Origin of the sequence: Rouxiella badensis (assembly GCF_026967515.2) — a bacterium.
Classification (GTDB): Bacteria; Pseudomonadota; Gammaproteobacteria; order Enterobacterales; family Enterobacteriaceae; genus Rouxiella; species Rouxiella badensis.
The window spans coordinates 1,313,655-1,371,325 of sequence record NZ_CP114062.1; the positions used below are offsets into that span (position 1 = coordinate 1,313,655).

Below are 57,671 nucleotides of genomic sequence, written 5' to 3' on the forward strand. Positions count from 1 at the left end.
TCGTCTTTCAGACTACGTTGGCCGTGACATCTACATAAAACGTGACGATGTCACGCCGTTGGCGATGGGCGGTAACAAGCTGAGGAAACTGGAATTTTTGGTGGCTGCGGCCATCGAAGAGGGCGCGGATACGCTGATCACCGCCGGTGCTATTCAGTCTAACCATGTGCGCCAAACCGCTGCCGTGGCGGCTAAGCTCGGTCTAAAATGCCTGGCCGTTCTGGAAAACCCGATAGGTACCGACGAACACAATTATCTGACCAACGGTAACCGCCTGCTGCTGGACCTGTTTAACACCGAAGTCGTGATGTGCGACTCGCTGTATGACCCGATGGCGCAGATGGAAGAGCAGGCCACGCTGCTCGAAGCGCAGGGCTTCCGTCCTTACATTATCCCCGTTGGCGGCTCAAATGCCCTCGGTGCGTTAGGGTATGTGCAGTGTGCTATCGAAATCGCCGAGCAAAGCTCTGCCGGATTTGTCGATTTCAGCGCGGTGGTGGTGGCCTCGGGCAGTGCGGGTACCCACGCCGGACTGGCGGTGGCGCTGCGTGAGCTGATGCCGTCCACCAGGCTGATTGGGGTGACAGTGTCACGCAAGGCGGAGGACCAGCGTCCAAAAGTTGAGACGCTGTCCAATGAGCTGATGCAACTGCTTGAGCTGGAAGGCGAAACGCCAGAAATTGAACTGTGGGACGAGTATTTCGCACCGCGCTACGGCGAGCCGAACCAGGAAGGGCTGGCGGCTATCAAGCTGCTGGCCGAACAGGAAGCGATGCTGCTGGATCCGGTTTATACCGGTAAAACCATGGCAGGCCTGCTCGACGGGGTGGAACGCCAGCGGTTCCCGGGTGATGGCCCGATTCTGTTTGTGCACACCGGCGGCGCGCCTGCGCTGTTCGCCTACGCGAAGTAATCTGCGCCCTGTGGCTCGGTCGTTTAAGACCGGGCCGCAGGCTGTTCTTCTATTCACGCGTTAATCATGCAAAGCCTGGTATCTGCACACCGGCAATCTGCAACAACAGCACCACGTTGAGCGCCACAATGACCACTGTCCCGACAATCGAAGAAACGGTGGTCAGACGGCTATTCACAAATTCGCCCATGATGTCGCGGCGGCGGGTAAACATCACCAACGCAATCATCGGAGCAGGCAGCGCCAGACTCAGGACGACCTGACTGTAAACCAGCGCATCGGTTGCGTTAACCCCCATTGCGACGACGATAAATGCCGGTACCATGGTGACCAGACGTCGCAGCCAGATAGGAATACGGAAACCGACAAAGCCCTGCATGATCATCTGACCGGCCATGGTGCCGACCACCGAGCTCGAAATCCCCGAGGCAATCAACGACAGCAGGAACACCCCGGCGGCGGCAATCCCCAGCAGCGGCGTCAGGGTATGATAAGCGGTTTCAATTTCGGCGACGTCGCTGTGACCGGCATGAAACGCGCTTGAGGCCATGATGACCATGGCGATGTTCACCAGTCCGGCAATTGACAGTGCAACCACCACCTCGATGTTGGAGAAACGCAAAAGTTTGCGCCGCTCGGCCGGGTTTTTAACCAACGTTCGATGCTGCGTCAGCCCTGAATGTAGAAAAATGGCGTGCGGCATCACGGTCGCCCCAATAATACCGACAGAAATGGTCAGCGCCTCGGCGTTGGGCAATTTGGGGACCAGCATCCCCATCCCTGCGGCCGCCCAGCACGGGCACGATGAACATCTGCACCAGATAGCAGAGCGCGATAACGGCTACCAGGCCGCCAATCATCAGCTCTACGGGGCGAAAACCGCGCTTTTCAACCATCAGCAAAGCATAGGTAATGACGGCGGTGACGCCCATCCCGGCCAGCAATGGCATGCTAAACAACAGCGAAAGGGCCAATGCGCCACCCAGGAACTCGGCAAGGTCGGTCGCCATCGCGGCAATTTCGCTCACTGCCCACATCCCCCAGACCACGGGAGGAGGAAGTTGGTCACGGCACATTTCGGCCAGATTTTTACGCGTGACAATCCCGAGTTTGGCCGACAACGCCTGAAAAAGCATGGCTATCAGGTTAGCCATCACCACCACCCACAGCAGGCTGTAGCCGAATTTTGAGCCTGCCTGAATATTGGTAGCAAAGTTACCGGGATCCATATAGGCGATGGAGGCGATAACCGCGGGGCCGACGAACAGCAGTGGCGTCATCATCCCGCGTTTACGCCCGGAAAGTGCTTCGCCTATCGCCTCGTTGGTGCGTTCTGTTAACGTAGAATTTTTACTCATCTCACTCATAGCCACCCCGGTTTGTTATGGGTCGTTATTGGGTTAGGTTATCCTCTGTTCGCTAATATAGCATTGGCTATACTACATAGGTAATGCTATTTATGACTGGAAATTGGGCTAATGTGTTTCTAAATATTTTTTTGGGTGAGATAGGCTCAATGCGCTGCCGCTAAGGTCTCCATCGTGGAGTAGGTTGCAGGTTGGCTCACAGTTTTCACTTTGCTTTAGTCATTTAGTTTGACGAAGCCGGGTCAATAACCCGATAACGTAACAAAGGCGTGTTACTACGTAAGTAGGCAAGACCTGAAGCCCCATCCTCTCGAGCGAGGTGATGGGGCTTCAGGTCTTTTTTTTGGATTCGACTAGGGGGGAGCTGGCGATGGACTACTTAAAAACTGCGCAGGAAATCGTGCAAAGCGTCGGCGGAGCAGAGAATATTGAACACGTTGAGCACTGCTCTACGCGCCTGCGTCTGAGTCTCTATGACAACGATAAAGTCGACAAACGCGCACTCGAAAAAGTGCCCGGCGTACTGGGCGTTCGATTGAACGTGCAGTGTCAGGTGGTGATTGGCCGTGAGGTGATCGCGATTTTTGAGGCGGTGCAGCAGCAAGTTAGCGCGGCGGAGCCTTCAGAGCGGGTGAAAAAAAACAAAACCAAACCGCTGGCGCGCGCCGTGGATTTTGTCATCAGCGTCTTTCAACCTCTGGTGCCCGCGATTGCCGGTGGCGGGGTGTTAAAGTCGCTGCTGTTGCTTCTTGACGCCTTCGGTTGGCTGAGCCGCAGTAGCTCAACCTGGAAGGTGTTGGATAATATCGGCTCTGCGCCAATCTATTTCTTGCCGATTCTGGTGGCGATTACGACGGCCACCAAATTAAAGGTTAACGTGCTGGTGGCGGTGTCTGCCGTGTCGGTGATGGTGTTGCCCAATATGGCGAAGCACCTGGCGGAGGGAGCAGAGTTTTTCTCGCTGGCGCTAAAAAATGTCGCCTATGCCTCGCAGGTGTTTCCGGCCATTCTGTGCGTGCTGTTTTATGCGCAAACGGAGAAGTTTTTCAATCGGTATTCACCCGCGTCGGTGCGTATTTTCCTTTCGCCGATGCTTTCACTGCTGGTCACTGTACCCGTCACGCTGCTGCTGCTTGGCCCCTTCGGCTATGAGCTGGGCGCAGGGTTGGCCAGCGTTATTCTCTGGCTTTATGGCCATCTGGGGTTTATTGCGACCGCGCTGCTGGCAACCGCGCTGCCGTTTATGGTCGCCGCGGGCATGCATAAACCGATGTTGCCTTATGCCATTGCCTCGATGAGTCAGTTTGGCCGCGAGGTGCTGTATCTTCCGGCCTCCCTGGCGCACAACATTGCCGAATCGGGCGCGTGTTTCGCCATTGCGCTGAAGAGCAAAGATAAAACCATCAAATCCACCGCCTTCTCTGCCGGAATCTCCGCGCTGTTTGGCATTACCGAACCGGCGATTTATGGCGTGACGCTGCTGCATAAACAGGCGTTATACAGCGTGCTGGCGGGCAGTTTCGTCGGCGGTGCGTTTATCGGCTGGCTGGGGGTGCAGGCTTTCGCGCTGGTGGGGCCGGGGCTGGCGACCATCTCGATGTTTGTTTCACCCGACAGCGGCATGAACATCGTCTATGCGCTGGCCGGAACCGCACTGTCGTTTTTAGTCTCCTTTATCTGCGCACTGGTGCTGTGGCGTGAAAAAACGCCGGCGGTTGTTCAGGCCGTGGGCGGGCTTTTTCTGGCTCAACCGATCCAGGGGCAGGTTATCCCGCTGGAGCAGGTTAATGACGAGGTTTTTTCAGCCCGCATTATGGGGGAAGGTATCGCGATTATTCCCCAGGAGGGCGTACTGAGTGCGCCAGCGGAGGGGGTTATCGTCAACGTTTTCGACACCGGGCATGCGGTCAGCATGTTGACCGACGGGGGCGTGGAGCTGATTTTTCATATCGGCATCGACACCATCAAACTGAACGGGCAGGGATTCTTCGCCAAAGTGCAGGCCGGTCAGCGGGTCGTGCTCGGCGATACGCTGGTGGAATTCGATCTCGAGGCCGTCAAACGAGCCGGTTTTGATCCGGTGGTCATCATGGTTATCACCAACAGTGAACGCTTTACGCTGGAGCGGCTACCTGCCGCGAAACACATTAACGACTGTCAAATTGTCATGAGCTTAAAGGAGTCCGTGTAATGAGCAACATATCAACGTTTCCTGAAGACTTTTTATGGGGCGGTGCTATCGCTGCCAATCAGGCTGAAGGGGCATGGAATATCGGCGGTAAAGGCCCCTCGGTGGCCGACGCTGTCGCCTGGAAACCCAAGGTATCCGTCAAGGACTACAGTGCGCACATGGCGCTCAGCGATGAGAATATCGCCGATGCGCTCAGCGGCCGCAATGACGCAAATTATCCGAAACGTCGTGGTATCGATTTTTATCACCGCTATCAGGAAGACCTGGCGCTGTTTGCCGAAATGGGCTGTAAGGTGCTGCGCGTATCGATTGCCTGGTCGCGCATTTTCCCTACCGGTGAGGACGCTGCGCCTAACGAGGAAGGGCTGACGTTTTATCATGACCTGTTTACCGAGATGCGCAGACTGAATATTGAGCCATTAGTGACGTTGTCACACTATGAAATGCCGTTGATTCTTAGCGAGAAATACAACGGTTGGGTGCATCGCAAGGTGGTAGATGCCTTTGTGCGCTTCAGCCAGGTGTGCTTCGAGCGCTATAAAGGTCTGGTGCGTTACTGGCTGACCTTTAACGAAATCGACAGCATTCACCGACACCCGTTTACCACCGCCGGTATTCGCAAAGAGAAAAGCGCCGCGGGTAAGGCCGAGCAGGATATTTATCAGGGGCTTCATCACCAGTTTGTCGCCTCAGCGCTGGTGACCCGCGACTGCCACGCCATTATTCCGGGCAGTCAGGTGGGCTGTATGTTGACCAAACTCACCACTTATCCGCGCACCTGCAAACCGGAAGACGTCGAAGCGACGCTGAAAAAGAACCTCGAAAATCTGTTCTACGCCGACGTGCAGGTATTCGGAGAGTATCCGCCGTTGATCAAGCGTGATTTGGCGCGTCGCAATATTCATCTTGAGATACAGCCGGGCGACCTGGATATTCTTAAGTCCTACACCGTCGACTTCGTGTCATTCAGCTATTACATGTCGATGACCGAATCCACCGATCCTGAGGCCGAACGTATCCCAGGCAATACGATACTCGGCGTGAAAAACCCTTATCTGGCGGCGTCGGAATGGGGCTGGCAGATCGATCCGCTGGGGTTAAAAATATCGCTGCTCGAACTCTACGACCGTTACCAGAAACCGCTGTTTATCGTTGAGAATGGCCTCGGCGCCAAAGACGAAGTGGTTGAGGGAAAGGTACAGGATAGCTATCGCATCGACTATTTCCGCGCGCACTTCGAGCAGGTCAAGGCGGCAATTGACGAAGGCGTGGAGGTGATGGGCTTCACCACCTGGGGGGCTATCGACATTATTAGCGCCGGAACCTCGCAAATGTCTAAGCGCTATGGTTTTATCTATGTCGATCAGGACGATGAGGGCAAAGGATCGCTGGCACGTCTTAAGAAAGACTCGTTTTACTGGTATCAGAAAGTCATCGCCAGCAACGGCGCGCAGATGGACTAAAGGCTAAGGTTGCCGCAGGGAAAACACGTGATTACAGTAAAAAAATCGCTCAATAACAGTATGCTGCTGGTAGAACAAGAGCAGCAGGAAATGGTGCTGTTTGGCAAAGGACTGGGATTCAACGCCAAACCGGGTACCTTGATTGATATTGCGCACGTCGAGAAGGTGTTTATACCGTTACAGGATTTGAAATCTCGACATTTTTTATCGCTGACCAGCAGTATCCCTGCGGCCTTTTTTGATCTCACCCATGACATTATTCAGCTTGCCCAGCACCGTTATGCCGAGAAGCTTAACTCAGTGCTATTTTTTACGCTGACCGAGCATCTTTATTTTGCGGTTGAGCGAAGCCAGCAAGATAACCCGTTGATTAATAAGCTAAGTTGGGAGATTAAACGCTACTATCAGAAAGAGTACGAGATAGGGTTACAGGCCAAGACCCTGGTTGAGGACCGATTCAAGGTTGCGCTTCCCGCCGATGAGGCGGTGAATATCGCCTTTCATCTTATTAACGGCAGCAGCAAGTCTGATAATGCCACTGCGCATCAGCAGGTTGAGCTGGTCAATCGCATTGCCGAAATTGTGCGCTACAAGCTCAATAAAAATATCGACATTGAATCCATCAATTATGCGCGGTTTATCACACATCTGCGTTATTTCGCCGAGCGGATCCTTAACGGCAAAATCACCGGCGGAGAGACGGAAGACTTTTACCAGGAGCTGCTGCGCCATCATCCGACCGCGATGGCGGTGTCCTGGGCTATCCGGGATTATGTGCTCGAAAAATATCAGCTAAATCTCCCCAAAGATGAGCTGACCTGGCTGAGTCTGCATATCAGCAGGCTGGAGCGTGAATAGCCTCACTGTCTATAAAACCCCCGTTCTGTCGCTTTAATCACCTCATTTTGTCGCTTTTAAAATTTTTTTACCAAAATGGCGGATTACCTATTGATGTAATAAGCTAATTTTATGCTTTTAAGTGATAAGCTTTTAAGATTATATTCCAGTGAAAATATGCTCTCGCGGGGCATAAAAACTAAAAACAAACATTGAGGTGAGTATGGCTTTTTCAACATTACGTCGTCGTTTGCTTCTGGGTGCGATGGCGGTAACTCTGTCAGCAGGCGTGGTTAGCCATTCTTTCGCAGCTTCTGAAAACTTGCTTAACACTATCAAGCAGCGCGGTACGCTAATTGTTGGCCTTGAGGGCACCTATCCCCCGTTCAGTTTCCAGGGCGATGACGGCAAGTTGACCGGTTTTGAGGTCGATTTCGCCGATTCTCTGGCGCAGCACATGGGCGTGAAAGCCAAGCTGTCGCCGACCAAATGGGACGGTATGCTGGCGGCGCTGGACTCTAAACGTATCGATGTGGTTATCAATCAGGTAACTATCTCTCCAGAGCGTGAGAAAAAATACGACTTTTCGACACCTTATACCGTTTCTGGTATTCAGGTGCTGACCAAAAAGGGTAACGAGTCCAAATTCTCGACGCCGGATGACCTGAAAGGCAAGAAAGTCGGTGTGGGCCTGGGCAGTAACTACGAGCAGTGGCTGCGCGCCAATGAGCCGGGCGTCGATATCCGTACCTATGATGATGACCCAACTAAATATCAGGATCTGCGCGTAGGCCGTCTTGACGCTATTCTGGTGGACCGTTTAGCGGCACTGGACTTGGTCAAGAAAACCGGTGATACGCTGGCCGTTGCGGGCAAACCTTTCTCTCGTCAGGAGTCTGGCGTGGCTATCCGCAAAAATAACCCTGAACTGGTCGCGGCTATTAACAAGGCGATTGCCGATATGCAGAAAGACGGCTCACTGGCGAAAATTTCCGATAAGTGGTTCGGTGCCGACGTCACCAAGTAAGGTTTAAACCTGATGCATGAGAGTCTACAACTGGTGCTGGATTCAGCACCATTTTTATTAAAAGGGACCGTCTTCACCCTCGAGTTGAGTCTCGGGGGGATGGTCTTTGGTTTATTACTGGGGTTCCTGCTGGCGCTGATGCGCCTTTCGCATTTCTGGCCGTTGTCATGGCTGTCGCGCGCCTACGTGTCGATTTTCCGCGGGACGCCGCTGATTGCCCAGCTGTTTATGATTTACTACGGTTTACCGCAGTTTGGCATCGAACTTGACCCGATTCCTTCGGCAATGATTGGTCTGTCGCTTAATACGGCGGCCTACACCTCCGAGACGCTGCGTGCGGCCATCTCCTCTATCGATAAAGGACAGTGGGAAGCGGCGGCCAGTATCGGCATGAATTCTTGGCAGACGCTGCGTCGCGTGGTTCTGCCTCAGGCTGCCCGCACTGCGCTGCCGCCGCTTGGCAACAGCTTTATTGGCCTGGTGAAAGACACCTCGCTGGCGGCGACCATTCAGGTGCCGGAGCTGTTTCGTCAGGCGCAGCTGGTGACCTCGCGCACGCTGGAAGTGTTCACCATGTATCTTGCCGCCTCGGTGATTTACTGGGTGCTTGCTACCGTGCTGTCCTTCCTGCAAAACCGTTTGGAAGACCGCGTTAACCGTCAGGATCAGGAGCCATCATGAGTACCATTGACGTGAACAAGCTGGTTAAAAAGTTCCATGGTCAGACGGTGCTACACGGTATTGACCTGCAGGTGAACGCCGGGGAGGTCGTGGCGATTATTGGGCCGAGCGGCTCGGGGAAAACCACGCTTCTGCGCAGCATTAACCTGCTGGAAATACCGGACTCCGGCACGATTACCGTGGGTAATATTGAAATTGACGCCAGCGTGCCTATCAGTAAACAGAAAGAAAAGGTGCGTAAGCTTCGTCAGCAGGTGGGGTTTGTGTTCCAGAACTTTAACCTGTTCCCGCACCGCTCGGTGCTCGAGAACATTATCGAAGGTCCGGTGATTGTGAAGGGCGAGCCGCGTGCCCAGGCCGAGGCTGAGGCACGCAAGCTGTTGGCCAAGGTCGGGTTGTCGGGCAAAGAGAGCGCCTATCCGCGTCGTCTCTCTGGCGGACAGCAGCAGCGCGTGGCGATTGCCCGTGCGTTGGCGATGAATCCAGAGGTTATCCTGTTTGATGAACCGACGTCGGCGCTTGACCCTGAGCTGGTGGGCGAGGTGCTTAACACCATTAAGGCGTTGGCTCAGGAGCATCGAACCATGGTTATCGTCACCCACGAGATGAGCTTTGCTCGCGACGTGGCAGATCGCGCCATCTTTATGGATCAAGGCAAGATTGTCGAGCAGGGTCCAGCAAAAGAATTGTTCTCTGCGCCGAAGCACGAACGGACAAAACAGTTCCTGGAAAAATTCCTGCAAAATTAGAGTATTGTTTAGCTAAGCGGCCCGTCGTGCGGCAAAAAAAACCGGCACATTCAGTCAATTCTGACCGTCTGTGCCGGCTATATCACTTCAGACTGCGTTAAAGATCGAAGCGGTCCAGATTCATCACTTTGGTCCAGGCGGCAACGAAGTCTTTAACAAACTTCTCTTTGGCATCGACGCTGGCGTAAACCTCGGCGTTGGCACGCAGTATGGCGTTCGAGCCAAACACCAAATCGGCGCGGGTGGCGGTAAATCGTGTTTCACCACTTGCACGGTCTCGCCCTTCGAAGATTTCTCCCGTAGCATCGACAGGCTTCCACTCATAGCGCATATCCAGCAAATTCACGAAGAAGTCGGCGTTAAGTTCACCGACTTTATCGGTAAAGATGCCGTGATGGCTGCCGTCAAAATTGGCACCCAAGGCTCTTAAACCCCCGATCAGTACGGTTAACTCTGGCGCAGTCAGCGTCAGTTGCTGAGCCTTGTCGATAAGCAAGCTTTCCGTTGGGGTGGAGCTTTCAACGCCGCGATAATTGCGGAAACCGTCGGCCTTCGGCTGTAGCCATTCAAACGACTCAATGTCAGTCTGACTCTGACTGGCATCGACACGGCCCGGCGTGAAGGGCACGTCAATGCTGACGTTAGCCGCTTTTGCCGCCTGCTCTACGCCCACCACGCCTGCCAGCACGATCACATCGGCTAAGGAAGCCTTGTTGTACTCCTGCTGAATAGTTTCCAGCGTTGGCAGCACGCGAGCGGCAATGGCGTTAACTTCCCAATCTCTTTGCGGCAACAGCGCGAGGCGTGCGCCGTTAGCGCCACCGCGTTTGTCGCCACCGCGGAAGGTTGAGGCCGAAGCCCAGGCCACCGAAATCAGCTCACTCACGCTCAGGCCAGCAGCAGCAATCTTCTCTTTGAGGTAGGCAACGTCGGCCGTCGTCGGGTTACAAACCGGCTGCGGCAGTGGGTCTTGCCAAATCAGGTCTTCTTTTGGTACTTCGGGTCCGATATAACGCGCTTTCGGCCCCATGTCTCGGTGGGTCAGTTTGTACCAGGCGCGGGCAAAAGCTTCATTAAACGCCTGCGGGTCATTGAGGAAACGACGCGATATTTTCTCAAATTCAGGGTCGTGGCGCAGCGTCAGGTCGGTAACCAGCATGGTCGGTTTGCGTTTTTTCGAGCTATCAAACGGATCGGGAATAATGTCGCCAGCATCGGAGGCTTCAAACTGAATGGCGCCTGCCGGGCTACGGGTTTGCACCCACTCATATTTGAACAGGTTTTCGAAGAAATAGTGGCTCCACTGCGTCGGCGTCTGCGACCAGATAACTTCCAGACCCGAGGTTATGGCATCCGCGCCCGCGCCGTTTCCATAACTGCTGACCCAACCCAGACCCTGGGTTTCCAGCGGCGCGGTTTCTGGATCAACGCCAACGTGGTCTGCAGGACCGGCACCGTGGGTTTTGCCCAGCGTATGTCCCCCGGCAATCAGTGCGACAATCTCTTCATCGTTCATGCCCATATTGCCGAAAGTGGCACGGATGGCCGGGGCCGCAGAGGCAGGGTCACCGCTGTGATTTGGGCCTTCCGGGTTGACGTAGATAAGCCCCATTTCGGTTGCGCCGAGCGGAGACTTGGCCAGTGCTTCAGGATGACGATGTTCCAGCCAGGTTTTTTCATCACCCCAGTTAACGTCAAGATCCGGCTCCCAGACGTCTTCGCGTCCGGCACCAAAGCCAAAGGTGCGGAAACCGGAGTTTTCGAGGGCTACGTTACCGGCAAGAATATACAGGTCAGCCCAAGAAATTTTCTGACCGTATTTTTGTTTAACCGGCCACAGTAGGCGACGTGCCTTGTCGAGGCTCACGTTATCAGGCCAAGAGTTTAGTGGCGCAAAACGCTGCTGGCCGCGACCGGAACCGCCGCGTCCATCCACGGAACGATAGGTGCCCGCGCTGTGCCAGGCCATACGAATAAACAACCCGATGTAGGTTCCCCAGTCGGCAGGCCACCACGGCTGCGACTCGGTGAGCAGGGCGCGCAGGTCAGACTTAAGCGCGGAGTAGTCTAGTTTGGAGAATTCGTGGCGATAGTTGAAATCTTCGCCCAGAGGGTTTGAACGGTTGGAATGCTGATTCAGCAGGTCAACTCTTAACTGATTAGGCCACCAGTCTCGATTATGAGTCCCGCCGCCTGCAGTTTCGTTTTTAATCGCGTGATGAAAAGGACATTTACCAACATCTGCTCCAGCTTCTCGGTCTGCTTCAACAATAGGTTTTGCAGTATTATCTGCATCATCAATAGGATTGCTCATAGGTATACTCCTTTTAATTAATTCTCACCTCTACCCTATACGCGGGCATTGATAAGTCATACCTGAATTACTCTATGGATTTGATAGCCTTTTGCCTCGGTAATAACGCACGCATAAACGCTGCTTAAACCTGCCTTTGTCACAGAAACAGTGTGGATTAAACTTTTAACTAATTCACTATAAAAAAAACGGGCTCTATCACAAAAGATAGAACCCGTAGCCGTCGATATTGCCTAAAGAGTAGGCGTTGCCTGTTACCGTATTAATTAACCGATAGTCATCAGGCTGGCGTTACCGCCTGCCGCCGCGGTGTTGACGGAGAGCGAGCGTTCAATCAGCAGACGCTCAAGCAGCAGATTGGTCTCGCCGCGCGCAAAACCCTGCACCGACACGATAGGGCCTGAACGTTTCGCCAGCGTCTGACACAGGTCACGCAGCTGATCCGCGTCACCGTGGTAAATCACCGCGTCGAACGCCAGATTACTGCTCTGCCAGTCGGCGGCAAAGTCGATGCGCTCCTGAACCGCTTTAGGCAGACGCTTGAACAGCTCGCGCTGTACGGTCGCTTCAGGCCACAATATGCGGCAGCCGGTTGCCGTTGCCGCGGCCAGCTGAATCAACGCGTCGTGCGCGTTGTCGGCCAGCGCCAGTACGCGCTCTCGTGGCAGCAGGGCGTAGGTATTACGCTCACCGGTCGGGCCAGGAAGTGTACGCAGTGTACCGCCCTGACTCCACTCGGCGAACTCGCCACAGACGGTCGCGATACCTGGCTCGTCTTTGGCCGCCCACTCGGTTAATGCCTGGTGCGGGACCAGCAGAGACTCGCGCACGGTGGCGTCGAGTGGCATCGGATTGTCGTTGCCGTTGAGCAGGGCGTTGACCGCCTCGTCAGGACGGCTTGCCAGCAGGCGATAAAGATACAGCGGACCCCCGGCTTTCGGCCCGGTCCCTGACAGGCCTTCGCCGCCGAACGGCTGTACGCCCACGACCGCGCCGACCATATTACGGTTGACGTACAGGTTGCCAACCTTGGCACGCATCGTCACGCGCTGAATAGTCTCGTCGATGCGGGTGTGGATACCCAGCGTCAGGCCGTAGCCTGCTTCGTTAATCTGATCGATTAATGCGTCGAGGTTCTGACGTGAATAGCGCACCACGTGCAGCACCGGTCCGAAGATCTCTTTCTTCATCTCATCGAAGCTGTCCAGCTCAATCAGCGTCGGCTTAATAAAGGTACCGCGTGACCACTCCTTGCTGTCGTCGGTATTGTTCTGCGCGGCCTGATACACCTTGCGGCCTTTGGCGCGCAGCGCTTCGATATGATTCTCGATATTGGCTTTCGCTTCGGCGTCGATAACCGGACCGATATCGGTAGAGAGACGTTCCGGATTGCCCATGCGGCATTCGGCCATCGCGCCGCGCAGCATTTGAAGCGTGTGGTCGGCAACGTCTTCCTGAATACACAGCACGCGCAGGGCGGAACAGCGCTGACCGGCACTGTCGAATGCTGAGGCGACCACGTCGGTCACCACCTGTTCGGTCAGAGCAGAGGAGTCGACTATCATCGCATTCAGACCGCCGGTTTCGGCAATCAGCGGCGTAGGACGCCCCTGCGAGTCAAGACGACCGGCGATATTGCGTTGCAGAATACCCGCAACGTCGGTTGAACCGGTAAACAGGACGCCGTGCACGCGTTCGTCGTTAACCAGGGCGGCACCCACGGTTTCACCCCGGCCCGGCAACAGCTGCAACACGCCCGCAGGGACACCGGCCTCAAGCAGGATGCGCACCGCTTCGGCGGCAACCAGCGGCGTTTGTTCGGCCGGTTTGGCCAGTACGCTGTTACCGGCGGCAAGCGCAGCGGCGATTTGTCCGGTAAAGATAGCCAGCGGGAAGTTCCACGGACTGATACAGACCACCGGGCCAAGCGGACGGTGGCTGTCGTTGCTGAACGCTTGTTCAATCTGACCGGCGTAATAGTGCAGGAAGTCGACCGCTTCACGCACCTCGGCGATGGCGTTGTTAAAGGTTTTGCCCGCCTCACGCACCAGCACACCCAGCAGGTTCTGCATCTGCGATTCCATCAGTTCGGCGGCGCGTTGCAGGATAGCCGCACGTTCTTCAGGCGGCGTCGCGAACCAGATAGCGCCTGCGTGAGTCGCGCAGTCGAGCGCCAGGCTAATTTCTGCCTCGGTGGTTTCGCGTACCTGACCTACTACGTCGCTCGGCTCGGCCGGGTTGACCACGTTGTCGAAGGTCACGTCGGTCAGACGGTCTTCAGCCAGTTTTTCGCCCAGCATAGGCTCCGCGCGCAGCGGATGCGCGGCGCTTGCCAACAAGGCGCTGGAAAGGGACGCCAGACGGTGTTCGTTTGACATATCCAGACCCGCAGAGTTAGCGCGTTTTGCGCCATACAGATTGCGCGGTAGCGCGATACGCGGATGCGGCAGGCCAACCTGACCCTCTTCGGCGGCCAGCTGTTCCACGGCCTTGACCGGGTCAGCCACCAGCTCGTCGAGCGGCAGCGTGGCGTCGGCGATGCGGTTAACGAAGGAGGTATTGGCACCGTTTTCCAGCAGGCGACGCACCAGGTATGCCAGCAGCGTTTCATGGGTACCGACCGGGGCATAGATGCGGCAAGGGCGGTTCAGTTTGCCGTCGGCCACTTTACCCACCACCTGTTCGTACAGCGGTTCGCCCATGCCGTGCAGGCACTGGAACTCATACTGCCCCGGATAATAGTTGTTGCCCGCCAGCTGATAAATCGCCGCCAGCGTGTGGGCGTTGTGGGTGGCGAACTGCGGATAAATAAGGTTTGGCACAGACAGCAGTTTGCGTGCGCAGGCCAGATAAGACACGTCGGTGTACACCTTACGGGTGTAGACCGGATAGTCTTCCAGACCGTCAACCTGAGCGCGTTTGATTTCGCTGTCCCAGTATGCGCCCTTCACCAGACGGATCATCAGGCGGCGACGGCTGCGCTGCGCCAGTTCGGTGAGATAGTCGATGACCATCGGGCAGCGTTTCTGATAGGCCTGAATAACGAACCCGATGCCGTTCCAGCCGGCCAGTTCAGGCTCGAAGCACAGTTTTTCCAGCAAATCGAGGGAGATTTCCAGACGATCGGCTTCTTCGGCATCGATATTGATGCCGATGTCGTATTTACGTGCCTGCAAAGTCAGGGCCAGAAGGCGCGGGTAAAGCTCTTCCATTACGCGCTCGTACTGCGCGCGGCTGTAGCGCGGATGCAACGCAGAAAGTTTGATGGAGATCCCTGGACCTTCATAAATACCGCGACCGTTCGAGGCTTTACCGATGGCGTGAATAGCCTGCTCATAGGACACCAGATAAGCCTGCGCGTCCTTTTCGGTCAGCGCGGCTTCACCCAGCATGTCGTAGGAGTAGCGGAAGCCTTTATCTTCATGTTTGCGGGCATTGGCCAGCGCCTGTGCAATGGTCTCACCGGTCACAAACTGCTCGCCCATCAGGCGCATCGCCATGTCCACGCCTTTGCGAATCAAAGGTTCGCCGCTCTTGCCGATAATGCGGTTCAGAGAGGAGGAGAGTTTGGCTTCATTGTGGGTAGCGACCAGACGGCCGGTAAACAGCAGGCCCCAGGTAGCGGCATTCACAAACAGTGAAGGGCTACGGCCAAGGTGCGACTGCCAGTTGCCGTTGCTGATTTTATCGCGGATTAACGCGTCACGGGTTGGTTTGTCGGGAATACGCAGCAGCGCTTCGGCGAGGCACATTAGCGCTACGCCCTCTAATGAAGAAAGCGAGAACTCCTGCAACAGGCTTTGCACCATTCCGGCGCGTCCGTTTGCACTTTTTTGGTGCCGCAGTGCATTGGCGAGGTCGTAGGCCAGCTTGTGGGCAGCGGCATCCATAGGCGCATTCAGGCGAGCCTGTTCGAGCAACATGGCGACCGATTCTGGCTCCGGGCGACGGTATGCTGCGGTGATGGCGGCACGACTCACTGACTGTGGATGGATCTGCTCCGCGAAGTCGAGGAACGGCTGGTGTTCAACGGCAACGGGCACGGCGGTATCGTCGTTGTCAGCCCCGTGTGCACCCGCTATCTCGGCAAGGCTAGCGCCCGTCTCGAGCTGCTCCAGATAGGAGTAGATAGCCTGTTTGATAAGCCAGTGCGGGGTGCGATCGATGCCCTGCGCTGCGGTCTTAATTCTGTCACGTGTGGCTTCATCAAGCTTCACGCCCATAGTCGTTGTTGCCATTACCGGGAACTCCATTTGTCAGTAAAACCTATAATAATTTCGCTACTATCTGCCATGTTGCAACTTTGTGCAACCAAGTTAAATGCAGGAAATGTGCCGACTTTAAAATTAGTGATCTAATTAACAAAATAATAACGGCATGATTGTTGCTTAATCAATTTGAGGGTTGCACTGGGTGCAACTTTGTAAGAGTGGGTAGGAAAAAAAGATGCAACCCGGCGTCACAACTTTGTGATTTTCGGGTTGGCAAGATGTATTGAAGGCGTTAAAAGTCTTGGCCTGTAACCGATGCTCCACTAGTATCCTCAGGCCGAAACAGGCGTATGAACGCAAAACAGGACGATGACGCAGTACATTACGCGGCAATCCATCGAAAACGCGGGAGGGTAACCTGACGTTTTTAGGGCGGCATAGATAATTAAATATAAATACATGGAGAACTTGCATGACGATGAACACACCCATGGTGGTGACATTTTGTGTCTATATTTCGGGCATGATTCTAATAGGGTTGTTTGCGTATCTGCGCACCAAGAACTTTGACGACTACATCCTCGGGGGCCGCAGCCTCGGTAGTTTCGTCACCGCACTGTCGGCAGGCGCATCGGACATGAGTGGCTGGTTGCTCATGGGATTGCCCGGCGCGATTTTTGTTTCGGGAATCTCAGAAAGCTGGATTGCTATCGGTTTAACTATCGGTGCCTATCTCAACTGGAAGCTGGTCGCTGGCCGCCTGAGGGTGCACACCGAGGCCAATAATAACGCGTTGACGTTACCGGATTATTTCACTCATCGCTTTGAAGACAAGAGCAAACTGCTGCGCATCATCTCGGCGCTGATCATTTTGATGTTCTTCACCGTCTACTGTGCTTCTGGCGTGGTGGCCGGTGCTCGCCTGTTTGAAAGCACCTTCGGCATGAGCTATAGCACCGCGCTGTTTGCCGGCGCGGCGGCAACCATCCTCTACACCTTTATTGGCGGCTTCCTGGCGATCAGCTGGACCGACACCGTGCAGGCCTCGCTGGTCATTTTCGCGCTGATCCTGACGCCAATTATCGTGATTCTGGCGGTGGGCGGTGTGCACACCTCGATGCTGGTTATCGACACTAAGAACCCTGAATACACAAACATGTTCAAAGGTTTGAACCTGGTGGCTATCCTCTCGCTGCTAGGCTGGGGACTCGGTTACTTCGGTCAGCCGCACATTCTGGCGCGTTTCATGGCCGCCGACTCGCATCACACCATTAAGAATGCGCGCCGTATCAGCATGACCTGGATGATCCTCTGCCTGTCTGGCACCATCGCAGTCGGCTTCTTCGGTATCGCCTACTTCTCCAGTAATCCAGGCGTGGCAGGTAATGTCGACCGCAACAGCGAACGCGTCTTTATCGAACTGGCGAAAATCCTCTTTAATCCATGGATAGCGGGCGTGCTGCTCTCCGCCATCATGGCAGCGGTGATGAGCACCTTGAGCTGCCAGCTGTTGGTGAGCTCGAGCGCGATTACCGAAGACCTGTATAAAGCCTTCCTGCGTAAAAAGGCCAGCCAAAAGGAGCTGGTGTGGGTAGGGCGCGTCATGGTTCTGCTGGTGGCGGGCGTGGCAATTTATCTGGCCTCTAACCCTGAGAACAAAGTGCTGGGTCTGGTGAGCTATGCGTGGGCCGGCTTTGGCGCCGCCTTCGGACCGGTTATCCTGATTTCACTGGTGTGGCCGCGCATGACTCGCAACGGTGCGCTGGCGGGCATGATTGTCGGTGCCGTGACCGTGGTGGTCTGGAAACAGTTCGCCTGGTTTGGCCTGTACGAAATCATTCCCGGTTTTGCCTTTGCTGCTGTTGCCATCGTGTTGTTCAGCCTGATGGGACGCAAACCCTCGGCCTCCATCGAACAGCGCTTCAATGACGCGGAAGCCCAGTATCGTACCGTTTAGTCTGCTGATTTAAACCGCTTCACACTTTCCCCTTACCGGGGATTGTCAGGGCAGAGGAACTTTCATTCCTCTGCCTTTTCTTTGCCTCAGACTCCCCCGATACGCTTTATGCGTCTGGGCCTATCGCGCAATGCGCTCATGCCAGTACTTTGTGAACTCTTCTTCACCGTTCAGGCTGACCACCATATCGCCGCTGACGATAAAGTGCGTCAGGTCGCTGCGCATCTCCAGCGTGATTTCCGCTTCAATCCACCAGCCCTCGCGGCCGATGTTCATGGTTTGTGTTAACAGATAGCGGGCCGACAGCGGGTCGCTATTGTTCACGCTGAGCTCGCGGCGCAGGTTGTGGTCGACCGTGGTATCGATATCGTCGAAACGATAGACCCCTTCACCAAACACGCCTCCGACGCCGTGAGTGACCGAGGTCCAGCTGTCCTGCAGGAAATCATAGCTCAGCGTGCGGTCAACGCGGCCCGGCGACAGCAGGGTGACCGGGGTCAGAGCAGCGGTTTCAGGCTGCGGATTCGGCCCGTCTATTGCCACCGGCTCGGCGCACACCGGCAGGGTAAGCTCTGCGCTGTGCAGGTCAAGCGTCAAGGTGGCGGCCTCGGCCATTGGCCAGACCATTGGCCAGTAGGTGGTGGCAAGCGAAATTCGCAGCCGATGGCCTGCCGCAAAGCGGTGGGCGATGCCATCGAGCTGCACGTTAACCTTGACCTTCTGGCCGGGCACCAGCGGCACCGATTTGTGCTGCCCTTCCAGGTGTGCCAGATTCATCCAACCGTGGGTAACGCGATTGACCGCGCCGTCCGGCGCGACGTCGGAAAGGCGAACATAGAGCATCGCTGCCGGTTTATCGCTCTGTAATTCGACGCTGAATTGGCTAAAGCCGAAGATTGACAGCGGTTCGGCGAGCGGCTCGCTGTCGAAGATTTCAGCCTGACCGTCGTCGACTCGCTGGTCCGGCGGAGTTTCACCGAGCACGCCAGCCCCCATCCATTCTCCGGCCATCAGCCCATGGTTCTGCGGCGAGCAGACGGAAAGCGTGGCGGGCAGAGCACTGGGTTCAAGATTTAGTTGGCCACGCGTCAGCCAGCGGCGTTGACCGTGGACGTTGCTGGCGCTCCCGGCGTCGAAACCGAGCCATTGCCCCTTGCTGGTAGGACGCTGAGCCGAAGGCGGTTGACTGTCCTGTTGCCAGGCCTGAATCATCGGGCCTTCCATCGCCGCGTTAGGGAGGTCTTTCAACCAATGGTCCCACCATTGCAGCGCCTCCTGCAGGAAGCCTATCGCCGGTTCTGGTGTGCCGTCCTGCGGATAGACATGCGCCCACGGGCCGATAATGGCACGACGCGGCACCTCAAGGTTGTCCATAAGGCGGAAAATCGCGTTGCTATAAGAATCGGCCCAGCCGCCGACCGCCATCACCGGGCACTGAATCGCCGACCCGTCCTCGCACACCGAACCGTGCTGCCAATAACGGTCGCGCAGCGGATGCTCCATCCACAGCGCCGGGAAGAACGGCATGTTTTCGAGGCGATGCAGCCACTCGTTGTACCAGCCGTCGCCGACTAAGGCCGGGTCGGCCGGGCGGCTCTGGTAGGCCAGCATGATGCCGCCCCACCAGAGGTTATCGTTCAGCAGGCAGCCGCCCTTGTAGTGAATGTCGTCGTTGTAACGATCGTCGGTCGAACAGACGGTAATGATTGCCTTAAGCGCTTTAGGGCGGCGAGCGGCGACCTGCAACGCATTGAATCCTCCCCAGGATTTGCCCATCATGCCGACCTTGCCGCTGCACCATGCCTGGGAGGCAATCCAGTCGATCACCTCCAGCGCGTCGTCCTGCTCCTGCGGCAAATACTCATCGGTCAACAGCCCGTCCGATTCGCCGCTGCCCCGCATGTCGACCCGCACCACCGCGTAGCCGTTTCCCGAGAAATAGCCGTGCATCGGTTCGTCGCGGGTGCGGGTTCCGTCGCGTTTGCGGTAGGGAATGTATTCAAGAATGGCCGGTACCGGCTGTTCGGCGGCGCTGTCCGGCAACCACAGCCGCACCGCAAGACGAGTGCCGTCGCTTAGCGGCAACCACAGGTGTTCTATCTGGGTGACGCTGTGCGGAAATTCGCTGATTATCTGTTTCATACTGCTCCGGTATGCGGTTTATCCCAAGGTCTAGGCGACGTTTTTAGTCGCCGTCTGACGCAGACTGAGAACTTCATCGAGCCAACCCGTGCGCAGTTCCGGCACTGAGGTTAGCAGCTTTTCGGTGTATTCATGCATTGGCGGGCTGAATACCTCATGGGTGTCGCCACTGGCGACAATCTTGCCGCGATACATCACGGCGACCTGATGAGCGAGTCGTTTGACGGTGCTCAGATCATGGGTGATGAACAGGTAAGAAAGCCCCAGCTGGGATTGCAGTTTGCGCAGCAGGTTAAGGACCTCCTCGGCGACCAGGGGATCGAGCGCTGACGTTGCCTCGTCGCAGATAATCAGCTCAGGGTTGGCGGCTAAAGCACGGGCAATGCACACCCGCTGTTTTTGACCTCCCGAAAGTTCGCCTGGATAGCGGTCGATAAGCTTGACCGGCAGTTCGGTGAGGCGCAGCAGCTCCTCCACGCGGGCTCTGACCTGACGTTTGTTGAGGCCGAAGTAGAAGGCGACCGGTCTGCCGATAATCTCCAGCAGTGTTTGCCGCGGGTTGAGCGCGACATCAGGCAGCTGGTAAATCATCTGCATGCGGCGCAGCGTCTCTTTGTTGCGCTGGGCATATTTATGTGACAACGTCACACCATCGAAACTCACCTGACCGACGGTATCCGGCAACAGGCCGACCAGCGCGCGCGCCAGCGTGCTCTTGCCGCTGCCGGACTCACCGATAATCGCCAGCGTTTTACCGCGCGGCAGGCTAAGATTGACCTCATCTACCACCTTTTTACCGTTGTAACCCGTACTAAGCTGTTGAATTGTCAGCAGCGGCGTCTCGGTCTGTCTGTTGACCTGCGTTGCCTCTTCAGTCATGCCGTGAATGCGTTCAGCCACCAGCCGCTGGGTGTATTCCTGCCGTGGACGCGTGAGAATCGCCTCCGTGGTGTTGGTTTCTACCTCTTCACCGTGGCGCAATACCATGATTCTGTCCGCCAGCTGGGCGACTACCGCCAAATCGTGGGTGATATACAGAGCGGCGGTGTTGAACTCGCGCACCAGCTTGCGCAGCATCACCAGCACTTCAATCTGAGTGGTGACGTCCAGCGCGGTGGTAGGTTCGTCCATGACCAGCAGATCTGGCTGACACGACATCGCCATTGCCGCCATGGCGCGCTGAAGCTGTCCCCCTGAAAGCTGGTGCGGATAGCGTTGGCCGATATTTTCCGGGTCCGGCAGGTCGAGCGCGCGAAACAGCGTAATCGCCCATTCCCGGCTCTGCTGTTTGTTCATCAGGCCGTGGCGAATAGGGCCTTCACAGACCTGACGCTCAATCGTTAGCGCGGGGTTAAAGGCTGCGGCGGCGCTCTGCGCGACATAGGCGACGCGTCGTCCGCGCCACAGGCGTTTTTCAGCCGACGCAAGTTTCATCATATCGGTGCCGTTGAGCAAAACCTCACCGGCGCTGATGCGACAGCCCTGTCGCGCGTAACCTAACGCCGCCAGTCCAATGGTGGATTTCCCCGCGCCGGACTCGCCAATCAGCCCGAGCACTTCGCCCGCGGCCAACTGAAGAGAGACGGATTTAACCAGCGGTGAGCCGTCGAGTGTATCGACGCACAGTCCGCGAATGTCGAGCGTGGTCGCTTTCATGACTGATCTCCGTGTGCAAGTCTGTTGCGTGCCAGCAGCCAGTCAACCACCAGATTGACGCCGATAGTCAGCAGAGCAATCGCCGCCGCCGGATACAGCGGCGCATACTGGCCAAAGTTAATTGCCTGCGCGTTATCGCGCACCATGCTGCCCCAGTCGGCATAAGGTGGCTGAATGCCAAGCCCGAGGAAGCTCAAACCGGCGATAAACAGGAAGGTAAAGCAGAAACGCATCCCAAACTCCGCCAGCAGCGGCGGGATGGCGTTGGGTAGAATCTCTTTGGTCAGCACCCAGCGTAAACCTTCACCTCGCAGGCGGGCGGCCTCAACGTACTCCTGACAGACAATCGCCTGCGCCACCAGCCGGGCCAGACGAAATACCCGGGTCGCGTCGAGCAGGGCGATAGTCAGCACCAGCACCGGGATTGAGGTGCCCATGACCGACAGCACCATCAGCGCAAAGATAAGCACCGGGATCGACATCAGGGTATCGACAATGCGTGACAACACCACGTCCACCCATTTACCGTAAATCGCCGCCGCAAAGCCGGTCACGATACCGATGATAAATGAGCTGATGGTAATCGCCAGGGCGATAGCAATGGTGGTGCGTGCGCCGTAAAGAATACGCGACAGCATGTCGCGCCCCAGACTGTCGGTGCCAAACGGCGTATGAATCGAAGGCAGCAGCCAGATATCGCCCACCTGTTCGGTTTCGCTGTGCGGCGCGAGCCACGGCGCAAAAATCGCGCCCAGCAGGTTCACAGCGATAATAACGATCCCGACCCAGGCCGACAGGGGAATGGCGCCTAAAGAACGCCGTAGATTGATCTTTCTGTTCATCAATAGCAGGTCCTTATCAGGTTATCTGGCGTGGCGCAGGCGCGGGTTACACCAGATGGCCAGCAGATCGGCGGTGGTATTGAGCAGGATGTAGGTACCGCCAAACAGCAGCCCGCAGGCCTGTACCACCGGCAGATCGCGCTTGGTAACCGCATCGACCATGTACTGCCCAATCCCCGGATAGACGAACACGACCTCGACCAGGATAACCCCCACCACCAGATACGCCAGATTAAAGGCCACGACGTTGATAATTGGCGCGAGAGCGTTAGGCAGCGCATGCTGCACCACAATCCGCCAGCGCGGAATACCCTTCAGCACCGCGCTCTCGATATACGGGCTAGACATCACGGCGGTGACCGATGCGCGGGTCATACGCAGCATATGTGCCAGCACCACCAGCGTGAGCGTCAGCATCGGCAGGGTGCAAACGTACAGTCGAGCCGAGAACGTGGTGCTCGGGTCTACCATCGCCAGACTCGGAAACCAGGTCAGCCGGATAGCGAACACGATGACCAGCACGTAGCCGACGAAGAACTCCGGCACCGAAATGCTCAGCAGCGTCAGGGTATTGGCGAGGCGGTCAAACACCGAGCCGCGCCAGATAGCGGAGGCGATACCGAGGCCGACCGCCAGCGGAATGGCAACAATCGCCGCATAGGCCGCCAGAAACAGCGTGTTGCCGAGCCGCGGCAGCAGCTCTTCGCTAATCGGACGACCGTTGGCGAGAGAGTGCCCCAGGTCACCGTGCAGCACCGAGGCCAGCCAGTGCAGATACCGCAGCACCGGCGCCTGATCCAGACCCAGCTGCAAACGCAGCGCCGCGACGGTGTCAGGCGTGGCACTTTGGCCGAGAATGGCGGTAGCGACATCGCCCGGCAGCATCTCGGTGCCAATAAATATCAGCACCGAGACCAGCCACAGCGTGCCTATCCCCAGCAGTACGCGATAGAAAATTCGTTGTACCATCATCCCTCCAGCCAGACGCGCTCGGCTAAACGGCCACCCATAAAGTTGAACATCGGATGCGGCTTAATGCCGCCGACCTTCTTGTTGGCCGCGTCGAGATAGTCGCCAAACAGCGGGATCATCGCGCCACCATCGTCACGGACGATACTCTGAAGCTCTCCATAAATTTCAGCGCGTTTGCTCTCGTCGAGCAGCGAGCGAGCCTGAAGAAGCAGGGCGTCGAACTGGTCGTTTTTCCAGTGAGTGTCGTTCCATTTGGCCGTTGACTGGTAGGTCGTGGAGAACATCTGGTCGGCGGTGGGACGTCCGCCCCAATAGCCCATGCAGAACGGGGCTTTCATCCACACGTCGTCCCAATAACTGTCGGCAGGCTGGCGCTTGATGCTGATTTGTATTCCACCCTGTTGAGCCTCTTGCTGGTACAGTGCGGCGGCGTCTAGCGCCCCGGCAAAAGCGGCGTCGGAGGATGAAAGCTCCAGCTTGAGCTCCGAGAGGCCGGCTTTTTTGAGATAAAACTTGGATTTGTCGGGGTCATAGGTGCGCTGTTCAAGCTGGTGGTTAAAGAATGGATCGGTTTTCGGGATAGGGTGGTCATTGCCCAGTTGCCCATAGCCGCGCAACACCGTGTCGAGGATTTTCTGCCTGTCAATGCCTTCCTTGACCGCCATACGGATATTGTTGTCTTTAAACGGGGCAACGCTACTGTCCATCAGGAAGGTAAAGTGTTGCCCACCGGAAGAGCGCACAATGTTGAGCATCGGGCTGCGTTTAAGGAAATCGACGGTCTTGAAATCGACGCGGTTGATGGCGTGCACCTGACCTGAAATCAGCGCATTGGTGCGAGCGGTAGGATCGTTGATAACGATGACTTCAACGGCGTCGACGTAGGCACGATCCGGTTTCCAGTAGTTGGGATTGCGCTTGAAATAGGAGCGCACGCCGGGTTCGTACTGGTCAAAGATATAACCGCCGGTGCCGATAGGGTGTGACCAGTCGGTGAAGCCATCGGGTACCACCACCAGATGGTAATCGGCCAGTAAATAAGGTAAATCAGCGTTGCCACCTGAAAGGGTAATAAGAATTTGTTTATCGTTTTGTTGGGTAATATTAGTAATCGGCGCCAGCTGACTTTTGATGGCGCTTCGTGATTTATCGCCACGATGCAGGTTGATTGAATAAATAATATCTTCGACTGAGAGCGTTTTGCCGTTATGGAAAGTGACACCTTCTCGCAGGGTAAATAACCACTCTGCTGCACCGGGTTTAGCTTCCCAGGAGGCGAGAAGTTCTGGCATGGCTTTATTGTTTTCGTCTATTTCAATCAGACCGTTCATCAGCATATAAGCCTGATTTAACGGCACCCAATCGCTATATAATGTTGGGTCGAGCGTATCGCTGGTGTTACCCCCTGACATCCCCAATTTTAATACACCCCCTTTTTTAGGTTCTGCGGCAAAGGCGTTGAGCGGGGAAAGTCCGTAAGCGGTGGTCAACCCAACGGCGGCGGAACGGGTTATAAAGTCGCGACGGCTTAATCTGGCGTTGTGGATTAATTGGGACAGGTGTTTATCGTCATCATTAAACATTATTATATTATCTCCCGGTCTGAAGTGATGGCATCGTGGGTTTTGTTATCTGCCTGAACGAGTTATATCAAAGCTCTCCCTGAAACAAGTATGAAAAATTATCATGAGAGTATGCGAAAATTGCGCAGCACGACACCGTAAAAAGTTTTATTTTCCTTGCAATGAATCACAATAAAATGGGAACGATGCATGGATTTGCACACGGTAGTCGGCTTAATTGGCGTGTTTTGCTATCTGCTGGCTTATGCGCTGGTTCAAATGCGCAAACTAGAGGTTGATGCTGATATTTATGCCTATCTTAATATTATCGGTGGGGTGTTTGGCCTGTATTCGTTGAGCCATGACTTTAATCTCGCGTCCTGCATTTCGCAGTCAATGTGGCTGCTTTTTACCTTATTGGGAATGAAATCCGCTAGAAAAAGGCGCTTTCAGGATAAAACTAAAATTCCGCCGGTGGATATTAATTAAAAAAGAGTATAAGCAGCCGGATCCTTATTATCTAAGCACGCTGGGAAAGTGGGATTTTGTTATTTGATGAGCAGGTTAAAAACGTGGCATCAGCGTAAATTATCGCAGTTTTATACTTTATTGACCTAGTATGACCGTTTTGGTTGAAAATTAATCAGCCCTGCATTTGGCACTCATCGATATTGTCTTTCAGCCACTGGCTGACTCTACGGATTATGGGTCTGACGTATCTATCTTCAGGAATTAATAAATAGCATTTTCCAGCCGCCGCCAGTTTTCCTGGATGTGCGGCAACCAGTTGCCCCGAACGCATCGAGTCCTGAACCAGTCCTTCCCAGCCCAGTAAAATACCGTCGCCCTGTACCGCAGCCTGTACCAGAAAAGGGTAGCTATTGGCGCGCCAGGTGAGACGAGGCGCAAAGTGATGAACGCCCTGTGAGTTGAACCAGTCACGCCAACCGGTCCATTCACGCTGAGGATCGTCCTGGATAAGCAGCCGTTGATGGATAATCTCCTCGGCGGTGATATTAGCCGACAGCGTTTTAGCAAAGGCAGGGGAACACATTGGATAGCAAATCTCGTCAAACAGCGCTTCAGCGTGAAACCCTTCAGGCGCTTCGCGTAAATAGAAAATTGCCATGTCGAATTCTGAGGTCTTGAGTGATGAAAAGCTGTCTGAGATCTTCAGGCGTATTTGCAGGTCAGGAAGCGATTCACGCAGTCTGGAGAGGCGTGAGGAAAGCCACAGTTGCCCCATGGCGCTGGTACAGGCCAGCGTGACCTGTGGCAGACCGCTCCAGCCCATCACCTCGGCGGTCGAGTGGGAGATATCGCCCAGCGACTTACGAATCTCTGCGGCAAAGGCTTCTCCACGCGGCGTCAGGCTAACCTGACGCTGCGAGCGGGTGAAAAGTTTACACCCCAGCATCTCCTCAAGTTGGAGTATCTGGCGACTGATGGCGCTTTGCGTGAGGTTGAGCTCATCGGCGGCGCGTGAAAAGCTGCAATAACGAGCCACGCATTCGAAGGCAATCAAGGTATTGAGCGGCGGTAAAGGTTCTATCTGCACTCTGAGTTTCCTGAAAATTGACGCTTCGCCGAGCATAACGCAAAGTCAGTGCACGAGAGCATTTTTTTACATCATGATGTCATTAGGGTCAGGGTAACGTTAAGCGTATTTTTAGAGTTTCAAAGTAATTTACTCTGCTATAAAAACCCCACGAAATTTCAAGGACGGGAGGGGAGATGCCGCCGACTAATCAGGCTATTTGTAGCAGTACCGCGCCCCAGCATGTACCCCATTTGACTGACAGCACGGCTAGCCCGGGAATAGCATCACGCTGCGTCGAGTGGGCCCGCAATACCGCGCTGTTACCCACATCCTTTTCTTGTCCCCCTTCATTGAGTGCACTCGCCTGGAGAATGGGTGATGGAGCTTTCAGGCTCGCCGTTTCCTTTTTGCGTCAGTTTGAGCAGCGCACTGAGTGGCAAGATTGCGCAGAAATGGACGCGGTCGAACATCCGCTTCTCGCCAGTCTCAACCATTTTCTTTGGCAACAGGGCTATGGACTCCCGGCGCTACCTTTATTGGGCCCGGCAACGGCCTTTTGTAGCGTTTACTACGCCGCCAGTCTGGCATTGGGCCATGCCGCTATGGCAGAAAATGGCGACGTTTTTCATCAAACATTGGCGGCTTATCTGGCGGGCGCGTGCGGATTGTCCTGCGACGTCTTTGCCACCTCCAGCGACAGGCAAACGCCAACCTGGGAAAGTGATTGCTCTATTTTAGAAACAGATCTGGAAGCAGGCAGCTCTTTTGACGAAATTCATTTGTTGGGCCTGCCCGCCACTGAGCCACTTTATGGTGCTACCGGCAGCCGCAGATATACCCTGGATCCCGCTTCATCTGCACTGTTTATCGGCCAGGTCCGCACCTCACCAATGAATTTTTGCTCTGCGCAGATACCGCTAAATCAGACCTCGATAGCGAGTGGGTTAGCGGGAGTGCAAATGGCGGTGCACTTAGCCGAGCAGCAAAATCGGGCAATTTATGCCATCAGTACCGGCGAGCATGCGGTGGCGGTAGATACCAGTCCGCTGGCCGCGTCGGTGTTGTCCCTGCCGTCGTTCGGACTCAGCGATCCACTGGTGTTTCCCACCGCGCAATCGGCCGAAATTAGCGTTAACTTACCGCCGTGGCGGCAGCTAGAGGGGCATTCAACGAGCAAAACTGTGCATAAAAGAGGCGTGATCCACGATGGCCCGCTAGCGCTGATGAAAGGGCGGTATAAGGAACCGTCGGGCTTTTTGCCGAGGCCTAACGCGCCTGCTCAACAGGAGCCCTCGCAGGCGAGTGTGCGTGAAGCACAGCTTTATGGGCTGAAGATTAACGCCGAAGATGGGCGACGTTATCCGCTGTTTGCGCCGCCGACCTCACAGATTGATTGCCTCAGTTGCCTTCCTGAGCCGTTGCCGCCGGTAAAAGCTCGCAGTCTGCTTGAGATGATAGAAAAGGTCTATTTCTGGGTCGAAGGCCTGAGTTCCCAGAGTAAACAGCGGGTCATTGAGCAATATATTCATCGTCAACCCGCTGCGGTTAGCAGTGATAGCCATAACAAAGCCCTGGAGGCCATTGTGGCTGCATGCGGTCTGCTGATGATCCACGATCCCACCCACGACAGGTGGCACAGCTCTTCTGCAGAGGTACAGACGCTCTTTTCTCTGCTGCTGATGCAGTCGCCGTTTGCTCATAACGAAGAATTAAAAATAGTGCTGGCGGCGTCTCCCGCCGGAGAGGCAATATTGGCAAAACTGCTACTCGACCAGCTGGATGCTTATCTTTCGCCGTCCTCTCAATTAATTAAAGCCAGTCATCAGCACGTCAGGGGGGTGATGACGCAGCCTGAGCCGGTGACCTATGGCCGATTGGAGGCCTGTTTAAAGGACATTCAGGACGCGTTTATCACGCGCGTCTTTTCGTCGCTGAAGGGGACGCTGGGCTTACAGCAGGATGACCTGTCGGCGGAAAAAGTCAGCAAAATTGCGCAGTGGCATCTAAGACTGATTGAATTTGACTATCCTTTCATGCTGTTGCGTGACTTAACGCCCGTAAAAGGAATGCCCTGCTTGTCGAGCACCGGTCTGCTGATGAATATCGGCGTCAGGCGGGTTCAGGATAGGCAGAAAATGAGTATGCTGACGCCACGCGATCTAACCTCTCTGGGGGAAGACCTGCTTCTGAATAACGTTCCCGAGGCGTTGATCAGGGATTTCAGCCATCTTGAGGCGTTGCACAAAGCGGCGGGAGCGGGGACGATGAGCGGGATTGAGGACGCCGCGAATAAACTGAAGCGCAAGAGCGTACTGTTGATTCAATATAGCGAAGCCAAACGTAGGCTGACGGAGGTGCTTAAGGCTCCGGGCGAGGATGCACCGAGCATTGCGGCCTTTAAATATTATCGTGATACCCAGCAGCGACTTTACGCACTGGCGCTGGAAAGTATTTCCGGGGTAGACCGGGCCAGGATGCTGGTTAACTTGCATCGTATGCATGGGATAACGCTGCAGTTTATCCAAATGGAAGACACGCAGGGAAATTCGTCGCTTTCACGTCCCCATATCGGATTTCTACTTTCCTCTGAAGGGAATATCAACCGTGCTGGTACGCAGGTCGAACCGCGTCACTACTTTATCTCTCTGATCCCGGCACAGAGCGATACAACACAGCCGCTGGTATTTCCTGTTCATTCAACCTTGCCCGACGAGCTACTCCAGCCTTTTAGTACTCAGGGAAAGAAGGAGTTTCTTGCACGTCTGTTTGACGATGCAACGGTCAATGATTCGCGCTATCAGTTTTATCTCCAGAATGAAGGCAGTCTGCATTCTGCCGTTCAAATAACGGACTGGAGAAACGTGGCCGATTCGCTGGCAAATAGCATCATTGCCCGCCAGTACTCGGCCATTGCTATGCCTGCCATTGCCCCGATGCGTCATGCCGTTGTCACTGAATCCTCTGAAAGTCAGGGCCCCGTTTCTTCATGGTTTCGCTATTTATTGAGCCAATTGATTTACCTGACCCCGATTGGCAACTGCAAAGACGCTGCCGAAGATTTGATAAAGGCAGATTTAGCGCCGTTGGTGCTCGATGGGGCTTTTTGCCTCTATGCCTTTGCCCCTGGCGCCAGCGAAGAGGAGCAGGGGATCAAGTCAGTCGCCAACATCATCAAGAATGTGTTGAAAAAGACGCTGGAAGATAATATTGCCGTCAGCGAGCAAGAGCCGGTGCTCACCCGGTTGGACAAGACTCTCCAGGAGGTCGAATGCCAGCTGAAGCCGCATAATCAGGCCATTGACCGGGTACGTTACCACCTTAGTGGTAATAGAGGATTACGCCCTTGGCTCCTCTTTTCAGCCCTAAACAATGCGCTGGTGATTGGTGAGATTCCTGATGAATATAAACCCACTCTGGCCTGGCGCGAACCTTTTCACGATGTGCTCTATTTCATCCTTGCGACGCCTGGTGGGCAACGGGCCTACCGCTTTGATGAGCTTAATCAACTGCTGTTGCCTAATCCGAGCTCATCGTTGCTGACGCTGATGGCCCGAGAGGCGCATATTGACGCTCTGCCTGTGCTGGAAGAAACGCTCAGCACGGGTAATACGCATCGGTTAAGAACAGAAATCTATCAGCATGAGAGAATGCGTCATGTTGCGTACTACGGTGTATGCAACTGCGAGACGCTAGACTCTCAATATGAGGTGGTTGCTCAACAGACCGCCTTAGGAACCTATTTTTTCCCGGGGGTAAAAGTACCCGCAACCGACAACCAGTACCGGCTTGTTCCATCAGGAATGCCTGAAGATCAACAGCTGGTGGTCGAGAAAAATAACGGAATACTCCGTTATTTGAGTGACAACGTGATCTATTTTAAGACCTCGTCTACCGCCTCACAGTTTATTGCTTCATCAGATGCCGCCGAGAATTTATTGAACAATCTGCAAAATATTCCTAACGGCTGGACCATGAAGGCGCTGTGGATAGAGCAGGGGGCGGGGGAGAGAATCGTGGTCGACTGGCAGGATACAGCAGGCAATTCACATCTACGTCACCCGGACAGGCAGGGGAAATGGCTAATCTGGGAAAGTCATCATCGCGGTATCTTTTGTCAACATTTATCGAGAGTAAGACGAAATGATAGCCCTGACACTTCACGTGTTGCCGGGCTTTTCTCTCCGGAGCACTGTGGCTATTTAGAAGTACCTAAAATAAACAGCCCCGGGCGGGCCGCAGCGCTTAATGTATTAACCCAGCGTGCTAAAAAACTTGCGGGACCGATTGTTTTCGAGAAAATCAACTGTGCCGATTTAGCCAAAAATATTTGTGCAGAGTTTGAGGATATCTGGGACACGATTCCTGACAGTATTCGTAAAGTTATTACGGATATTCGCGACTGGCGGATAGATGTGAAAGTGTTTAACGAGTTTGGCCGTTTTACCAATGCCCTTGCTGATTATTCCTATGCCTTAAATAACGTAGAACCATTGACTCATGACGATAAACGAGTCAAAAACCGATTCTGCCAAAAAGTATTAAACTTAATCAAAGAATATGAAAAGCTGAAGCTTAGCGTGCTGGAAAGTAAAAGGCTGAAAGAAGAGTTTCGAGACGCTAAAAAAGATTACTACGATACCTACATTGCAAGAAACCTGAAGGCCAACAACTGGCTTAATCGCTGGTTTCAACGCGTCAAGTTTACCGATAAAACCTTGGGAAACTATATCGTTAAGGCAACGACTCCAGAGCAGATCGTGCGCGATTATGAATTTCTCTATCAGGGGATTCAGGGAGCCATGACGCAACTTAATCACATGGCTGAATCCATCTCGGCACGTTTAAGTGAATCGTCAGCCGCTGGCTTCCTGAGTGGTGCATTGAAGGACTTTTTTAACGCCGATTTCACGCCGCCTCAGGTTGATGATTTTAGGGAGAAAATATCTCGTTATCTGCATAAAATCGGCGGCTTTAACATCAGTCAGGTTGTGGTTGTCGCCGACAGATTGTCTGAGGGGCGACTCGCATCAGGCTGCTACGATACGCCGATTGAAAAGCTAATTTATGGCGACGGTGCTTTCAGCTTCGTTTATAACAGCGAGAGCGATAAACATATTTATATACTGGATTATTTATCTAACCAGCAGTTTATTGAATATGCCCTAGCGCACGAACTTGGCCATTTGACCTTCGATGAGAGTAAGTATGCTTTTTCGGAGGAGATATATCTGAAGGCGAACACAGTTGTTAAAAACTTTAATGTTTCTGGCGCGTCAAAATTTGCCCGTCACCTGATGTCTGACAAGGGCTTTTTCCTCGACTATATCGCCAAGTACGACAGTTTTGGTGCCGCCTTCTATCGCCATTTTTTTGCTCATACCCGTAATCCCCATCATAGACGCGCACTGCGCAATTATCATGCTCTCTTTTTGGATAGAAGCAGTATCGGGTCGCTGTACTCCAACGATGCTAAACTCAGGAAACGTGAGCTGGCTCCGGTGGTGGACTACTTTTTTTCGGTACCCGACATACAACTGAATATTGCCTACTATAACCCGGACATTTTTTGTGGTTTATTTAACTTTATCTATGAAAGAGCCCTCGGAATCGTCAATCAGGAGGCAGAAGAGAGGCGTCGTAAAAAGCGCCAAAGTGGGGAATCGTCTAAACAAGATAACAAGGAATTTTTTAAAACGTTGTTATTTTCGGCACTGTACGAAAAACATCTTCAGGACAATGACGCACATTTAGCACATCAATGATAATAATTAAAAAACAATTCAAAGTGCAATAAAGTAATTCAAACATTTCAGATTAATGAATTTTAAACATATTGGAAATAAAAAGAGATTAAATAACCTGATTATTATTAGATTGTTACTGGTCACGGAAAAAGGCTTACGCGAAAATCTCTCCACACATCCTGACCGTTCAATGTGCTCCCTGGAGAGTGAGTAATTTATGACCATTAATCAATCCCGAAGAAAACTGCTGGTCTTTGGAATGGGCATGACTCTGGTATCGCCAAAGATATTTGCCGCACAAAAAATAGCTTTGTTGGATCTCAAATCAACCAGCGACAGTTTACATATTACTCTGCCAGCGAACGATCCGCATGCGCGGGTGTTCACGTTGGATAACCCCGACAGGGTGGTGATTGATGTTTCAATGACCGCGTTCTCGTCGTCATTAATGCACTCGCTGGTGGTTGTCAAACAAAAATTTCCGTGGATAGTCCGTGCTAAAATTGCGCACTTTAACCCGCAAACTGCGCGTATCGTTTTTGAGCTCAATCAGTCGGCGAAAATAAGCCATCAGAACGTTGAAGGGTTAAAACGTATCAACGTGACGGTAGCAAAAGGGGCGATGGCCGCTATTCCGGCGGTGGAAAAAGAAAATGCTCAGCCGGAGCCTGAGGCTTATAAACCTGAGGAAAAAATAAGCAACCGACCTTTGCTGGTAATGATTGACCCCGGCCACGGTGGTAAAGACCCAGGCGCTATTGGTGGCGGTGGAACCTATGAAAAACACGTGGTATTGGATATTGCCAGACATTTACAACAGCAGCTGCAACGGCAGTATAAAATACACGCAGTATTAACCCGTCAGGACGATGTATTTATTCCTCTCTATCACCGGGTGAATTTAGCACACCAGCATGAGGCAGACTTATTTGTCTCTATTCATGCGGACGGTTTTAGTAACGATCAGGTCTCGGGTGCCTCTGTTTTTGCGCTGTCAGAACACGGCGCGGGCAGTGCTATGGCGCGCTATCTCTCGCAAAGTGAAAACAGCGTCGATGCTATCTATGACAATGATGTACAAACCAATGATGCCTACCTGAAACAGACGTTGTTCGACCTCGATCAGACCGAAACCATTAACCGCAGCCTCGAGTTTGGCAAACATCTGGCAACCCATATCGAGACCGTTCATCATATGCATAACCGTCATATTGAACAGGCCGGTTTTGTGGTGCTAAAATCACCGCGTATACCTTCCGTACTGGTAGAAACATCGTTTATTACCAATCATCAGGAAGAGAAATTGCTGCAACAGCCGGGCTTCCAGTTAAAAATGGCCAAGGCTCTGGCGAGCGGTATTCACGGTTATTTAAATCAGGAACGTAAAGAAAACTTGATCGCCTAGAAAGATCCTCGCGCTTAAAACCTTTCTCGTTTCATATTAGTGTCACATACCATGATGAAAACTATCCGGAAACATGGCATAAAGTCTCCGGGTGGTTTGATCAAAAAAAGGATCTGGGATCCTATTGACTCCTTCAAATATTTTTTTTACATTCAAGTAACACCGCTAGCGAAGTTTTCAGATATCGTTATACTGAAATTAACTAGCAGCAACTGCGGGGATAGCGAATGGTAAAGTCCATGTTTGGGCTAGGCTGTAAAAATAACGCTTCATCATTCTCCACTCGTTGTCCTGATTTTTCAGCAGACGAGGGTCAGACCTCCGACTCTCTGGTATTAAGCAGTTTTCTATGTAGCAATAGTAAACGTTTATTCTCTCTATCCAAGACTTCACAGCGACCACGTTCTTTAACTGACCTGGCACCCTCACTGAAACAACCCTTCTCCTCTTTTGGTTTTTTTACTGGCTTATTGACTGTTATGGTCAGTGGTTTGTCATTCATGACAATGCCTCCTCGTGAAAAGAAATGGAGAAATAGATTAATTATTAATCGACGGTCTTTATTTTCTCTTCACGTTATTCATTGGCTCAACTTGGTCTAAAAGGAGACCAAAACCTCATCTGTATGTGAAACATAATCGTGCGGGCCTCCGGCCTATAGCGTTAAGTGAAACAAACTGTAAGGTGCCACTATGGGAAGACAAAAAGCAGTGATCAAAGCTCGTCGTGAAGCGAAACGTGTAATCAGACGTGACTCACGCAGTCACCGCCAACGTGAGGAAGAATCAGTGACCTCATTAGTGAACATGGGCGGTGTGGAATCCATCGGTATGGCTCGCGATACTCGCGACACCTCCATTATCGAAGCGCGTACGGAAGCTCAAGGTCATTACTTATTAGCCATAGAGAATAAGCAGTTGATTTTTGCCACAGGCGAAGCAGGTTGTGGCAAAACGTTTATCAGCGCTGCGAAAGCGGCAGAGGCGTTAATTCACAAAGAGATAGACAGGATTATAGTGACTCGCCCGGTACTGCAGGCCGATGAAGATCTCGGTTTCTTGCCTGGGGATATTTCAGAGAAATTTGCTCCTTATTTCAGGCCAGTTTACGACATTCTCGTTCGTCGTTTGGGCTCTTCCTTTATGCAGTATTGTCTGCGACCGGAAATAGGGAAGGTAGAAATTGCGCCATTTGCCTATATGCGTGGGCGTACTTTCGAAAATGCGGTGGTGATTCTGGATGAAGCCCAGAACGTCACAGCCAGTCAGATGAAAATGTTCCTGACCCGTCTCGGTGAAAATGTGACGGTGATAGTCAACGGGGATGTCACCCAGTGCGATCTACCGCGCGGCGTGGTATCAGGGCTTAGCGATGCACTGACTCGCTTCAAAGAAGACGAGATGGTCGGCATCATTCGCTTCACTAAAGAAGACTGCGTACGTTCAGATTTGTGCCAACATGCGCTGAACGCCTACTCATAACTCACACTGAAGTTTCAATAGAAAGGCCGCCAATTCTGGCGGCCTTTATTGTTTCTAAATGCTGAGACTTACAGCATGATAATCATCATGTAGGCGCAGAATAAAGCCAGGTGCGCGGTACCGTTCAAAACGTTGGTCCTTCCGGTCGAGAAGGAAATCTGACACAGGATAAGCACGGCCAGCATGACCACAATATTGGCTGGGGCCAGGCTGAACATCAGCTCTTGTCCTGTCAGGGTGGCGATAATGGTCACTGCGGGTACCGTCAAAGAGATGGTCGCCAGCACCGAACCGAAGAACAGGTTCATCGCACGCTGCACCTGATTTTTCAGCACTGCCTTCAGTGCGCCCAGCCCCTCGGGAGAGAGGATAAGTAACGCCACTAAAAAGCCGGTGAACTGTGCCGGAGCATTAAGTTCGGTGAGCAGCGTCTCGAGCGGGTTGGCGTTGAACTTGGTGACAGCAATAACCAATACCAGATGTACGACCAGCCAGAGCGCATGAGTCAAGTTTTTATGCGACGACGGCTTACCGTGAGGCGTATCCTCGTCTTCATCTTCGTGCTCATAAACAAACAGGCTTTGGTGCGTTTTGGTCTGAATCAGCAGGAATACCCCATACATTGCCGCCGAAATAGCCGCCACAAATAGCGCCTGTAGCGTGGTGAAGTTGCCTCCTGGCAGCGCCGCGGGCAGCACCAGTACGATGATTGCCAGCGGGAAAATGGCCATTAAATATTGTTTGATACCGCCGAGATTCACGTACTGGGTGGCAAATTTGCGTCCGCCGAGCAGCAGCGCGAAGCCGACCAGGCCAGAGGTGACAATCATAATGATGGAAAACAGCGTGTCGCGCATCAGGGCGGGTGCCGCGTCGCCCGTCGCCATGAGTGCCGAGATCAGACTGACCTCGAGAATCACCACCGACAGGCTGAGAATCAGCGAGCCGTAGGGTTCACCCAAACGATGGGCCAGCACGTCAGCATGGCGAACCACGCTAAAGGCGCTGGCAAGAATACCCAACAGTGCAATCAGGTTAATGCCTATCACGAAACCAAAGTTGCTGCTGTTGCCCCACAGCATTAGAACGATAAGGGCGATAATAGGGAAGACGAGAGAATACTCTTTATGACGGGATTTATGCTTGTGTTGGTCCTGTGCTGACACCATGGTAGTAATTTTCCTTATAAATGATGCTGTTCGTCAGGCAGTAAACGAGGATTTACCTGTGCGAAAAACATGGGGCCTGTCCGGAGAGAGTTTGATACCTCTATAATTAATAACAGTAATTTCTTGTTACATTGTAGCTTATGTTTCGGGCTGATGATACTAAAAATCCTATTGATGTGGTTTTTTATTTGTAGTGCGTATTTTAAGGGGTTAACTCTGTATTTACTGTGCCTTAACTAAGGTTTTTAGAAAGATAGCGTTAAATAAAGTCGTTATTTAACAATACTTTATTTGTGTTTTTTAGATTAATGTCTTCTTTGAAAAGATAGGTAAATTAACGTGGTGGTAAGCGTGTTTGTCTCAGGTGTAAAAAAGTTGCCCGAATTTTCACGATTATGCCCAAATCCCGTTATCTTCAAGCGTAGCAGCTAGACTGATAGATGAGGCTAAACCGCCTGATTTGAAAAGAGGAGACTGCCTATGCCTTATGAAAATAGAACCGCACTGCCGGACTCGGTAAAGCATGTTCTTCCTGCACATGCGCAGGACATCTATAAGGAAGCGTTTAACAGCGCGTGGGAAGAATATAAGAGCCTCAATGAAAGACGAGGTGACGCAGGGCGTGAAGAAACCGCGCACAAGGTGGCCTGGGCCGCCGTTAAGCACTCCTATAAAAAGGGAGATGATGACAAATGGCATCCAAAATGATTGTCGACCTGGCAACACTCTCTTAAGAAGGATTCACCATGCCCGATGAACACACCCCTTTGGTGACAACAGACGCCGGAACGGTCGCGGGGGAATGGGATGGCGGTATCGCCACCTTTAGAGGCATCCCTTTTGCTGCGCCGCCGGTCGGGCCATTGCGCTGGCGAGCGCCGCAGCCGCCGGAAAAATGGCAAGGTATAAAGGAAACTAACCGCTTCGGGCAATCGAGTTGGCAAAATCGCGAATACTGTGTGGCGGTTGGAGGCGGTGACCCCGGTACCTTCAGCGAAGACTGCCTTTATCTGAACGTATGGACGGCATCGCCGGTAGCCGACGGTAAAAAACCGGTCATGGTCTGGATCCACGGCGGCGGCTACACCATCGGCTCCGGCGGTCTTTCTCCCTACATTGGCGCGCCGTTGGCCTCACGTGGCGTGGTGCTGGTTACCCTGAATTATCGCTTAGGGCATCTCGGCTTCTTTGCGCACCCGGCGTTAGACGCGGAATATGCCGCAGGAGAGGGGGTGAATAATTTCGCCCTGCTGGACCAGATTGCCGCGCTGCAATGGGTGCAAAACAATATTGCCGCCTTTGGCGGCGACCCTGACAACGTCACGATTTTTGGCGAATCGTCCGGTGCGCGCAGCGTGCTCTCCCTGTTTGCTTCGCCGTTGGCAAAGGGGCTGTTCCATAAGGGAATTGTCCAGTCGGCCTATACCTTGCCCGACACCACGCGGCATAAGGCGCTGCATCGCGGTAAGGCGCTAGCGCAGCACTTTGGCCTGACGCAGGCCACCGCCGAACAGTTGCGCGAACTCCCCGCCGAAAGCTTCTGGCCGCTGAGCGGAAAGCTGGGCGTTGCACCGGTCCCTATCGCGGGCGACAGCGTGCTGCCACAGCCGATGATAGAGACCTTTAACGCAGGCAAACAACATCCGTTGCCGCTGATTATTGGCAGCAACAGCGATGAGGCCAGCGTGTTGAGCTATTTCAATATCGATGTTGCAGGCGTGGTAACGCGGCTAAAAAAAGAGCATCCGCTCGGCCTGCGGCTGATTAAGTGGCTTTATCCCGGCGTTAAAAGCTCCCAGGAGCTGGGGCGTCAAATCAGCCGCGACATGGCGTTTACCACCATGGGCTACGTCGCGATGCTGGGCCAACATAAAGCCGGCGCGCCGGGCTGGCGGTATTATTTCGATTACGTTTCTGAAAATGCCCGTGCGCTGTGCCCACACGGGACCTGGCACGGCAGCGAAATCCCCTACGTCATGAATAATATGCACCTGATTGACGACGCTCAGATCCTCGGCGGCGGGTTTACTCCACAGGACCGGGCCTTCGCCGACGTGGTCAGCGAATACTGGCTTAACTTTGCCCGTCACACTGCGGTGCAGAGCACGCATATAGACGGGGATATCCATTGGCCAGCGTGGAAGCCGCGCGGTGACAAGACGCTGCGCTTTGGTCATCAGGGGCACGTCGGGCTTAAAGTTGAACAGCGTTTTATGCGCATGCGGCTTCGGCTGTTCCGCCTGTTAATGAATAAATTAGTTAGTCTGGAATAAAACCTCTCTTTGCGTCCGGCGCAAATCGCCGGCCAAAGCGGTTTTATCCTCGAACTTATAAAGGACGCAGCATGAAATTAGGATTCGCGTGTAAATACTTTGACTCTGAACTGCATCAGCCATTCCCTTTCAGAGCAACGACGCGCACTCGCTTTTTGAGCCTGAATAAAGACCAGCAGACCGCGCTGCTTTATGAAATAGCCGAGTCAAATTTAAAGAATCTTTTTCTGACGTTGCAGACACTGGCTGAGCAACCGCCCGCGTTAAGGATGATGAGAATAGGCAGTGATTTGCTGCCTTTATATACCGTTGTTCAGGCGGGGGCGTGCTATGCGGAATTCTTGCCCAGTTTGTATCCACTCTTTACGCGCTGCGGCGAGTTTGCCCGCGCACATGATATCAGGCTGTCGTTTCATCCCGGGCAATATACCGTGCTGGCGTCGGATAATCCGCAGGTGGTCGAAAGAGCGCTTGAGGACGTTGAATATCACGCGCTGTGTGCAAGATTAATGGGGTATGGGCGCATATTCCAGGACTTTAAAATCAATATTCACATGAATGGGAAAAAGGGCTTCGACGGTTTCAGCGCCTCTTTTAAAAGGCTAAGCCCGGAAGCGAGGCGGATGCTAACGGTTGAAAACGATGAAATTTCCTGCTCATTGGACGACGTGCTACAGGCGGCGGAATTATGTCCGATTGTGCTGGATATTCATCATCACTGGGTGAAGGAAAATGCTTTTATTCAGCCCGCCGATCCCCGCATCGAGGCGATAAAATCATCATGGAAAGGGGTGAGGCCCGTTTTACATTACTCCATTTCTCAGGAGGGGATAATTCCTGATGGCGGTTATCCAGACCAAACGACGCTGGGTGTTTCAAAAATGAAACTCAGGGCGCATTCGGATTATTATTTTAATGACACGCTCAATGATTGGGCGCTGTCATTTAGCGACTTCGATATTATGTGTGAAGTTAAAATGAAGAATATTGCCAGAGACCGGCTTTATGATTATTTTTTGTCTAAAAAACAATAAATTGCCATCTCTTGCGCTAACCCCGCCAACTCGGGTTAACCATCCCCCCTCTCTGGCACCATCGAATGCCGCCGGCTGGCGCTAACACCACTCCGGGTTCTGTGTTTTAAATGCCTTAACGTTTTTCACAGGGCAACCACACAGGTAACGGCATGGCTTGGGTTAATGATAATAAAATTGTCGAGTGGGTTCGCGGTGGCTATGAGCTCAGCACCGACCGCGACCGGCTCGACATCGAGAAGATTCACCATTTCCTTTCCGAACAGTCTGACTGGGCCAGAGGGCAGTCGCGCGATACGCTCATGCGTTCTATTGCCCACTCTTTGGCGCTCGGGCTTTATTATCAGGGCCAGCAGATTGGTTTCGCCCGTATCGTCACCGACTTTGCCCGGTTGGCCTATGTGATGGATATCTTTATCGACGAAGCCTTTCGTGGCCGTGGGTTGGGCACCTGGCTGTCGGCGGTGGTGCGCAGTCATCCCGATTTAGTCAATGTTTCGAAATGGATGCTCACCACCCGCGATGCGCAGCCGGTTTATCAGCGCGCTGGCTGGAATCTGGTGACACATCCCGAGAGCATAATGGAAATTACCCGCGCTAATCCCGCCGCTCATTGCACGATACCGCTAGCCGAGACGCGTCTCACCGTTAAGCCATTCATAACAAAGGACGGCCCCCAATGACTTACCGAATTGGCGTAGATATCGGGGGATCGTTTACCGATTTCGCCGTTCTTGACGAGCGTGACAACAGTATTCGCACCCTGAAAGTGCTGTCGCGTCCCGATAGCCCCGGCAGCGAGATAACCCGCGGTTTAGGTCTGTTGAGAGAAAAGTTCGGCATAGAACCCGCCGAGGTGCATTACTTCACCCACGGCACCACGGTGGGGGTTAACGCGGTGATTCAGCGTAAGGGCGTCAAGCTGGCGCTGTTCACCACCGAAGCCTTCGAAGACGTGCTGGAGCTGGCGCGGCTTAAAATCCCGCATATCCATGACCTGTTTTCCCGTCGCCCCGAGCCGTTAATTAGCCGTGACCGCGTATTTGCCATCAAGGAACGCACCGACGGTCAGGGCCGCGTGCTGCAAGCTGTCGACCGAGACTCAGTGATTGCCGCAGTGGAAAAGGCGAAAGCACTGGGCTGTGAAGGCATCGTGGTGGCTTTTCTGCACGCCTACCGCAATCCCAGTAATGAGGCACAGGTGCGCGAAATGGTCGCCGAACTGGCCCCCGAGATGCTGACTTCATGCTCGGGCGAAATTTGGCCGATCATTCGCGAATACGAACGCACCATTACCGCAACCATCAACGCTTACGTACAGCCCAAGGTCATCAATTATCTGGGCGCGTTTGAGCGCGCGCTCAGCGAGATGGGCGTGCCGGTCCCGCCGAGGATAACCAAGTCTAACGGCGGCGTGATGGGCGTCGAGCAGGCCAAGGCCGAGTGCGTACAGATGATTCTTTCAGGCACCGCTTCGGGTGTGATTGGGGCGGGCTACATCGCCGACCAGTGCGGCTACGACAAACTGCTCAGCCTGGATATAGGCGGCACCAGCGCCGACGTAGCCGTCATCGTCGAAGGCAGACCGGAATACGGCAGCGGCGAAGCTATCGGCGAATTCCAGATTTTTATCCCTTCCGTTTCCGTCACCTCGGTCGGTCAGGGCGGCGGTTCACTGGCGTGGATAGACCGCCTGGGCGTATTGCAGGTTGGCCCCGACAGCGCCGGTTCACTGCCTGGCCCGGTTTGTTACGGGCGCGGCGGTCAGCAGGCCACGGTGACCGACGCCTTTGCCGCCTGCGGGTTGCTTGGGCACGGCTCACTGGGCTACAGCGCCGTCAGCGTCGACGTTGAGGCCGCGCGCCGTGCGGTAGCGCTGCTGGCAAAACCGCTGGCTATTTCGATTGAGGAGACCGCCGAAACCCTCATTCAGCTGGCTATCTCGAGCATGTATACCGACACCAGCGGGTTGATCTCACGCTTCGGCATTGACCCGCGCGAGTTCTATTTTTTGGCCTTCGGCGGCGCTGGCCCGATGATGGGCTGCTATCTGGCCCGTGAACTGAACATGAAAGGCGTGGTGGTGCCGCCTACGCCGGGCGTGCTCTCCGCGCTGGGTGGATTGGTCGCCGACCTGAAAAACGACTTCATCCGCACGCTGTATCGCGACCTGAATACGCACAGCCTGACGGAGATGACCGAGGCGGCCGCGCAGTTGAAAGACGTCGCTGAGGCGTGGCTGCGGCGCGAGCACGGCGTTGATTTACCCTATAGCCTGCAATTTTCGGCGGATATGCGCTATCGCGGGCAGTCGTTTGAAATTGACGTTGCGCTTAACCCAGACTGGCTGGCGCAAGGCGACCTGGACGCCATCAGCCAGGCGTTTAATCAACAGCACCTGAAGCTGTTCGGTCATTGCGATGCCCGTGCCGCCATGCAAATTATTAATTTGCGTCTGGTCATCAGCTCACCAACGTCACGGCCCGACCTGATAAAACTGCCGCACAGTAACGCGGCGGTCATTCCACAATCCATTGTCAGCGCATGGGTAGACGGCGCTCAGCGCGATGTGCTTGTGGTGCGCCGCGAGACCCTGCTGGCAGGCCAGCGTTTTACCGGTCCGGCCATTGTCTCGCAGGACGACTGCACCACCTGCATACCTACCGGAATGCAGGTCGAGGTAGATACCTTCGGCAATCTGGTCATTACGCCGTTACAGACAAACACTGAAGAGGTGGAACATGGCTATTGATGGTCGTAATTTACAAATTCTGGCGAACTACTGCGCCGCCGCCGCTGATGCAATGGCCTTTACCCTGATGCGTACTGCCCACTCGACCTTCGTTAAAGAAACTGAGGATTTCTCCTGCCAGATAGTCACCTGCGAGGGGCTGGCCTTCGCCTCGCCGCGCAGTTTTGGTGCACCCTGGTACAGCGGCATCGATTATGCACCGGTTCTGACGCTTATCGAAGACTATCAGGAGGGCGATATCTGCATCACCAATGACTCTTACGCCGGAAACGTCGCCACCCATTCGCCGGATATTCACATTTGGAAACCGGTGTTTTATCAGGGGCAGATAACATGCTTCGTGGTCGGCCACATTCACAACACCGACGTGGGCGGTGCGGTACCTGCCTCGCTGTCGCGTAGCCTGACCGAAATTGTGCAGGAAGGTTTGCGCATCCCGCCGATAAAGATCATCAGCGGCGGCCAGCTCAATGAAGATGTGGCACGGATTATGCGTCTTAATGTTCGTGCGCCGGACCAAAATTGGGGCGATTTCAACGCACAGATAGCCTCGGTAAACATCGGTGAACGCAAGGTGCAGGAGATTATTGCCCGCTTCGGCATCGACGACTTCCTGCAAGGCGTCGAAGGCATCCTCGACTACGCCGAGCAGCAGGCGCGCAACATCATCGCCACGATTCCAGACGGAGAATACTTCTATGCCGATTATGCTGATGAAGATACTGACGGGGGCTATCCCTGCCGTATCGCGGTTACGCTGCGCGTTACGGGTGAAACCCTTGAGCTGGACTACACTGGCAGCGATCCGCAGCTCACGTCCTCACTAAATATGCCCACCGGCGGGCGAGAACGTCATCCGCTGGCGCTGGTAGGCGTGACTTACGTGCTCTCGACGCTTGACAGTCGTCTGCTGCTTAACGCCGGAACGCTGCGGCCAACACGGGCGATTTTGCCTGCCGGCACGGTGATGAACTGCGAGGAACCCGCCGCGGTGGGAATGCGTTCCTTGACCTGCGCGGTCTCACAGATTGCCACGCTGGGGGCGTTTTCACTGGCGGTGCCCGAAAGGCTGCCCGCCAATTCGCCGGGCGGCAACTCTATCGTCAATATTAAAACCGTGGATGCACAAAGCCGCACGGTGGTGGCCTCGATAGGTCCAGTGGGCGGCGGTGCGGGGGGGACACCGCGTCACGACGGGCCGGACGGATCGGGAGGACTCTCGGCGTTTCTGAAAAACACCCCGGTTGAAATTAACGAAGCCGAGGTACCGATCCGCGTGCGCCGCTACGGATTGTACCCGGACAGCGGGGGCGCAGGGCGCTATCGCGGCGGACTGGCAACGGTGATGGAGTTCGAAGTCACCGCACCCAATACCGTGGTCACGGCGCGTAACCGCAATCGCTCGGTGTTTGCCTCGGCGGGCGCGGCGGGCGGCAACGCCGGTAAAAACTCCCGTTTTCAGACCCATCCCGACACCGAACGGCAGGTTGAACACGGCAACATCGACGTTATCAAATGCGGCCCGGGTGACGTTGTGCGGTTGATTGGCCCTGGTGCAGGAGGCTATGGCCCGGCGCGTGAACGTTCGCCGCAAAGCGTACTGCGCGACGTGCAGTGCGGGTTTGTCACCGTCGAGGGCGCACGCCGCGACTATGGTGTCGTGATAGTCGACGGTGATATCGACGCCTTCGAGACGGAAATAACCCGCAGCGCGATGCCTGAACCGAACGGTGAACACTTTGACTATGGCAGCGCGCGCTCGGCGTTTGAGGCCGTCTGGACACGGGCACGCTATGCGATTCTAACCGAATTTCTCGCCACCATGCCGGTCGTCTGGCGACACTTCCTCAAGCATCAGGTATTTGCCGCAGTGTCCACACAGCCTACGCCGCAGGATGAACAGCAGATGGCACGGCAAATGGCCGAGATTTTGCATGGTTTAACCGACAAGTTTCCGGCCATTCGCGGACTAGGCTAAACCTTTAAAACAGTGAGGACAGGCTCGGATGATCAACTTATCGATTCCGAAGACTCTCGACAGTAAATCGCACGGCTCATTGCAGTCGAAGCTGCGTGAGAAGATTTCCGAAGCCATCGCCTGCGGGGACTTCGAAGAGGGACAGACGCTGCCCGCGACCCGCACCATGGCCGAGCAGCTGAAGATTTCCCGCAATACGGTCACGCTGGTGTATGAGGAGCTGGCGGCGGAGGGCATCCTGATTTCGGCGCAGCGACGCGGATTTTACGTCGCGCCAGATGCGATGTCTCGCCTGCCGCAGAGTCGTCCGATGGCTCAAAGCCCGGCCAGCGTCGACTGGGACAGCAAACTGGTGATTAATCCTGCCGAGATGGAGCACATTACTCATCCGCACGACTGGCGCACCAAGAAATACACCTTTATGTATGGGCAGCACGACCGATGGATTTTTCCGATCTCCAGCTGGCGTAAATGCAGCCGCGATTCGCTCTCGTTGCACGATATGTACGACTGGACCGTGGATTATGTTGATGAAGATGATCCCGTGTTGCTCGACGCGTTTCGTCGGCGGGTCTTGCCGCGTCGCGGGTTCAGTGCCGGTACTCAGGAAGTGCTGGTCACCGTCGGGGCTCAGCATGCGCTGTTTCTGGCGATTCAGTGCCTTATCCGCCCCGGCATGGTGGTAGGCATTGAGGATCCTTCGTATCCCGATGTGCGTAACTTGATGATTTTCCACGGTGCGGTGCTGAGGCCGCTGCCAGTGGATGAAGACGGACTGATTATCAGCGAGGCGCTACGCGGCTGCGATATTCTGTATGTCACGCCGAGCCATCAGTCACCGACCACCGTGACGTTGTCACCAAGCCGTCGTCGCCAGCTGCTGCAAATGGCTAAAGACTACGACTTTATTATTATTGAAGACGACTACGACACCGAGTCGCGCTTCGGCAGATACCCGTCCAGCGCGCTAAAGTCTATCGACACAGACGGACGCGTGGTCTACGTCACCAGCCTGTCAAAGCTGCTTTCACCGGGACTTCGGGTGGGGTTTTTGGTCGGTCCGGCGCCGTTCATTCGCCAGGCTCGTGCACTACGGCGCATGAGCATTCGCCACCCTGCGGCCAATAATCAGCGCACCATCGCGCTGTTTCTTAAAGGCGGTTATTACGAGTCGTTGCTCAAGCGCTTTCACGAGGAGTATGCATTGAGGTGGCGTACTTTGCAGGAAGCGCTGCGCCAGTTTATCCCCTGTGCCGAGGTGGCTAACTCAGAAGGCGGCAGCTCCGTATGGCTGCGCCTGCCTGCCGAGATAAACACCCGTGAACTCTCAAAGCGTGCCTATGCGCGCGACGTTTACATTCAGCCGGGCGAGAGCTATTTTCTGCCGCTTTCCAACTCGACCCAGACGAGGCCAACAAACTATATGCGCATCGGTTTTTCGTCGATCAAAGTCGAGGATATTGCCGAGGGTATTGCCATTGTGGGCGGCGTGGTGGATGAAATGCTCTCGCGCGAAACCAGAAAAAGAGTGGGCGAATGAGGGGTAGACGGTGGCCAATCAACAGCGGCTGATTGCCGAGCCGGGTGATGCGGTGTTTGTGACGACGGGAACCGTCCATGGTTACCCGTTGAACTTTCACTTCACGCGTTTTATCGGCTTCCTGCCGGCCACGGTAGTCGAAAACTTCTTCCGTGTGCTGGGTGGCCCCTGGGCTGAACCGGTATTTCCGCACCGCCCGGGCGAACTGCATGTCGAACGGGTGATGGCTAAACTCGACCCGCTCGACCTTCATCTCTGCGGCGAGCGTCCGCAGCGTTAGCTTCCCAGCACAATCACGCGATCGGCGGAGGCTATTGTTGAAGGACGGTGGGCGATGATGACACGCGTAACCTTTAGCGCAGCAATCGAGGCATTAATGTGTGCCTCGTTTTCAACGTCAAGATGGCTGGTGGCCTCGTCGAGGAACAGAATGCTCGGTCGGCGGTACAGCGCACGCGCAATCAGCAGGCGCTGTTTCTGGCCACCGGACAGACTGCCGCCCAGTTCACTTATCAGCGTTTCATAACCCATCGGCATCGCCATGATATCGTTATGAATATTACAGCGCTTGGCGCAGTCGATCAGGTGTTCGGGATCGTTCTGTTCTTCAAAGCTGGCGATGTTCTCGGCGATGGAGCCGGCGAACAGCGTATCGTCCTGTAATACGCAGGCGATGCAGGCGCGGTAATTGTTGACGCCGGCCTTGCTGATGTCTATCCCGTTGAGGCGCACCTCGCCCGAGGTTGGCAGCAGCAGCCCGGAAAGCAGCTTCATCAGCGTGGTTTTTCCCATGCCCGAAGGGCCGGTTATCGCCACACTTTCACCTGCCGCGACGTTAAGAGTGAGCTCTTTAATCAGCGGCGCGGACAGCACGTCATACTGGAAGGAGACATTATGTACCTCCAGCGCGGCGGGCTCTCCCTGGCGTAGCAGGGCGCGCTCGGTAACGTAATGTTCCTCGTCGGTAAGGGCAATATCGGCGATACGCTCAGAGTGTAGAGACAGCATCCGCAGCTGCAACACCATGTTCAGCAGGTTCGCCGCTCTTTCCGAAAACTGTCCGCGATAAGTGTTAAAAGCCACAAACATACCCAGCGTCATGTGGCCATCAATCACCTGATTCGCTCCCAGCCACAGCAGAACAATCTGGTCGAGGGTGGCTATCAGAGTGTTGCCACCCTGGAACATCATCTCGTAACGCGTCTTACGCACGGTCGCGTTAGCGGTGTCGATATTCATATTCAGCCAGCGCTGCGCACGATTGGAGGACAGGCCAAGCGCCTTCAGCGTGCCCATGCCGTACAGCGTTTCCATAAAGTGCGAGCTGGCGCGTGCGGTCTTCACCAACTGCTCCTCGGAAATCTGCCGATAGGTGGAGTAGGTACTGAGTCGGAACAGGCAGTAAAGGGTGGTGAATCCGAGGATAACCCACACCAGCCAACCACCGTAAAGGATCATCATCACTATCAGACCCACCGACATGATGCCGTCCATCAGGCTGTTCACTACGTTCGAGGTCAGCGTGCTGCGCAAGGTGTCGAGCGAAACGAAGCGGGACTGAATGTCACCGAGTTTGCGTTTCTCGAAATAGGCCAGCGGCAGGGCGAGCAGGTGGTCAAACAGCCGGGCCTTCCACTGAACGTCAATTAGCGTGGTCATCACCAGCTGGGTCCAGGATTTAAGGACGCTGATGCCGGTTCGAAACAGCACGAAGAACAGCAGGCCCAGGCAAATGAGCGTGAGCAGATTGGCGTCCTGCGCCGGAATAACGTGGTCCATGACCAGCTGCATGCCGACCGGCAGAAGCAAATTCACCGACTCTATCAGCAGCGAGAAACAGAACAGCTTAGTGAGGGTGCCGACGATGCCGCTGACGTTACTGGCCATACGACGCAGGTTGAGGCGGTTAACGTTTTTGGTGTGGCTAAAGTCGGCATCGGGCCAGACTTCGAGCGCGATGCCGGTGAAGTGGGCCGACAATTCCTGCAATCCCAGCACGCGTTTGCCGAAACCGGGATCGTGGATAACGATGCGACCACGTTTGACCGAGATAAGCACCACAAAATGGTTCATATCCCAGTGCAGAATACAGGGCGTTTTCAGCTCGGTGAGTTCGTCGAGGTCCAGGCGCAGCGCGCGTGACTTCAGATTCAGCTGCTGGGTCACGCTCATTAACGTTTTCAGGGTCACGCCGCGCGTCGAAACATCAAACTGCTGGCGCAGGCTCAGCAGATCGGTTTGCATGCCATAATATCCGCAAATCATCGCCACACAGGCCAGACCGCACTCTGCGGCCTCGGTCTGGATTATCTGTGGCACTCGGCGGCGGAAGCTAAAATGTAACTTTTGTACGAGTTCGTCCAACGGCTCTGTGTTCATTCAACCGGTCCTGTAATGCTTTTCTTCAGGCTGTAGTATGGGGAGAGCATCCATTGATACAGCGGGCGTTTTTCGAGAAACAGGGTGGTTTCAGCCTGCATTCCGCTCGACAAGGCTAAAGGTTGGCCGTGCCAGGAGAGCGTGCCTCGCTTCAGAGCGACGATGGCCTTGAAATAGCTGCCGTCGACGGCGCCGGTGCTCATGCGCGGCGCGCTAACGTAGCCCGACATCTCTTTTGGCGTGCTAGGGGCGCTGGCAACCGAAATTATCGTGCCGGGAAATTGGCCATATTTCTGGAAAGGGAATGCGGCATAACTGACATTTATGGTCTCACCCAACTTGACGTAAGGACGACTGGCATCCGGCACCCAGGCGACCAGATAAAACGCATGCTCGCTGTCTGGCACCAGTTGTACCAGACTATCCCCGGTATTAACCATCTGGCCGGGAGTCACGCTCAGTGACGAGATATTTCCCGCCGTGGGGGCGGTGATCATAATCAGATTTCGGGCATTAGCCTCTGCCAGTTCGCGATCCAGACCTTGTTGCTGGTAGATTGATTGGGAAATCTGATTGTCAAACTCTGCGGCCTTAGTCACTTTCTGGCTCTGCAAATTGCTGATTTGCAGAGACTGCTGGACCACCTGCGCGGTGAGATTCTGATAGGAACTCTGCTGCTGGTAATACAAGTAACGCTGGTTGTTCAGCTGATCGGAGGTGATTAACCCTTTCTTCAAGGAATCATTATAAGAGGCAAGGCTTTTTCCCATCGACTCCAGGCCGTCTTTTGCGGAAGCGAGCATTTTATTCAGGCCAATCTGCGCCTGCTGATATTGTTCGAGCTGCTGCTGCAGGTTGGCTAAGGTGGCAGCCTTATTGCTGCGCTGCTGGGCCACAATATCTTCGAGCTGCTGTTTCTGCTTATAAATAGCGTCCAGGGTGGAGGTGCTGACATTGCCCGACTGGCTAATCTGGCTGACGTCTATTTGATACAGCGACTCACCGGCTTTTACACGTTGACCGTTTTTAACCAGCAGCTTCGAAATAACGCCCTGCTGGGGAGAAAAAAGGTTAATGGTATACGGCTGAGTAATCACTTCAGCGCTGACGTTTATTCGACGGGTATAGTTGGCAAAGATCAGAAATAGCAGAAGTAAAACCATGAATAGGCTGGTCAGGGAGACGGTAATCCATAGCGGCCAGCCTTTAAGCAATAGCGCCTTGCCAAGCCACTGAGTCTGCTGCTGAGTGGCGACTTCCTTACGGAAAAGTGCGGACATCAAAATACTCTGTCAGAGGGCTTATAAAACCACCTATAGCCTGAACTATAGGTGGAGAATGTTACACGCTGGCCATGCTAAAGAGGACTGATGATTGACCAGTATGTGACATGAATATAATAGGTTATGGATTTTATACCAGAGCTTCTAACGCGCCAGTCACACCCAGTGCGTTCAGTGCGCCGGTCACACCGGTGCCTACATTATCAAGTACGTCAGGAACGGTTGTGGTTACAACGGTTGATACGGTATTCAGAGCAACACCCACGGTATCGGCAACGTTAGAAATCAGGCTCGACAACAAACCGCCACCGGCAACTTGTTCAACTTCGATAGTGTTTAATTCTTTCATAATAACCTCCGAAATTATTGATAAAAGCTTAATAATGATCGCTGATTTTTTTTCAGAGATACGCCAAGGCATCACCTTGCGATCATGGGTTTACTCTACCCTATCTTATTGAATTTGGCTTATTGTTATGTGAGAAAAGTGTAAAATTTCACATATTATATTAATGTCGAATTTTATTCTGCCTTATGAAAAACATGCCACTCAATTGACGCATAAATTTATCTTATTCTTAGCATCCTAACTGAAGGGTTAATCATTAATTTTATTGATAATTCAAATCATTGCTGACTATATGATTTAATTTTATAAAATGGAAGGCTATTTATTGGACGATCGCATAATTGAGTGAAGCAGAAATTAAATGCAATTGTAACTTACTGTTAATAATGAAAACTTTTTATAATGATGTATCAAATCACTGATAATTGATGATTTTACAAGACAGACTGCTGCTGTTGATTTTTTGAGTGCGAAATGGCGGCAGTTTGCTTCTTTGGAATATGAAGAAAATTTTCGCTTCGGGTTTCAGTAAGGGGGGCTGTTAGAGGTCAAAGGAGAGGGCGGTGTCTGACTTAGGCCACCCGCAGCGTTAGCTGCAGGTGGAAGCAATGTCTCATAGGAGGACTACTGGCTTTATTTTTTATCTAAGTGCATACGCAGGTGATAAATTTTGTGTATGAGACATGGGGTCGATCATTCAGACGTGTTAAACAACGTTGCCGAGAACGCTGTAAACGCCTTGCTCAACGGTTTTAACACCATTGCTCAGGTCAGGAGAGATTGCACCGGTAACGCCGTTTACTACGTTGAATAATGTGTCGATCAAACCGCCGCCTGCTACTTGTTCAACTTCTTTAGTGTCCAGTTCTTTCATGATAACCTCCGAAATTATTAATAAAGGCTGAATGGCGCCCTGTGTGGTTGTCACTCATCTTATCTACAGCAGCATTGAGTTTTTTCCCGCAGGACCCTCAATAACTGTATACCATTTCCCGATTTTGGTTGCTAAACCAGGTTGTGGGGGTTAAGAAAAGGTTAAAATTTCTCTTAACACGGCAAACATCGCAGATTCTTCTGTTGTTGACCATGAAGAATCAGGACGTCAACAGAAAATTCACCTGCTACCTGGTGATAACATCATCCGTCCCACAGGTAAGAATTTGTCGTATTAAAAAACTCATAAGCACTATGAGTAGGTTCTATTGCTAATTAACAGCTACAGAGCGAGAGGCAAGTCTGCGTAAGTACCCTGTTCAATGACTTTGACGTTAGTGCTGGCAGAGGGGGCGGCTAAAGAGACGACGTCGTTAACAACGTTGAATACCAAATCTAACGCACCGCCGCCTGCGACGCATTCAGCTTCTTTAGTCTCGAGTACTCTCACAATAACCTCCGAAATTAATAAAAATCACTGTGTTAATTTATCGCCGTGACAATAGATCCCCAATACGTGTAGGGTTATTAATCTGAGTTGGATATTAATACCCATACGTAATCAAGATTGTAATAATTACATTGTGCTACCAAAAATGAGAGTGGCTTACTTTTAATACGCACTGTCGCCCGGCTTTAAAAAATCTTTACTAATATTCATGTTGCCGAAAATTTATGTACATCTGTCATTTAACGATTATTTATGCGCAAAATTCAGGCAGCAAAAATTATCCGTATTAAATTTGCCGAAGTTTGCACAGCGTAATACGCTGCAATTTAGAGAACTACATCAAGATACTTTTGAGGTAACCCCGCCTGCAGTTCAGGCTACAGGCGAGGTAATGTCACATGCTCGTAATTCAAGAAAATCCTGATGGGTTACGAGTATGAAACATGTATTCATGCGTTACTGTTTTATTAGAAAACAGCTTGCAGTGCAGACGCCAGGCCATCAGCGACGCCGTTAACGCCTTCGACAACGCTTTCAACAGCGTTTGGAACAGTCGTTGTTACCAGCTGGTTTACCAGTGGAGATACAGCGTTCGCTACATCACCCAGCAGGCTAGTTAAAAGACCGCCACCAGCAACCTGATCCACTTCAACAGTGTTAAGTTCTTTCATAATAAGCTCCATAATAGTTGAGTAATGTTTATGCATTGTGGCGTATTACGGCAGGAATATAGTGATACCACTCCTTTGTGACCACGAATTTACTTTACCTTATCTTATTGAATTTGGCTCTATTTTGGTAAAAAAAGTGTAAAATATCTCACTTAAAAAAATAAGACGGAGATTATTCTGAAATATAATAATAAACCAAGTTAAAGAGGGAATTGAAGAGTATATTCCTAATCATTGTGAGGGACAGAGAAGACATAAGGTAATTTTACTAATGCAATTTCATTACTATTTATATGCCTTAAGTAAATAAGCATTGTGCTGCTTTCTTAATCGTTTGGCTATTGATTTAGTCAGACTGCCATCTAAATGTAACTTATTTGTAACCGAACGCTGTTTGCAGGGGAGGCTGCGAAATTTCTTTTTTCGTCCGTATAACGCAGAATCTGCTGTCAGCCTGAGCGCATTCCCCACAAAAAATTCCACATTACCGGTAGAGTAATTTGAACCCCCGAGTTACTGCGCTTAGTGGAGAAAACATGCCGCAACTGTCCCTGAAAGAACCCTCTCTTTACCGCCAGCAGGCTTTTATCGCCGGACGCTGGGTGGACGCTCACAGCCATGAAACCCTCGACGTCGTGAATCCTGCTAATGGGCAGGTGATTGCCAAGGTTCCGGCAATGGACCAACAGGACACCCGCGAGGCCATTCAGGCCGCCGAGGCTATTCGTCATGAGTTTGCCGAAATACCGGCAGCAGAACGTGCCGGGATGCTGGAGAGATGGTATCAGCTGATCCTCGACCATACTGAAGACCTGGCGATTATTATGACCGCCGAGCAGGGTAAATCGCTTGAGGAGGCGCGGGGTGAAGTGCGCTATGGTGCCAGCTTCGTCAAATGGTTTGCCGAAGAGGCAAGGCGCATCTATGGCGAAACCCTTCCTTCGCCGACGCGCGACCGCCGCATTCTGGTGCTTAAACAGCCGGTGGGTATCGCCGCCGCCATCACGCCATGGAATTTCCCGATTGCGATGATTACCCGCAAATGCGCACCCGCGCTGGCAGCGGGTTGCCCGATTATCGTTAAACCCTCCGATCTCACGCCGCTGTCGGCCCTGGCATTGGCTGAGCTCGCTTCACGGGCCGGTATTCCGGGCGGCGCGTTGCAGATAGTGACCGGTATGCCACAGGGGATTGGGGCAGAGCTGACCGGTAATCCGCTGGTGCGTAAACTGTCGTTCACCGGCTCGACGCGCGTCGGACAGCTTCTGATGCGCCAGTGCGCCGACTCGGTAAAACGCCTGAGCTTTGAGCTAGGCGGTAATGCTCCCTTTATTGTCTTTGACGACGCCGATATCGACTTGGCTATTGCCGGTGTGATGGTAAGCAAATTCCGCAACGGCGGCCAGACCTGCGTTTGTGCCAACCGAATTCTGGTACAGCGCGGTATTTATGACCAGTTCGCGGCCCGCCTGGTCGAGGAGACCCGCAGGCTCAAGGTCGGTGACGGGTTTGCCGAAGGCACGCAGATTGGCCCTTTGATTAACAAATCGGCGGTAGAGAAGGTCAATCGCCACATTGACGACGCGTTGAGCCAAGGCGCCCGCCTGTTGACGGGGGGGATTGCCGAGAACGAAGGAAATTTTGCCAAACCCACGGTATTGGCCGACGTGAACGCCAGTATGCTTATTGCTAATGAAGAGACCTTTGGCCCCGTTGCGCCGCTGTTCTGCTTTGATAATGAACAAGAAGCCATCGATTTAGCCAACGCCACGCCGTTCGGTTTAGCGGCTTATTTCTTTACCGAGAATTTGCGCCGTTCGTGGCGCGTAGCGGAAAAACTTGAATTCGGAATGGTGGGATTAAATACCGGATCGGTTTCGCTGGAAATAGCGCCATTTGGCGGAATAAAACTTTCCGGAATAGGTCGAGAAGGGGCGAAAGCGGGAATTGAAGAATATCTTGAAATGAAGTCTTTCCATATTGGCGGCCTTAACTAAATCATGACGATTTAACTTCTGCGCATTTTTCATTTTACTCCCCAACACGGCGGCTAACTCTTAACGGGTAGCCGCTTTTTAACCTCTTTAAATACCGACCGCAAAATATCGTGGCTTATCAACGTCTCAGCGCGGGCCGACGCGTCCTTTCTCAGTGCAATCCTATTTTATCTTATAAAATAGCAGGTTAATGAAATTCGCTTCCCGCGTGCCGTTTATTTTGGTGCAAGCGGAGGCGATAAAATCATTCATTTGGTGCAGCAGGTTATCTTTGGCAGCGGGACAAAAATGCAAAAAACGGATCTGTGAAGTTTTGAGCTCCTACACGGCATAAAACGTTTTTTCGGCTGTGCATACCGCATTTTAAATTTTCCGTAATATGGCACGCTTTATGCTTATAAGTATTTAGCCAGTGATAAAAGTGATGTTCTTGGCGGTTTTTCCAGGCCGCAAAGTAATAAATTTATCGATAATGACGTTGAGTGGTAAATAAACAGCTTAAATGCGGCTTGGTTAATGTTTGATCGCTCCGTCATTGGTTAAAAATATTTTCTGCGTCGCCGACGCCGACAAATTTAAGCCCTGTAAATAAGAAGGAATTGTTAATTATGTTGAGTTTTGATCCTGAAAAAGTGCCTTTACCCGCCGGGCACCTGATTGGTGGCAAAATCCACGTCGGCCACGGCGAGCGCATTAGCGTCAACCGCCCCTCCGACGGACAATTCCTTGGCGATATCCCGGACGCTGATGCGGCACTGGTCGACCTAGCCGTCACCAACGCTCATCAGTCCTGGCGGGAGAGTGGCTGGGGAACCCGCTCGCCGCGCGAACGTGCCAGGGTGTTGCGCCGCTGGGCCGACCTGATAGAGGCCAACGCCGAATCTCTCGGCCGGCTTGAGGCGGTCAGTTCCACGCGCCCAATTTATGACGTGGTGAATCACGAAATTCCTTTCACCGCCGAGGCGATTCGCTTCTATGCAGAGTGCTGCGACAAATACAGCGGCGACGTACTGCCAACCCGCGACAGCAGCCTGGGTATGCTGGTGCCTGAACCCTACGGCGTCATTGGCGCTATCACGCCGTGGAACTTCCCGCTGTCGATGGCCTCGTGGAAGCTGGGTCCGGCGCTGGCGGCAGGCAACGCCGTGGTGCTCAAACCTTCCGAACTGACGCCGTTCTCCAGCGTGATGCTGGCCGAGCTGGCGATAGAGGCCGGTTTGCCAGCAGGCGTGCTGAATATTGTGCAGGGCCGCGGGGTGAGCTGCGGCAGCGCGTTGGTCAACCATCCGTTGGTCCGCAAGGTGTCTTTTACCGGTTCTACGGCGACCGGCGCACAGATTATGAGCCAGGCGGCGCTCAACGGCATGAAGCCGGTCACCCTAGAACTGGGCGGTAAAAGCCCACAGCTGGTGTTTGACGACGCCGGTGACCTCGAGACGGTGGCGGCGCGTATCTTCCGCGGTTTTACCGCTAACGGTGGGCAGGCCTGCGTGGCCGGAACCCGGTTAGTGGTGCAGTCCGGCATCGCCGAGGCGCTGACAGGCAAGCTGATTGAACTCTGTGAAAGCGTCGAGCCGGGGAATACCTGGCAAAGCGCCTGCCGCTACGCGCCTATTATCGACGCGCGTCAGGCGAAGAAGATTCAGTCCATCGTACAGACCGCCATTGACGAAGGAGCGCAGCTGCTGGCTGGGGGGGAATTCTTCCCGGATACCCAACAGGGCTACTTCTTTAAACCGACGCTGCTGGCGGGCGTCGGCGCAGACTCTGCGGCCGTGCAGGAAGAGATCTTTGGTCCGGTGTTGACCATCCAGACCTTTGACTCCGAAGAGCAGGGGCTGGCGCTGGCCAGTCACCCGCTCTACGGTCTGGCGGCGGGCGTGCATACCCTCAATATAGAACGCGCGATGCGCGCCATGCGCCGCCTCGCAGCGGGGACCGTGTGGATCAACCGCTACGGGCGCTCGGGCGATTTTATTATCCCTACCGGCGGCTTTAACGGCTCCGGCATCGGCAAAGACCTTGGCCGTCAGGCGTTCGAAGCCTGTCTGCGTTACAAAAGCGTACTGATTGATTTTTAAAACTTTCCACTACATGTCACACGACGAAAACTATCGGAGAAGGGGATTATCATGGCGGTATTCAAACCTAAGTTTATTACTTTCGACTGCTACGGCACGCTGATTAACTTCGACATGGCCGGTGCGGCGAGCGCAATTTTTGCCGACCGCGTCAGTGCTGAAGAGATGTTGGCTTTTACCACCGACTTCGCACGTTACCGTATGGACGAAGTACTGGGCGCGTGGAAACCTTATCCCGACGTGGTGTGTCAGGCGATGGCCCGCACCTGCAAGAAATGGGGCGTGGAATATAAAGACAGCGACGGTGCCGGTATTATGGAGGCCTGTGCGACTTGGGGCCCGCATCCTGACGTGCCTGCCGGTCTGGCAAAGGTTGCCGAGGCGTTTCCTCTGGTGCTGCTCTCCAACACCATGAATGACCTGATTACCCACCACGTGCCGCGTCTCGGCGCACCGATTCATCGCGTCTTTACCGCCGAGCAGGCGCAGTCCTACAAGCCAAGAATGCGCGGTTTCGAATACATGCTCGACGAGCTAGGCTGTGGTCCTGAAGACATTCTGCACGTCTCCTCAAGCCTGCGTTACGACCTGATGACCTGCCATGACATGGGCATCAAAAACAAAGTCTGGGTTAATCGTGGTCATGATCCTGCCAACCCTGCCTACGGCTACACCGAGATTAAAGACATCGGCGGTCTGCCGGGCGTGGTAGGGCTGTAAGTCACGTCACCGTGGCAAAAGGCATGCACTAAACGGCGTGCGGTCAGGAACACATAGGATGAGGCACAGGCATGAAACTTGAATCATTTTGGCAGGCTACGGCGCCGACGTTTACCGGCGCAGCCAGCGGGGAACTCCCGGCGAAGGCGGATGTTGTGGTGGTCGGCGGCGGTTTTACCGGCCTGTCCGCGGCCTATAATCTGGCGCTGGCCGGTGTTGACGTCGTGGTGCTTGAAGCGGGCGACGTTTTGAGTCAGGCGTCCGGTCGTAACGGCGGGCACTGCAACACCGGGGTATCACAAAACTTTGCCTCATTGGTTGAAAGTCTCGGTCTGGAGCAGGCATCCATCTATTACCACGCCTACACCGAGGCGGTAGATTACGTGCAGTCGATTGTCAGAGACGAGGCAATTGACTGCGATTTTATCCGCACCGGCAAACTCAAGCTGGCGAGTAAGGCCAAGCATTTCCCTTCTCTAGTGAAAACCTACGAGCTGCTCAAACGCACCGTAGACAGCAACGTCGAGCTGATTGATGCCAGCCATATTCGCGACGAAGTGGGTTCTGACGCCTTCCACGGTGGGCTGTTGCAAAAGGGCGGCGGTCAGATGCACATGGGCAAGTTTGGCATCGGTCTGGCTCAGGCGGCGGCCGAAAAGGGCGCGGCTATTTATCCGCAGACCCCGGTCACCGGCTTACAGCAGATTGACGGGCACCGCTATCGCGTTAGCACCTCGCGCGGCGACATCGACGCCGGACGCGTATTACTGGCGACAGGCACCTCCGACAAGGGGCCGTTCTCATGGTTCCAGCGCCGTATCGTGCCGGTGGGCAGTTTTATCATTGCCACCGAACCGCTGGCACCCGCCAAACTTCAGGCGGCGCTTATCAACAACCGTACCTATGTTACCTCCTTGAATATCGGGAATTATTTCCGCACCACCGCCGATAACCGACTGATTTTCGGCGGCCGTGCGCGGTTTGCGATTAGCAACCCGACCTCCGAT

39 protein-coding genes and 1 pseudogene (2 of these 40 cut by a window edge) are annotated in these 57,671 nt (G+C 53.7%); 24 read left to right on the forward strand and 16 right to left on the reverse strand.

Translation table 11 applies throughout. The features are described 5' to 3' along the window. On the forward strand, positions 1-913 hold the 3' portion of the coding sequence (locus O1V65_RS06395) for a D-cysteine desulfhydrase (RefSeq protein WP_269130515.1). It extends 74 nt beyond the left edge of the window; only the last 913 of its 987 coding nucleotides appear in the window; its start codon lies off the left edge, out of view; it ends in the stop codon at positions 911-913. A 64-nt stretch (positions 914-977) separates the two neighbouring features. Here the strand turns inward: O1V65_RS06395 and O1V65_RS23100 are convergent. Then, a pseudogene (locus tag O1V65_RS23100) lies at positions 978-2,196 on the reverse strand (Nramp family divalent metal transporter). Positions 2,197-2,650: 454 nt separating this feature from the next. Between O1V65_RS23100 and O1V65_RS06410 the strand changes: the two are divergent. From O1V65_RS06410 to tcyN, 6 genes are all read left to right on the forward strand, one after another. Then, positions 2,651-4,471: a beta-glucoside-specific PTS transporter subunit IIABC gene (locus O1V65_RS06410; protein ID WP_269130327.1), complete on the forward strand. Its 1,821-nt coding sequence runs from the start codon at positions 2,651-2,653 to the stop codon at positions 4,469-4,471. Then, entirely contained in the window at positions 4,471-5,934 is a 1,464-nt protein-coding gene (locus tag O1V65_RS06415) for a glycoside hydrolase family 1 protein (protein ID WP_017491239.1), read from the forward strand. The genes O1V65_RS06410 and O1V65_RS06415 overlap by 1 nt, the downstream gene beginning before the upstream one ends. Before the next feature lie 27 nt (positions 5,935-5,961). After that, complete coding sequence (locus O1V65_RS06420) at positions 5,962-6,792, forward strand: PRD domain-containing protein (protein ID WP_084912997.1); 831 nt, start codon at positions 5,962-5,964, stop codon at positions 6,790-6,792. Between the two features lie 202 nt (positions 6,793-6,994). Beyond that, entirely contained in the window at positions 6,995-7,798 is an 804-nt protein-coding gene (gene tcyJ, locus O1V65_RS06425; RefSeq protein ID WP_017491237.1) for a cystine ABC transporter substrate-binding protein, read from the forward strand. Positions 7,799-7,810: 12 nt separating this feature from the next. Next, positions 7,811-8,479, forward strand: coding sequence for a cystine ABC transporter permease (gene tcyL / locus O1V65_RS06430; protein WP_026110447.1), 669 nt, complete (start codon positions 7,811-7,813; stop codon positions 8,477-8,479). Then, positions 8,476-9,228: an L-cystine ABC transporter ATP-binding protein TcyN gene (tcyN, locus tag O1V65_RS06435; RefSeq protein ID WP_017491235.1), complete on the forward strand. Its 753-nt coding sequence runs from the start codon at positions 8,476-8,478 to the stop codon at positions 9,226-9,228. The genes tcyL and tcyN overlap by 4 nt, the downstream gene beginning before the upstream one ends. A gap of 97 nt (positions 9,229-9,325) precedes the next feature. Here the strand turns inward: tcyN and katG are convergent, their stop codons facing one another. Further along, positions 9,326-11,542, reverse strand: a complete 2,217-nt coding sequence (katG, locus tag O1V65_RS06440; protein WP_269130329.1) for a catalase/peroxidase HPI — start codon at positions 11,540-11,542, stop codon at positions 9,326-9,328. Between the two features lie 266 nt (positions 11,543-11,808). Beyond that, positions 11,809-15,780, reverse strand: coding sequence for a trifunctional transcriptional regulator/proline dehydrogenase/L-glutamate gamma-semialdehyde dehydrogenase (gene putA, locus O1V65_RS06445; RefSeq protein WP_026110446.1), 3,972 nt, complete (start codon positions 15,778-15,780; stop codon positions 11,809-11,811). Between the two features lie 445 nt (positions 15,781-16,225). On the opposite strand from putA, the gene putP reads away from it, so the two are divergent. Continuing rightward, a complete protein-coding gene (putP, locus tag O1V65_RS06450; protein ID WP_017491232.1) occupies positions 16,226-17,710 on the forward strand; it encodes a sodium/proline symporter PutP in 1,485 nt (494 codons plus the stop codon). Between the two features lie 120 nt (positions 17,711-17,830). Here putP and O1V65_RS06455 read toward each other — a convergent pair whose 3' ends face one another. From O1V65_RS06455 to O1V65_RS06475, 5 genes are read right to left on the reverse strand one after another with little or no spacing between them, the layout of a single operon-like run. Continuing rightward, on the reverse strand, positions 17,831-19,852 hold the full coding sequence (locus O1V65_RS06455; protein ID WP_269130330.1) for a CocE/NonD family hydrolase: 2,022 nt from the start codon (positions 19,850-19,852) through the stop codon (positions 17,831-17,833). Positions 19,853-19,882: 30 nt separating this feature from the next. After that, on the reverse strand, positions 19,883-21,508 hold the full coding sequence (locus O1V65_RS06460; protein WP_084912999.1) for an ABC transporter ATP-binding protein: 1,626 nt from the start codon (positions 21,506-21,508) through the stop codon (positions 19,883-19,885). Then, the gene (locus O1V65_RS06465; RefSeq protein ID WP_269130331.1) at positions 21,505-22,350 is read right to left on the reverse strand and encodes an ABC transporter permease; all 846 of its coding nucleotides are present in this window, start codon (positions 22,348-22,350) and stop codon (positions 21,505-21,507) included. Before O1V65_RS06465 ends, O1V65_RS06460 begins: the two co-directional genes overlap by 4 nt. A gap of 21 nt (positions 22,351-22,371) precedes the next feature. Beyond that, complete coding sequence (locus tag O1V65_RS06470; protein WP_017491228.1) at positions 22,372-23,319, reverse strand: ABC transporter permease; 948 nt, start codon at positions 23,317-23,319, stop codon at positions 22,372-22,374. Beyond that, the gene (locus tag O1V65_RS06475; protein WP_269130332.1) at positions 23,319-24,905 is read right to left on the reverse strand and encodes an ABC transporter substrate-binding protein; all 1,587 of its coding nucleotides are present in this window, start codon (positions 24,903-24,905) and stop codon (positions 23,319-23,321) included. Before O1V65_RS06475 ends, O1V65_RS06470 begins: the two co-directional genes overlap by 1 nt. Positions 24,906-25,094: 189 nt before the next feature. Between O1V65_RS06475 and O1V65_RS06480 the strand changes: the two genes are divergently transcribed. Beyond that, positions 25,095-25,373: a CBU_0592 family membrane protein gene (locus O1V65_RS06480; RefSeq protein WP_017491226.1), complete on the forward strand. Its 279-nt coding sequence runs from the start codon at positions 25,095-25,097 to the stop codon at positions 25,371-25,373. Between the two features lie 154 nt (positions 25,374-25,527). Here O1V65_RS06480 and O1V65_RS06485 read toward each other — a convergent pair whose 3' ends face one another. Next, positions 25,528-26,442: a LysR substrate-binding domain-containing protein gene (locus O1V65_RS06485; protein ID WP_017491225.1), complete on the reverse strand. Its 915-nt coding sequence runs from the start codon at positions 26,440-26,442 to the stop codon at positions 25,528-25,530. Positions 26,443-27,728: 1,286 nt separating this feature from the next. Between O1V65_RS06485 and O1V65_RS06490 the strand changes: the two genes are divergently transcribed. From O1V65_RS06490 to phoH, 3 genes are all read left to right on the forward strand, one after another. After that, positions 27,729-32,186, forward strand: a complete 4,458-nt coding sequence (locus O1V65_RS06490) for a hypothetical protein (RefSeq protein WP_269130333.1) — start codon at positions 27,729-27,731, stop codon at positions 32,184-32,186. Positions 32,187-32,385: 199 nt separating this feature from the next. Continuing rightward, a complete protein-coding gene (locus O1V65_RS06495) occupies positions 32,386-33,573 on the forward strand; it encodes an N-acetylmuramoyl-L-alanine amidase (RefSeq protein WP_017491281.1) in 1,188 nt (395 codons plus the stop codon). Positions 33,574-34,265: 692 nt separating this feature from the next. After that, positions 34,266-35,054, forward strand: a complete 789-nt coding sequence (gene phoH / locus O1V65_RS06500) for a phosphate starvation-inducible protein PhoH (protein ID WP_017491283.1) — start codon at positions 34,266-34,268, stop codon at positions 35,052-35,054. Positions 35,055-35,122: 68 nt separating this feature from the next. Here phoH and chaA read toward each other — a convergent pair whose 3' ends face one another. Further along, entirely contained in the window at positions 35,123-36,223 is a 1,101-nt protein-coding gene (chaA, locus tag O1V65_RS06505; RefSeq protein ID WP_017491284.1) for a sodium-potassium/proton antiporter ChaA, read from the reverse strand. A gap of 480 nt (positions 36,224-36,703) precedes the next feature. Between chaA and chaB the strand changes: the two genes are divergently transcribed. The 8 genes from chaB (at position 36,704) to O1V65_RS06545 (ending at position 46,080) form a co-directional block, all read left to right on the forward strand. Then, a complete protein-coding gene (gene chaB / locus O1V65_RS06510) occupies positions 36,704-36,931 on the forward strand; it encodes a putative cation transport regulator ChaB (RefSeq protein ID WP_017491285.1) in 228 nt (75 codons plus the stop codon). Positions 36,932-36,969: 38 nt separating this feature from the next. Beyond that, on the forward strand, positions 36,970-38,496 hold the full coding sequence (locus O1V65_RS06515) for a carboxylesterase/lipase family protein (RefSeq protein ID WP_165429551.1): 1,527 nt from the start codon (positions 36,970-36,972) through the stop codon (positions 38,494-38,496). Positions 38,497-38,567: 71 nt separating this feature from the next. After that, positions 38,568-39,530: a UV DNA damage repair endonuclease UvsE gene (gene uvsE / locus O1V65_RS06520; RefSeq protein WP_084913003.1), complete on the forward strand. Its 963-nt coding sequence runs from the start codon at positions 38,568-38,570 to the stop codon at positions 39,528-39,530. A gap of 152 nt (positions 39,531-39,682) precedes the next feature. Then, positions 39,683-40,213, forward strand: a complete 531-nt coding sequence (locus O1V65_RS06525; RefSeq protein ID WP_017491288.1) for a GNAT family N-acetyltransferase — start codon at positions 39,683-39,685, stop codon at positions 40,211-40,213. Beyond that, positions 40,210-42,282 carry a hydantoinase/oxoprolinase family protein gene (locus O1V65_RS06530; protein ID WP_227955151.1) on the forward strand — a complete coding sequence of 691 codons (2,073 nt, stop codon included), beginning with the start codon at positions 40,210-40,212 and terminating at the stop codon, positions 42,280-42,282. Before O1V65_RS06525 ends, O1V65_RS06530 begins: the two co-directional genes overlap by 4 nt. Further along, positions 42,272-44,260, forward strand: a complete 1,989-nt coding sequence (locus O1V65_RS06535; RefSeq protein WP_269130334.1) for a hydantoinase B/oxoprolinase family protein — start codon at positions 42,272-42,274, stop codon at positions 44,258-44,260. Before O1V65_RS06530 ends, O1V65_RS06535 begins: the two co-directional genes overlap by 11 nt. A gap of 28 nt (positions 44,261-44,288) precedes the next feature. After that, on the forward strand, positions 44,289-45,800 hold the full coding sequence (gene pdxR / locus O1V65_RS06540; protein WP_017491291.1) for a MocR-like pyridoxine biosynthesis transcription factor PdxR: 1,512 nt from the start codon (positions 44,289-44,291) through the stop codon (positions 45,798-45,800). A 10-nt stretch (positions 45,801-45,810) separates the two neighbouring features. Next, a complete protein-coding gene (locus tag O1V65_RS06545) occupies positions 45,811-46,080 on the forward strand; it encodes a cupin domain-containing protein (protein WP_017491292.1) in 270 nt (89 codons plus the stop codon). Here the strand turns inward: O1V65_RS06545 and O1V65_RS06550 are convergent. From O1V65_RS06550 to O1V65_RS06575, 6 genes are all read right to left on the reverse strand, one after another. Continuing rightward, positions 46,077-48,179 (reverse strand): peptidase domain-containing ABC transporter, encoded by a 2,103-nt coding sequence (locus O1V65_RS06550; protein WP_017491293.1) that lies wholly within the window; start codon positions 48,177-48,179, stop codon positions 46,077-46,079. The genes O1V65_RS06545 and O1V65_RS06550 overlap by 4 nt on opposite strands. Further along, positions 48,176-49,459, reverse strand: a complete 1,284-nt coding sequence (locus O1V65_RS06555) for an HlyD family secretion protein (protein ID WP_017491294.1) — start codon at positions 49,457-49,459, stop codon at positions 48,176-48,178. The genes O1V65_RS06550 and O1V65_RS06555 overlap by 4 nt, the downstream gene beginning before the upstream one ends. Positions 49,460-49,592: 133 nt before the next feature. Beyond that, positions 49,593-49,811 (reverse strand): hypothetical protein, encoded by a 219-nt coding sequence (locus O1V65_RS06560; RefSeq protein WP_017491295.1) that lies wholly within the window; start codon positions 49,809-49,811, stop codon positions 49,593-49,595. A 706-nt stretch (positions 49,812-50,517) separates the two neighbouring features. After that, positions 50,518-50,685, reverse strand: coding sequence for a hypothetical protein (locus O1V65_RS06565; protein ID WP_017491296.1), 168 nt, complete (start codon positions 50,683-50,685; stop codon positions 50,518-50,520). Between the two features lie 342 nt (positions 50,686-51,027). Further along, positions 51,028-51,195, reverse strand: a complete 168-nt coding sequence (locus tag O1V65_RS06570) for a hypothetical protein (protein WP_017491297.1) — start codon at positions 51,193-51,195, stop codon at positions 51,028-51,030. Between the two features lie 467 nt (positions 51,196-51,662). Next, on the reverse strand, positions 51,663-51,866 hold the full coding sequence (locus O1V65_RS06575; RefSeq protein ID WP_038327914.1) for a hypothetical protein: 204 nt from the start codon (positions 51,864-51,866) through the stop codon (positions 51,663-51,665). Between the two features lie 536 nt (positions 51,867-52,402). Between O1V65_RS06575 and O1V65_RS06580 the strand changes: the two genes are divergently transcribed. From O1V65_RS06580 to O1V65_RS06595, 4 genes are all read left to right on the forward strand, one after another. Further along, on the forward strand, positions 52,403-53,863 hold the full coding sequence (locus tag O1V65_RS06580) for an NAD-dependent succinate-semialdehyde dehydrogenase (RefSeq protein WP_084912731.1): 1,461 nt from the start codon (positions 52,403-52,405) through the stop codon (positions 53,861-53,863). A 608-nt stretch (positions 53,864-54,471) separates the two neighbouring features. Then, on the forward strand, positions 54,472-55,944 hold the full coding sequence (locus O1V65_RS06585; RefSeq protein WP_017491300.1) for an aldehyde dehydrogenase family protein: 1,473 nt from the start codon (positions 54,472-54,474) through the stop codon (positions 55,942-55,944). A gap of 51 nt (positions 55,945-55,995) precedes the next feature. Beyond that, a complete protein-coding gene (locus tag O1V65_RS06590; RefSeq protein WP_017491301.1) occupies positions 55,996-56,664 on the forward strand; it encodes a haloacid dehalogenase type II in 669 nt (222 codons plus the stop codon). A gap of 71 nt (positions 56,665-56,735) precedes the next feature. Continuing rightward, positions 56,736-57,671, forward strand: the 5' portion of a protein-coding gene (locus O1V65_RS06595; RefSeq protein WP_017491302.1) for an NAD(P)/FAD-dependent oxidoreductase. 342 nt of this gene lie beyond the right edge of the window; only the first 936 of its 1,278 coding nucleotides appear in the window; it begins with the start codon at positions 56,736-56,738; its stop codon lies beyond the right edge, outside the window.

Excerpts from the sequence above, each read along its gene's own strand:
- O1V65_RS06410 (WP_269130327.1), top strand. The coding sequence starts at position 2,651 with ATGGACTACTTAAAAACTGCGCAGGAAATCGTGCAAAGCGTCGGCGGA.
- O1V65_RS06415 (WP_017491239.1), top strand. The coding sequence starts at position 4,471 with ATGAGCAACATATCAACGTTTCCTGAAGACTTTTTATGGGGCGGTGCT.
- tcyJ (WP_017491237.1), top strand. The coding sequence starts at position 6,995 with ATGGCTTTTTCAACATTACGTCGTCGTTTGCTTCTGGGTGCGATGGCG.
- tcyL (WP_026110447.1), top strand. The coding sequence starts at position 7,811 with ATGCATGAGAGTCTACAACTGGTGCTGGATTCAGCACCATTTTTATTA.
- tcyN (WP_017491235.1), top strand. The coding sequence starts at position 8,476 with ATGAGTACCATTGACGTGAACAAGCTGGTTAAAAAGTTCCATGGTCAG.
- katG (WP_269130329.1), bottom strand. The coding sequence starts at position 11,542 with ATGAGCAATCCTATTGATGATGCAGATAATACTGCAAAACCTATTGTT.
- putA (WP_026110446.1), bottom strand. The coding sequence starts at position 15,780 with ATGGCAACAACGACTATGGGCGTGAAGCTTGATGAAGCCACACGTGAC.
- putP (WP_017491232.1), top strand. The coding sequence starts at position 16,226 with ATGACGATGAACACACCCATGGTGGTGACATTTTGTGTCTATATTTCG.
- O1V65_RS06455 (WP_269130330.1), bottom strand. The coding sequence starts at position 19,852 with ATGAAACAGATAATCAGCGAATTTCCGCACAGCGTCACCCAGATAGAA.
- O1V65_RS06460 (WP_084912999.1), bottom strand. The coding sequence starts at position 21,508 with ATGAAAGCGACCACGCTCGACATTCGCGGACTGTGCGTCGATACACTC.
- O1V65_RS06465 (WP_269130331.1), bottom strand. The coding sequence starts at position 22,350 with ATGAACAGAAAGATCAATCTACGGCGTTCTTTAGGCGCCATTCCCCTG.
- O1V65_RS06470 (WP_017491228.1), bottom strand. The coding sequence starts at position 23,319 with ATGGTACAACGAATTTTCTATCGCGTACTGCTGGGGATAGGCACGCTG.
- O1V65_RS06475 (WP_269130332.1), bottom strand. The coding sequence starts at position 24,905 with ATGTTTAATGATGACGATAAACACCTGTCCCAATTAATCCACAACGCC.
- O1V65_RS06480 (WP_017491226.1), top strand. The coding sequence starts at position 25,095 with ATGGATTTGCACACGGTAGTCGGCTTAATTGGCGTGTTTTGCTATCTG.
- O1V65_RS06495 (WP_017491281.1), top strand. The coding sequence starts at position 32,386 with ATGACCATTAATCAATCCCGAAGAAAACTGCTGGTCTTTGGAATGGGC.
- phoH (WP_017491283.1), top strand. The coding sequence starts at position 34,266 with ATGGGAAGACAAAAAGCAGTGATCAAAGCTCGTCGTGAAGCGAAACGT.
- chaA (WP_017491284.1), bottom strand. The coding sequence starts at position 36,223 with ATGGTGTCAGCACAGGACCAACACAAGCATAAATCCCGTCATAAAGAG.
- chaB (WP_017491285.1), top strand. The coding sequence starts at position 36,704 with ATGCCTTATGAAAATAGAACCGCACTGCCGGACTCGGTAAAGCATGTT.
- O1V65_RS06515 (WP_165429551.1), top strand. The coding sequence starts at position 36,970 with ATGCCCGATGAACACACCCCTTTGGTGACAACAGACGCCGGAACGGTC.
- uvsE (WP_084913003.1), top strand. The coding sequence starts at position 38,568 with ATGAAATTAGGATTCGCGTGTAAATACTTTGACTCTGAACTGCATCAG.
- O1V65_RS06525 (WP_017491288.1), top strand. The coding sequence starts at position 39,683 with ATGGCTTGGGTTAATGATAATAAAATTGTCGAGTGGGTTCGCGGTGGC.
- O1V65_RS06530 (WP_227955151.1), top strand. The coding sequence starts at position 40,210 with ATGACTTACCGAATTGGCGTAGATATCGGGGGATCGTTTACCGATTTC.
- O1V65_RS06535 (WP_269130334.1), top strand. The coding sequence starts at position 42,272 with ATGGCTATTGATGGTCGTAATTTACAAATTCTGGCGAACTACTGCGCC.
- pdxR (WP_017491291.1), top strand. The coding sequence starts at position 44,289 with ATGATCAACTTATCGATTCCGAAGACTCTCGACAGTAAATCGCACGGC.
- O1V65_RS06550 (WP_017491293.1), bottom strand. The coding sequence starts at position 48,179 with ATGAACACAGAGCCGTTGGACGAACTCGTACAAAAGTTACATTTTAGC.
- O1V65_RS06555 (WP_017491294.1), bottom strand. The coding sequence starts at position 49,459 with ATGTCCGCACTTTTCCGTAAGGAAGTCGCCACTCAGCAGCAGACTCAG.
- O1V65_RS06560 (WP_017491295.1), bottom strand. The coding sequence starts at position 49,811 with ATGAAAGAATTAAACACTATCGAAGTTGAACAAGTTGCCGGTGGCGGT.
- O1V65_RS06565 (WP_017491296.1), bottom strand. The coding sequence starts at position 50,685 with ATGAAAGAACTGGACACTAAAGAAGTTGAACAAGTAGCAGGCGGCGGT.
- O1V65_RS06575 (WP_038327914.1), bottom strand. The coding sequence starts at position 51,866 with ATGAAAGAACTTAACACTGTTGAAGTGGATCAGGTTGCTGGTGGCGGT.
- O1V65_RS06580 (WP_084912731.1), top strand. The coding sequence starts at position 52,403 with ATGCCGCAACTGTCCCTGAAAGAACCCTCTCTTTACCGCCAGCAGGCT.
- O1V65_RS06585 (WP_017491300.1), top strand. The coding sequence starts at position 54,472 with ATGTTGAGTTTTGATCCTGAAAAAGTGCCTTTACCCGCCGGGCACCTG.
- O1V65_RS06590 (WP_017491301.1), top strand. The coding sequence starts at position 55,996 with ATGGCGGTATTCAAACCTAAGTTTATTACTTTCGACTGCTACGGCACG.